General features: G+C 60.5%; 58 protein-coding genes and 7 pseudogenes (2 of these 65 only partly in view). 30 read left to right on the top strand and 35 right to left on the bottom strand.

All coding sequences use genetic code 11. From position 1 onward, the window contains the following. The 4 genes in view from SS05631_RS27335 to SS05631_RS27350 are tightly spaced (at most 44 nt apart) and all read right to left on the bottom strand, a layout consistent with a single transcriptional unit that may run on beyond the window. On the bottom strand, positions 1-557 hold the 5' end (the start) of the coding sequence (locus tag SS05631_RS27335) for an E2 ligase fold family C protein (protein WP_037427469.1). Its footprint begins 1,003 nt before the window's first position; 557 of the gene's 1,560 nt are visible here — the first part of the coding sequence; it begins with the start codon at positions 555-557; the stop codon falls past the left edge of the window. 2 nt (positions 558-559) lie between these two features. After that, the gene (locus tag SS05631_RS27340) at positions 560-1,000 is read right to left on the bottom strand and encodes a Mov34/MPN/PAD-1 family protein (RefSeq protein ID WP_240533550.1); all 441 of its coding nucleotides are present in this window, start codon (positions 998-1,000) and stop codon (positions 560-562) included. 44 nt (positions 1,001-1,044) lie between these two features. Then, a complete protein-coding gene (locus SS05631_RS27345; protein ID WP_037427479.1) occupies positions 1,045-1,650 on the bottom strand; it encodes a putative metal-binding protein in 606 nt (201 codons plus the stop codon). Continuing rightward, positions 1,643-1,939 carry a DUF2604 domain-containing protein gene (locus SS05631_RS27350; RefSeq protein ID WP_037427472.1) on the bottom strand — a complete coding sequence of 99 codons (297 nt, stop codon included), beginning with the start codon at positions 1,937-1,939 and terminating at the stop codon, positions 1,643-1,645. The genes SS05631_RS27345 and SS05631_RS27350 overlap by 8 nt, the downstream gene beginning before the upstream one ends. Positions 1,940-2,256: 317 nt before the next feature. Here SS05631_RS27350 and SS05631_RS27355 point away from each other — a divergent pair, with 317 nt between their 5' ends. The 3 genes from SS05631_RS27355 to SS05631_RS27365 all read left to right on the top strand — a co-directional run bounded on the left by SS05631_RS27355 (position 2,257) and on the right by SS05631_RS27365 (position 3,974). Next, positions 2,257-2,514 carry a plasmid stability protein stbC gene (locus tag SS05631_RS27355; RefSeq protein ID WP_010875326.1) on the top strand — a complete coding sequence of 86 codons (258 nt, stop codon included), beginning with the start codon at positions 2,257-2,259 and terminating at the stop codon, positions 2,512-2,514. After that, positions 2,511-2,933: a type II toxin-antitoxin system VapC family toxin gene (locus SS05631_RS27360; protein ID WP_037427474.1), complete on the top strand. Its 423-nt coding sequence runs from the start codon at positions 2,511-2,513 to the stop codon at positions 2,931-2,933. Before SS05631_RS27355 ends, SS05631_RS27360 begins: the two co-directional genes overlap by 4 nt. Before the next feature lie 303 nt (positions 2,934-3,236). Beyond that, entirely contained in the window at positions 3,237-3,974 is a 738-nt protein-coding gene (locus tag SS05631_RS27365; protein ID WP_095678168.1) for a hypothetical protein, read from the top strand. A 508-nt stretch (positions 3,975-4,482) separates the two neighbouring features. On the opposite strand, the gene SS05631_RS27380 is transcribed toward SS05631_RS27365, so the two are convergent. Further along, complete coding sequence (locus SS05631_RS27380) at positions 4,483-5,835, bottom strand: IS5 family transposase (RefSeq protein ID WP_037427476.1); 1,353 nt, start codon at positions 5,833-5,835, stop codon at positions 4,483-4,485. Positions 5,836-6,202: 367 nt separating this feature from the next. Further along, positions 6,203-6,880 (bottom strand): annotated as a pseudogene (locus tag SS05631_RS27385) (ISNCY family transposase); the annotation flags it as partial. Positions 6,881-6,924: 44 nt separating this feature from the next. Between SS05631_RS27385 and SS05631_RS27390 the strand changes: the two are divergent. The 3 genes and pseudogenes from SS05631_RS27390 to SS05631_RS27405 form a co-directional block, all read left to right on the top strand. Beyond that, positions 6,925-7,188, top strand: a complete 264-nt coding sequence (locus tag SS05631_RS27390; protein WP_086021547.1) for a DUF5372 family protein — start codon at positions 6,925-6,927, stop codon at positions 7,186-7,188. A 190-nt stretch (positions 7,189-7,378) separates the two neighbouring features. Next, entirely contained in the window at positions 7,379-7,828 is a 450-nt protein-coding gene (locus tag SS05631_RS32210) for a helix-turn-helix domain-containing protein (protein ID WP_037436918.1), read from the top strand. A 281-nt stretch (positions 7,829-8,109) separates the two neighbouring features. Beyond that, positions 8,110-8,496: pseudogene (locus SS05631_RS27405) on the top strand (recombinase family protein); the annotation flags it as partial. Between the two features lie 17 nt (positions 8,497-8,513). On the opposite strand, the gene SS05631_RS32215 reads toward SS05631_RS27405, so the two are convergent. The 3 genes from SS05631_RS32215 to SS05631_RS32225 form a co-directional block, all read right to left on the bottom strand. Then, positions 8,514-9,050, bottom strand: coding sequence for a hypothetical protein (locus tag SS05631_RS32215; RefSeq protein ID WP_202947957.1), 537 nt, complete (start codon positions 9,048-9,050; stop codon positions 8,514-8,516). An 85-nt stretch (positions 9,051-9,135) separates the two neighbouring features. Further along, entirely contained in the window at positions 9,136-9,804 is a 669-nt protein-coding gene (locus tag SS05631_RS32220) for a recombinase family protein (RefSeq protein WP_202947958.1), read from the bottom strand. Beyond that, positions 9,798-10,523, bottom strand: a complete 726-nt coding sequence (locus SS05631_RS32225; RefSeq protein WP_050994807.1) for a recombinase family protein — start codon at positions 10,521-10,523, stop codon at positions 9,798-9,800. Before SS05631_RS32225 ends, SS05631_RS32220 begins: the two co-directional genes overlap by 7 nt. 373 nt (positions 10,524-10,896) lie before the next feature. Between SS05631_RS32225 and SS05631_RS27415 the strand changes: the two genes are divergently transcribed. Continuing rightward, complete coding sequence (locus SS05631_RS27415; protein ID WP_172900205.1) at positions 10,897-12,609, top strand: recombinase family protein; 1,713 nt, start codon at positions 10,897-10,899, stop codon at positions 12,607-12,609. Positions 12,610-12,618: 9 nt separating this feature from the next. Here the strand turns inward: SS05631_RS27415 and SS05631_RS27420 are convergent. Next, positions 12,619-13,371, bottom strand: a pseudogene (locus SS05631_RS27420) (ISNCY family transposase); the annotation flags it as partial. A 411-nt stretch (positions 13,372-13,782) separates the two neighbouring features. Here SS05631_RS27420 and SS05631_RS27425 point away from each other — a divergent pair. Continuing rightward, entirely contained in the window at positions 13,783-14,520 is a 738-nt protein-coding gene (locus SS05631_RS27425) for a hypothetical protein (RefSeq protein WP_014331725.1), read from the top strand. Here the strand turns inward: SS05631_RS27425 and SS05631_RS27430 are convergent. Together SS05631_RS27430 and SS05631_RS27440 are read right to left on the bottom strand one after the other, a co-directional pair. Further along, entirely contained in the window at positions 14,507-15,916 is a 1,410-nt protein-coding gene (locus SS05631_RS27430; RefSeq protein WP_014331726.1) for an ISNCY family transposase, read from the bottom strand. The two genes, SS05631_RS27425 and SS05631_RS27430, sit on opposite strands and share 14 nt — an antisense overlap. A 159-nt stretch (positions 15,917-16,075) precedes the next feature. Beyond that, on the bottom strand, positions 16,076-16,561 hold the full coding sequence (locus SS05631_RS27440; protein ID WP_037427172.1) for an adenosine-specific kinase: 486 nt from the start codon (positions 16,559-16,561) through the stop codon (positions 16,076-16,078). A 533-nt stretch (positions 16,562-17,094) separates the two neighbouring features. On the opposite strand from SS05631_RS27440, the gene SS05631_RS27445 reads away from it, so the two are divergent. Further along, complete coding sequence (locus SS05631_RS27445) at positions 17,095-17,460, top strand: hypothetical protein (protein ID WP_037427170.1); 366 nt, start codon at positions 17,095-17,097, stop codon at positions 17,458-17,460. Between the two features lie 104 nt (positions 17,461-17,564). Further along, positions 17,565-18,123, top strand: a pseudogene (locus SS05631_RS27450) (inositol monophosphatase family protein); the annotation flags it as partial. Here the strand turns inward: SS05631_RS27450 and SS05631_RS32230 are convergent. Both SS05631_RS32230 and SS05631_RS27460 read right to left on the bottom strand, forming a co-directional pair. Continuing rightward, positions 18,069-18,263, bottom strand: coding sequence for a hypothetical protein (locus SS05631_RS32230; RefSeq protein ID WP_083854355.1), 195 nt, complete (start codon positions 18,261-18,263; stop codon positions 18,069-18,071). The pseudogene SS05631_RS27450 and the gene SS05631_RS32230 overlap by 55 nt on opposite strands. Next, positions 18,260-18,490, bottom strand: a complete 231-nt coding sequence (locus SS05631_RS27460; RefSeq protein WP_037427168.1) for a hypothetical protein — start codon at positions 18,488-18,490, stop codon at positions 18,260-18,262. Before SS05631_RS27460 ends, SS05631_RS32230 begins: the two co-directional genes overlap by 4 nt. Before the next feature lie 236 nt (positions 18,491-18,726). Between SS05631_RS27460 and SS05631_RS27465 the strand changes: the two genes are divergently transcribed. Further along, positions 18,727-18,915 carry a hypothetical protein gene (locus SS05631_RS27465; protein WP_037427166.1) on the top strand — a complete coding sequence of 63 codons (189 nt, stop codon included), beginning with the start codon at positions 18,727-18,729 and terminating at the stop codon, positions 18,913-18,915. Positions 18,916-19,395: 480 nt separating this feature from the next. Here SS05631_RS27465 and SS05631_RS31710 read toward each other — a convergent pair whose 3' ends face one another. Further along, positions 19,396-19,851 (bottom strand): hypothetical protein, encoded by a 456-nt coding sequence (locus SS05631_RS31710; RefSeq protein ID WP_245369187.1) that lies wholly within the window; start codon positions 19,849-19,851, stop codon positions 19,396-19,398. A gap of 98 nt (positions 19,852-19,949) precedes the next feature. Here SS05631_RS31710 and ligD point away from each other — a divergent pair. After that, positions 19,950-20,925, top strand: a pseudogene (gene ligD / locus SS05631_RS27475) (non-homologous end-joining DNA ligase). Between the two features lie 396 nt (positions 20,926-21,321). Here the strand turns inward: ligD and SS05631_RS31530 are convergent. Then, the gene (locus SS05631_RS31530; RefSeq protein WP_162109197.1) at positions 21,322-21,603 is read right to left on the bottom strand and encodes a hypothetical protein; all 282 of its coding nucleotides are present in this window, start codon (positions 21,601-21,603) and stop codon (positions 21,322-21,324) included. Positions 21,604-21,617: 14 nt separating this feature from the next. Continuing rightward, positions 21,618-24,074 (bottom strand): EAL domain-containing protein, encoded by a 2,457-nt coding sequence (locus tag SS05631_RS27485; RefSeq protein WP_037427154.1) that lies wholly within the window; start codon positions 24,072-24,074, stop codon positions 21,618-21,620. 394 nt (positions 24,075-24,468) lie between these two features. Between SS05631_RS27485 and SS05631_RS27495 the strand changes: the two genes are divergently transcribed. From SS05631_RS27495 to SS05631_RS27510, 4 genes are all read left to right on the top strand, one after another. Continuing rightward, positions 24,469-25,071: a hypothetical protein gene (locus tag SS05631_RS27495; RefSeq protein WP_037427152.1), complete on the top strand. Its 603-nt coding sequence runs from the start codon at positions 24,469-24,471 to the stop codon at positions 25,069-25,071. A 330-nt stretch (positions 25,072-25,401) separates the two neighbouring features. After that, positions 25,402-25,857, top strand: a complete 456-nt coding sequence (locus SS05631_RS27500) for a transposase (protein ID WP_037427150.1) — start codon at positions 25,402-25,404, stop codon at positions 25,855-25,857. Positions 25,858-26,115: 258 nt separating this feature from the next. Beyond that, on the top strand, positions 26,116-26,724 hold the full coding sequence (locus SS05631_RS27505) for a hypothetical protein (protein WP_037427149.1): 609 nt from the start codon (positions 26,116-26,118) through the stop codon (positions 26,722-26,724). A gap of 613 nt (positions 26,725-27,337) precedes the next feature. After that, positions 27,338-27,811, top strand: a complete 474-nt coding sequence (locus SS05631_RS27510) for a ProQ/FinO family protein (protein WP_037427148.1) — start codon at positions 27,338-27,340, stop codon at positions 27,809-27,811. A 304-nt stretch (positions 27,812-28,115) separates the two neighbouring features. Here SS05631_RS27510 and SS05631_RS27515 read toward each other — a convergent pair whose 3' ends face one another. From SS05631_RS27515 to SS05631_RS32240, 7 genes and pseudogenes are all read right to left on the bottom strand, one after another. Then, entirely contained in the window at positions 28,116-28,406 is a 291-nt protein-coding gene (locus SS05631_RS27515; protein ID WP_037427147.1) for a hypothetical protein, read from the bottom strand. 313 nt (positions 28,407-28,719) lie between these two features. After that, entirely contained in the window at positions 28,720-28,914 is a 195-nt protein-coding gene (locus tag SS05631_RS27520; RefSeq protein ID WP_037427144.1) for a hypothetical protein, read from the bottom strand. Between the two features lie 371 nt (positions 28,915-29,285). After that, entirely contained in the window at positions 29,286-29,537 is a 252-nt protein-coding gene (locus SS05631_RS27525) for a WGR domain-containing protein (RefSeq protein WP_037427142.1), read from the bottom strand. 307 nt (positions 29,538-29,844) lie between these two features. Next, entirely contained in the window at positions 29,845-30,330 is a 486-nt protein-coding gene (locus SS05631_RS27530) for a helix-turn-helix transcriptional regulator (RefSeq protein ID WP_037427157.1), read from the bottom strand. A gap of 239 nt (positions 30,331-30,569) precedes the next feature. Then, a complete protein-coding gene (locus SS05631_RS27535) occupies positions 30,570-30,962 on the bottom strand; it encodes a hypothetical protein (protein WP_037427140.1) in 393 nt (130 codons plus the stop codon). Positions 30,963-30,965: 3 nt separating this feature from the next. After that, positions 30,966-31,403: a hypothetical protein gene (locus tag SS05631_RS32235; RefSeq protein WP_037427138.1), complete on the bottom strand. Its 438-nt coding sequence runs from the start codon at positions 31,401-31,403 to the stop codon at positions 30,966-30,968. Beyond that, a pseudogene (locus tag SS05631_RS32240) lies at positions 31,396-31,575 on the bottom strand (ParA family protein); the annotation flags it as partial. The gene SS05631_RS32235 and the pseudogene SS05631_RS32240, both read right to left, overlap by 8 nt. 101 nt (positions 31,576-31,676) lie before the next feature. Between SS05631_RS32240 and SS05631_RS27550 the strand changes: the two are divergent. Continuing rightward, positions 31,677-32,876 carry an IS256 family transposase gene (locus tag SS05631_RS27550; RefSeq protein WP_037427698.1) on the top strand — a complete coding sequence of 400 codons (1,200 nt, stop codon included), beginning with the start codon at positions 31,677-31,679 and terminating at the stop codon, positions 32,874-32,876. A 69-nt stretch (positions 32,877-32,945) separates the two neighbouring features. Here SS05631_RS27550 and SS05631_RS27555 read toward each other — a convergent pair. Further along, a pseudogene (locus SS05631_RS27555) lies at positions 32,946-33,491 on the bottom strand (ParA family protein); the annotation flags it as partial. Between the two features lie 575 nt (positions 33,492-34,066). On the opposite strand from SS05631_RS27555, the gene mobC reads away from it, so the two are divergent. Genes mobC through SS05631_RS27570 form a run of 3 tightly spaced genes read left to right on the top strand, consistent with a single transcriptional unit; the run spans position 34,067 to position 37,132 of the window. Next, positions 34,067-34,468 carry a plasmid mobilization relaxosome protein MobC gene (mobC, locus tag SS05631_RS27560; protein ID WP_037425202.1) on the top strand — a complete coding sequence of 134 codons (402 nt, stop codon included), beginning with the start codon at positions 34,067-34,069 and terminating at the stop codon, positions 34,466-34,468. A 3-nt stretch (positions 34,469-34,471) separates the two neighbouring features. After that, entirely contained in the window at positions 34,472-36,913 is a 2,442-nt protein-coding gene (locus SS05631_RS27565) for a hypothetical protein (protein ID WP_037425204.1), read from the top strand. Positions 36,914-36,919: 6 nt separating this feature from the next. Next, complete coding sequence (locus tag SS05631_RS27570) at positions 36,920-37,132, top strand: hypothetical protein (RefSeq protein ID WP_037425206.1); 213 nt, start codon at positions 36,920-36,922, stop codon at positions 37,130-37,132. 230 nt (positions 37,133-37,362) lie between these two features. On the opposite strand, the gene SS05631_RS27575 is transcribed toward SS05631_RS27570, so the two are convergent. The 3 genes from SS05631_RS27575 to SS05631_RS27585 all read right to left on the bottom strand — a co-directional run bounded on the left by SS05631_RS27575 (position 37,363) and on the right by SS05631_RS27585 (position 41,427). Beyond that, a complete protein-coding gene (locus tag SS05631_RS27575) occupies positions 37,363-37,944 on the bottom strand; it encodes an NAD(P)H-dependent oxidoreductase (RefSeq protein WP_037425261.1) in 582 nt (193 codons plus the stop codon). Between the two features lie 41 nt (positions 37,945-37,985). Next, positions 37,986-39,020 carry an alpha/beta hydrolase gene (locus SS05631_RS27580; RefSeq protein ID WP_037425207.1) on the bottom strand — a complete coding sequence of 345 codons (1,035 nt, stop codon included), beginning with the start codon at positions 39,018-39,020 and terminating at the stop codon, positions 37,986-37,988. A 118-nt stretch (positions 39,021-39,138) separates the two neighbouring features. Next, positions 39,139-41,427: a heavy metal translocating P-type ATPase gene (locus SS05631_RS27585; RefSeq protein WP_244412350.1), complete on the bottom strand. Its 2,289-nt coding sequence runs from the start codon at positions 41,425-41,427 to the stop codon at positions 39,139-39,141. A 254-nt stretch (positions 41,428-41,681) separates the two neighbouring features. Between SS05631_RS27585 and SS05631_RS27590 the strand changes: the two genes are divergently transcribed. Both SS05631_RS27590 and adhP read left to right on the top strand, forming a co-directional pair. Then, positions 41,682-42,359: a YoaK family protein gene (locus SS05631_RS27590; RefSeq protein ID WP_037425209.1), complete on the top strand. Its 678-nt coding sequence runs from the start codon at positions 41,682-41,684 to the stop codon at positions 42,357-42,359. 268 nt (positions 42,360-42,627) lie between these two features. After that, positions 42,628-43,656: an alcohol dehydrogenase AdhP gene (gene adhP, locus SS05631_RS27595; RefSeq protein WP_037425211.1), complete on the top strand. Its 1,029-nt coding sequence runs from the start codon at positions 42,628-42,630 to the stop codon at positions 43,654-43,656. Between the two features lie 452 nt (positions 43,657-44,108). Here the strand turns inward: adhP and SS05631_RS27605 are convergent, their stop codons facing one another. From SS05631_RS27605 to SS05631_RS27620, 4 genes are read right to left on the bottom strand one after another with little or no spacing between them, the layout of a single operon-like run. Then, entirely contained in the window at positions 44,109-44,528 is a 420-nt protein-coding gene (locus tag SS05631_RS27605) for a hypothetical protein (RefSeq protein WP_037425213.1), read from the bottom strand. Beyond that, positions 44,525-45,460 carry a U32 family peptidase gene (locus tag SS05631_RS27610; RefSeq protein ID WP_037425215.1) on the bottom strand — a complete coding sequence of 312 codons (936 nt, stop codon included), beginning with the start codon at positions 45,458-45,460 and terminating at the stop codon, positions 44,525-44,527. Before SS05631_RS27610 ends, SS05631_RS27605 begins: the two co-directional genes overlap by 4 nt. A gap of 6 nt (positions 45,461-45,466) precedes the next feature. Further along, positions 45,467-46,444, bottom strand: coding sequence for a peptidase U32 family protein (locus tag SS05631_RS27615; protein ID WP_037425218.1), 978 nt, complete (start codon positions 46,442-46,444; stop codon positions 45,467-45,469). Further along, positions 46,435-46,941, bottom strand: a complete 507-nt coding sequence (locus SS05631_RS27620; RefSeq protein WP_037425221.1) for an SCP2 sterol-binding domain-containing protein — start codon at positions 46,939-46,941, stop codon at positions 46,435-46,437. The genes SS05631_RS27615 and SS05631_RS27620 overlap by 10 nt, the downstream gene beginning before the upstream one ends. Positions 46,942-47,062: 121 nt before the next feature. On the opposite strand from SS05631_RS27620, the gene SS05631_RS27625 reads away from it, so the two are divergent. Continuing rightward, entirely contained in the window at positions 47,063-48,571 is a 1,509-nt protein-coding gene (locus tag SS05631_RS27625) for a UbiD family decarboxylase (protein WP_037425224.1), read from the top strand. Next, positions 48,568-49,257, top strand: coding sequence for a UbiX family flavin prenyltransferase (locus tag SS05631_RS27630; protein ID WP_037425227.1), 690 nt, complete (start codon positions 48,568-48,570; stop codon positions 49,255-49,257). The genes SS05631_RS27625 and SS05631_RS27630 overlap by 4 nt, the downstream gene beginning before the upstream one ends. Here the strand turns inward: SS05631_RS27630 and SS05631_RS27635 are convergent. From SS05631_RS27635 to SS05631_RS27650, 3 genes are all read right to left on the bottom strand, one after another. Further along, complete coding sequence (locus tag SS05631_RS27635; RefSeq protein ID WP_037425230.1) at positions 49,226-49,600, bottom strand: DUF454 family protein; 375 nt, start codon at positions 49,598-49,600, stop codon at positions 49,226-49,228. The genes SS05631_RS27630 and SS05631_RS27635 overlap by 32 nt on opposite strands. A 172-nt stretch (positions 49,601-49,772) precedes the next feature. After that, positions 49,773-50,456, bottom strand: coding sequence for an NnrU family protein (locus SS05631_RS27640; RefSeq protein WP_037425232.1), 684 nt, complete (start codon positions 50,454-50,456; stop codon positions 49,773-49,775). Positions 50,457-50,852: 396 nt separating this feature from the next. Then, on the bottom strand, positions 50,853-51,008 hold the full coding sequence (locus tag SS05631_RS27650; protein ID WP_080605633.1) for a hypothetical protein: 156 nt from the start codon (positions 51,006-51,008) through the stop codon (positions 50,853-50,855). Positions 51,009-51,126: 118 nt separating this feature from the next. Between SS05631_RS27650 and SS05631_RS27655 the strand changes: the two genes are divergently transcribed. The 6 genes from SS05631_RS27655 to SS05631_RS27680 form a co-directional block, all read left to right on the top strand. Next, on the top strand, positions 51,127-51,678 hold the full coding sequence (locus SS05631_RS27655) for a cytochrome c oxidase subunit 3 (protein WP_037425235.1): 552 nt from the start codon (positions 51,127-51,129) through the stop codon (positions 51,676-51,678). Between the two features lie 5 nt (positions 51,679-51,683). Beyond that, positions 51,684-51,974, top strand: coding sequence for a cytochrome C oxidase subunit IV family protein (locus tag SS05631_RS27660; RefSeq protein ID WP_037425238.1), 291 nt, complete (start codon positions 51,684-51,686; stop codon positions 51,972-51,974). A gap of 162 nt (positions 51,975-52,136) precedes the next feature. Further along, positions 52,137-52,589 (top strand): cytochrome c, encoded by a 453-nt coding sequence (locus SS05631_RS27665; RefSeq protein WP_037425241.1) that lies wholly within the window; start codon positions 52,137-52,139, stop codon positions 52,587-52,589. 24 nt (positions 52,590-52,613) lie between these two features. Next, on the top strand, positions 52,614-53,960 hold the full coding sequence (locus SS05631_RS27670) for a nitric-oxide reductase large subunit (RefSeq protein WP_037425244.1): 1,347 nt from the start codon (positions 52,614-52,616) through the stop codon (positions 53,958-53,960). 62 nt (positions 53,961-54,022) lie between these two features. Beyond that, complete coding sequence (locus tag SS05631_RS27675) at positions 54,023-54,835, top strand: CbbQ/NirQ/NorQ/GpvN family protein (RefSeq protein ID WP_037425247.1); 813 nt, start codon at positions 54,023-54,025, stop codon at positions 54,833-54,835. An 11-nt stretch (positions 54,836-54,846) separates the two neighbouring features. Further along, positions 54,847-55,274 carry the beginning of a nitric oxide reductase activation protein NorD gene (locus tag SS05631_RS27680; protein ID WP_037425250.1) on the top strand. It continues 1,465 nt past the right edge of the window, so the window shows 428 of its 1,893 coding nt (coding positions 1-428); it begins with the start codon at positions 54,847-54,849; the stop codon falls past the right edge of the window.

Here is a 55,274-nt window from a genome sequence, read left to right on the forward strand (position 1 = left end):
TTGTAGCTGTATAACGAGAGGTCAATGTCCTGGTCCAACTCGGCGCCGGTTAACTGGGCGGCGAAGATGGTTCGAAAGACGTTGGCGGCGCCGAAGCAACTGGCGGCGCCAGCTCCATAGGGCAGCAAACTCGAGCCAGAGCCCACCGGGTCCGTACGCGACAGCTTTGCCGCCCAACCGTCCGATCCGATGAAAAAGGTTGGGCACCGGAGTGATGGGCGCGTCGCACCTGCAACTAGGCAGACCATGGCGGACTTGCCGGAACGCCGAATGCCGATTTTTGGATTGATCGACTTTGCCAATCGCTCCAGCGCCTGGGCTTGAAAGCTCGCCGCACTGTCCAAGGGGAGTATTGCCAGAACCGGATACAGTCTGGCAAGCAACCTCACCGCAAGATCTAGCGTCGCCTGGCCTTCGGCGCAGGAAGCGGCCTGATCGTCGAAGGCGACGGCCACGACCTGCTTTTCAAGAGCCGCTTTGAAGTCGCCCAGATGAAAATCGGCCAGGACCTGAGATGCCGCCGTCGCGGCTCGGTCGATGAAATTAGCAAGGGCCATCGTCAACTCGTTATCGTGATCATTCGCGTCAGTGCCGCGGACGGGACCTCATTCCAGTTCGCCCTCGCGTCAAGTCGATAGGCGGCGACACGAGTAAGGTCGAAAGGCTCGCGGGCGAAATTCGGCACTACCAGCGAGAGACACCCCACCGTGGTAGCGATCGCGTAGGCGTCATCGGTCGTCGAGTGATAGGCGCGGCCCGGATGACTGTGGATCTGCGCCAGAAGCATCAGGCCACGTTTGTAGAGCCAGACGTTTAGGCGGTGCAGTTCTTCGGCAGGAACTATCACGCAGACGCCGTCGCTCGTTCGGATGTGTCTCTGCGCCGGGATAACCGTTTCTGTTACCGCAAAGTGCTGGTCTTGCTGAACGCCGACCCAGAGCGCCATTCCTTCATAGCCCTGCTGTCCAACCGAGCGCAGATGCGCCTGTGCAGTGGACACACAATCTCGGGGGAGGGCGACTGTCCTGACATCCTCTAACGCGGTCATTCTGGAATGGCCTGAGGTGGTACCAGCAGCCCTCCCACCGCGAATTGAAGCTGAATCTGCAGCTGCTCCACGGGGCCGGTCCCGTACTTGATGATCTTGTCCAGGATGAAGGCCAAACAGCCTTCGCCAGAACCCCGATGAAGTAGCCATGGGTCACCTGAGTGCGCTGGATTATCGTGGTATTCCCGGATTCCCGCCATGCACAGGAATGGTTGGTCCTCGAGACTGTTGGCCTGGATGAAATCCGTCACGGCGTTCTGCTGGATGAGAGCTCCAATCATTTCCGGCGGCGTTCCGGGCAGACGTCTCAGCATATTCAGGGGGAGATCCTTCCGGGCAATCGGCTGGCGCGTAAATGGATCGACAAAGACCACAGACGGTGGTCTTAAGTCGTAGTTGGTGAAGTCGATCTCAATGGCTGCGCCGATAACGCGCGGCTTTACTTTAGGGCTTACAAATATGAAGAATGCGCTCGGGAAGCTCGCATCGATCAGGAAGCAGCCTTGAGCCCGATAGGCATCTGCATATGGCCGGAACCGGCTGATCTCCCGATCAAACTTTGCTCGCGAGACCTCCGGGTCCACAGTTTGGAGTTCAGGCACCTGCGACACCCGCCTTCAGGCTGAGGAACAGGGTTGCCGTGTTCGCGAAGCCGAAATCGCCGATTTTCTTGTCGACGTCGAGCAAGTTGCCGACCTCGTCCTTGAGCTCCCAGTTGTCGGCAGGTTGGGCCACGTTTTGCGTGCTCTCAAGGGCTTTGGTGCGAACGACGTGAAGCGGCTGGTTGGGATTGGCTTCGACCTGCGTAGGCTGGCCGTTCACCACGACGATGATTTCGATCTTCCCGAGGCCGCCTCCGTGATTGTCGCCCTTACCCGAATCCTTCGACATTGTCATACTCCAGTGGCTTGCCAACCGGCCCCAAGGCACTACTGCCGACCCACTGGTGAGCGGGCTGGCGGTCTTTGATCGTCCACTCGGCGCCACGAACCGCGAGTACGTGAAAGACAGGAGATAAGCTACCGAATCGGTGCTAGGCTTTTTTACGCGGTACTTGAGAGGCAAGTAAACCCCCGGAAAACTGCTCATCACAACTATAATCGATTAGAGCAGCTAAAGTATTGGCCAAATCTTCCATAAGATATTGCCGTATGATAGCGCTAGATGTATAATGCTATCTTTGATATCGTCATTGAAGGGAAGCCATCATGGCAAATGTGACCGTTAGGAACCTGCCCGACGAGGTGCACCGAGCGCTACGCGTACGAGCAGCAATGCATGGCCGCAGCACCGAAGCCGAGATCCGCGACATCCTAGAAACGACTGTCCGGCCCCCGGAGCGGGTCAAACTCGGCTCTTTATTGGCGTCTATTGCCCATGAAGCTGGAGGGCTGACGGATGCCGAAGCGGAGCATTTCAACCAGCTCCGTGACAAGACTCCTGCTGAACCGATGAGCTTCGAATGATCGTGCTCGACACCAACGTCATATCCGAATTGTGGAAGGCCGAGCCGGACCGCGCTGTGTTGGCCTGGATCGATGCGCAGATGATTGAAACACTGTATTTGTCCGCGATTACGGTGGCCGAACTGCGTTTCGGCTTGGCGGCCATGCCGGCAGGCAAGCGACGCACGATCTTTCAGAATCGCTTGGAAGGAGAGGTCTTGCCAGCCCTCGCAGGGCGCGTTCTTCCCTTCGACTTGGACGCGTCGCGAAGTTATGCGGACCTGATGGCGCAAGCGAAAACGTCAGGCAACGTCATCGGCAAGGCGGATGGCTATATCGCCGCAACGGCGGTTGCGCATGGCTTTATGGTTGCTACGCGCGATACCAGTCCGTTCGAGGCAGCTGGACTAGACATCATCAACCCCTGGGAGCCGGCATGATCCCGCCGATCTCATTTCTCTATGCGGTATGTTAAACCATAATGTGGCGGCCAGGTTGAACTGTCCGCCGTTGGGCAAAGTTAAAATGTCACTTTGGATACGTCTTCAGCCATTTAGAAATACGACACTCGGCATGTCCACTTGCGCTGAGGCAAGCCCCCGACCGGGCCGGCTGGGCCGGGTTGCAAGGGAAGGGAGGGGGCGGGTGAAGAGCACCCCTTCGGCTTTAGCTTTCTCGGTTTCAATTATTGCGTTCCTGGTAGATGTTGCAGGCAGCTGAATGTGCAGGGCCAGGATCTCGCGATGCTTCCGGAAATCAAGCTGATGGGTGACGTCGATGTAGCCGCGCTGTCGCCACTGTTTCGTGGCATGGTCATGACTGTTTCCTACGCCGAGACCCAAGGAGGTATCGGTCTGACCGCCTCGGGGGCGATGAACCGCAAGTTCGTCCACTGGGCCGCTGTTCACTTCGATTGGCCCGGCCACACGTCGGACGACTTATACAGCATCAGCAAGGTTCTGAACGAAGCCGATATGCCGCCGCTTTTGGTCGTCCGTGACATGCTCAAGCACTTGCGGCTTCTTCGGCGGCGAAAGGACGTACTGGTACCAACCCAACGCGGCCGAGACTTTCTGGCGAGACCGCAGGCCTTCTTCGATCTGATCGCGACGGATTATCTTTATGCTTATATCCATTACGGGCAGACGCAGGAGGCTGTCCGTAATCGGATGCGTTGGTGGCACGTCTTTCTCAATCTTATAAATATGAAAGCAGAAACGGGCTGTTCGTTGGACGACCTGGCGAACGAGCTATACCCGGGCGAATCGTACCCGGAGCCAGCAGAAATGACTGTCGAAACCTGGGCGGAAAGGTCGGCGCTCCGCTACGATATCATTCGCCCGCTGTGCTGGCTGGGATTGCTGCACGAAGAGCGCGAGGGACTGACCATTGGGCAGGGCGGAACCTACCACAAGACACCGTTGTGGGCTGCCTGTTTAAAGCTGGAATCAGACAGGCAATCCGAGTTTATCCTCCATTGAACTGTGCCGGGTAGGGTTGCCCTTGCTCCACCGCACTTTGCTGGGAAAGCGCCTGTCGACGCCGAGCAATGACGGCCGGATCGTTCATAAAATCCGTCCGCTTGCCCGGCTTGCGGCCCCGCGGTTTGTAGCCAATCTTCTCGCTGTTGGTCTTCAGGGTGTCAATCGGCGTCCAAAGACGAATTCGGCAGTGCGACAAGTGCCCGTGGAAAGTATCAACCGACCCTCACGATATTCCGCATGGCTACACTGAAACGCTGCATCACGCACTTGCGAGGACGATTGCCGAGCCGGGATCCCTGCACGACGCAGGACATGTGATGGCTTGTCATGAGCACCCACCGGGAGACGAGGCCCACTGCGTAGGCTGGCTCATGAACCAACTTGGTCCAGGCAACAACATCCCACTGCGCCTCAAGGTTCGGTCCTGCGAGAACATAGATGCGGTCACATTGGACGGTCCGCAGCATGAACGGTTTGTGGATACGTTGTCCGCCCTGAACAACGGCTAAGCGATTGAAGTTTGGCGGTTGTTGAATGGCAGCGAAGTATCGGTTTTTGCGGTGAGTGATGTGATGACGACCAGGATACATGCGCGCCAAACGGCGAGAAGCCTGAGGATGAGGCGCAGATTGTGCGCGGCAGCCACGAGCAGGGCATTGGCGGCATCGCCAGTATGGCCGAGGAGGTAGTTCCGGTCCAGCCTGCCATCGGTCTTCATATGACCGATGGTGGCCTCGATGGCCGATCGTCGTTTGAGTTCGCGTCGCATGGTAGCGGTCAGGCCGCGCTTCTGCCCGGCGATGACGACGGTGGCGTCGCCCCGGTAATCATGACCGCGAAAGCCCTTGTCAACGTAAATGCGCTCAGGATCTACACCGCCGATCTTGGTCGCCTGGCTGACGGTCCGATCCAGCGTATGACCATCATAGGGATTGCCCTCGAAGGCCATGGCCGCCACCACCAGGCCCTCGCGGTTGGTCGTCGCAATGCCCACCTTGGCACCGAACTCGTAAGGCGTGCGCGCCTTGCCCTTGGCGATGCACACCACCTCGGGCGCATGCAGCGAATAGAGCTTCATCTTGTCCTTCGGCTTTTGGGCAAGCAACCGCTCGACGAGACCGAGAAGGCTGGCAAACCGGTTCTCCAGCTCTGTGTTTCCAGCAATCTTGCGGCAAATATCGCGAAAGACGCGGCCCAGATAGGTGCGCAGTTTCTTCAACTCCCGGCGCATGCGGCGAAACTGCCGGGCATGGGCATAGCGTCCCACCCGGACTGCCGCGGCCTTGGCAAGGCGGGTATGGCTCTGGCGAAGCGGAATGGCGAAGCGTTTGGCCTGGCGCACCAGAGACAGGATCGCCTTCAGATAAAGCCGGCCGTCCGTCGGATAGGCAATCGCCTTGGGCTGCACCGTCGTATCGACCGTGATGCGCTCCAGAGAGCCTGGTTTTGCCGTTCCCGTGTCAAGTGCGGCATCGACGCTTGCCTTGAGCATCTCGGCCAAACCCTCCGGGCCGATCCGTTTGCGCCAGCGTGTCATCGTACTGGCATCGATCGGCATCTCATGTTGGAAAAATTCGAAGCCGCAGAAGTACTGCCAATAGGGATTTTCGACCCAGCGCTCGACCGTCTCTTCGTCCGACAGGTCGTGGACGTGCTTCAGGTAATGCAGGCCCACCATCAGACGGGTCGGCTTGGCCGGTCGACCGATCGGCCGATAAAAGCCGCCAAAGGCTTGGTCGAAGCGCTCCCAGGCAATCGCCTTGCCCAGACGGACCAGCGGATGCTTCAGATTGATCATCGCGTCCAGACGTTCGCGAAACAGATCATGTTTGCCGGAAGAAGGCTGCGTCGGTCGCATCGAAAAAACACCAGAAAACAGGGGGCCGCAAAGCAGTTTCCTGCAGTTTCAAATACTTCAGACTCCTTGGGAATCCCTGAAATCAAAAGATTTTCAGGTTTTTCAGCGCGGACTTCTTACTTTGCAGGAACAGGACACTTTAACTTTGCGGCTACATATCATGTCACAGCTATTTAAAGATGAGACAAAGTACTCAACTTAGAAATGCGACATCATCCTATTCCTTAGTACTCCATTTGCAAGAGAACATATTTGTGTAATACGCAGACGATAGCCGCCGGCCGGGTGGAGCTGGTCAGGGTTGCGTAGGCCGGTCGGCGGCGGATGGGTTAGGGTGAAAGAATAAACTTTAGCTTTGACAGCCCGATCACTCCGCCGCCTTTAGCCGCGCAAGGGCTTGCTGGCGCTTGGCGATAACCACGGGATCCTTGGTGAAATCCGTCTTCCTGCCAGGCTTCGTGCCGCGCTTTTGATAGCCATTGCTCTGGCTGCCGTCGCGAATGCCGAACATATGGTCCGTCTGGCCGCTGCGGCGCGGCCCGCCCTTGCTGCGCTGTTGCTGTCGTCCGGCCTGCATCTCGGCCACCACCGCCAGCATGTCGTCGAGGCGCTTGTTCTCAACCACCTCGGAGCGGTGCACCGAGCGCAGCGTGTCGATGGTTCTATAGGGCAGGGACGTCCCCTCATGGGTGACCTCGAGGCGACCGTCGGGATAGTCGCAGACAATGACCTTCTTGCCGGCGAGCGCCGTGGCGAGGTCGGTCGGATCGAGGATGAACATCACCTTGTCATAGCGCAGCGTCAGCGACTGCGACAGCTTGCGGATCTCCTTGCGGCACATCGCGCCATCGAGGTTCTCATGCGCGGCAAACGGCCGATGCATGTCCTTCGGATTGCGCGGCGCTTTGCCGAAGCGACGATTGAAGTCGGCCATGAACTCCGGCGCATAGGCATTGGCCGCCGCGATCGTGTCGATGCCGCGCAGCCGCAGTTCCTTGACGAGGCGATCCTGCAGCGTCTGGTTGGCGCGCTCGACGCGCCCCTTCTTTCAAGTCCAGGACTGCAGTTCGTGCTGACACTCAAGCGCGTATAGAGTTCGAGGTCACGCACCCGTTCCATCCTTGGCGCGGCCAGCGCTTCGTGCTGTCGACACGCAAGCAGAACTGGGGCGAGGACCGCGTCATGTTCTACGACGCGGATGGACGGCTTCGCTCGCTGCTTGCGTCTTGGACGGATGTCGCCGCACCCGATGTTTTCATTCAGGTCGCGGCCGGTAGGTCGTTCGTGCGTCCAGATGATCTGGCAACCCTGGCGGCATTGATCGAGCAAATCGAGCGCGGCCATGGCGGCTGAATGCGTGTCAGGCAATTTATGCCGCGTATGTCAACCTAATTATGCCGCGGCATGCAAGCGTTGTCATCGGCATTGGCCTCGATTCTGCCGAGTATTTCCAGCACTAATAGGCATAACAGCTGCCTTCATTAGATTGACACGTTCTCCACTGAGGCGTAATTTGATTTACAAACAAGGAAGAGGTTATGCCATGCCCAACGAGACTAAACGCGATCGACTGCGCCAGCTCGGAGCACTCAACGCGCAGCCCGAAGCCGTCCGCGCGCCCTGGTTTCGTGAGTCCACCTTCTTCGATCCTCTCGATCTCGTGCAGGTGAAGTACGAGATGCTGCGTCACGTCCAGGAGGATGGCGTCAACAAGGCCGATGCCGCTGCGCTTTTCGGTCTGTCGCGGCCAACCTACTATCAGGCCGAGGCCGCGTTCGAACGCGAGGGCATTGCCGGCCTGCTGCCGCGCACCCGAGGGCCAAAGTCGGCCCACAAACTCACCGACGAGGTCATGCAGCTCATCGAGCAGAACCAGCACGCGGGCGCCCCGCTGCAGGCGCGCTCCCTGGCAGAACTGCTGCATTCGACGCTCGGCATCAGTGTCCATCCCCGCAGCATCGAACGCGCGATCGCCCGTAAAAAAAAACGGTGAGCCCCATGCACGCACCCCGGTGCTACCGCGCAGCTGCAAGGATTTCTACGAGACGCTACGCGCCGCCGTCCTTTGCGGTCAGGCCTGTGCCAAGGACATCGGCGCCATTGTTTTCCACGGCCTTTGGCAAGGGCTGGCGGTGCTGACCGCGAGCCCCCAGCCTTCCCCGCCGACGCGTCGGCGGCCGGAACCACGGCCCACGGCTTCGGCTGCAGTGCACGATCGCCAGCTCGTGCACATGCTCGCCAACATGGTGCTGGCAGCAGAGACCCGAGGGAACCATGTCTACTGACATCGCCATGAAGGTTGACGCCGACCATCTGCGGCGTGATGCATTCCTCTACGTGCGTCAGTCCTCGCTTCGTCAGGTGTTCGAGAACACCGAGAGCACCAAGCGGCAATACGCCTTGCGCGATCGCGCCGTGGCGCTGGGCTGGCCGATCGAACGTGTCCACGTCATCGATAGCGACCTCGGCCTCTCCGGCGCGCAGTCGCAGGACCGCGACGGCTTCCAGCACCTGGTGAGCGAAGTGGCGATGGGGCATGCGGGGATCGTGCTGGGGCTGGAAGTGTCGCGCCTGGCACGCAACAATGCCGACTGGCACCGTCTCCTTGAGCTGGCCGCCCTGTCGCGCACGCTCATCATGGACGAGGATGGCGTCTACGATCTATCATGTTGATACCCTCATTCGGTAGCAGATTGGGTAAAGTCGAGGTGTTGCCGCACGCCGGATTTGAGCTCTTGTATTGCGGCAATTGTTGCAGCGGCATCTGGAAACAGCACGCGTTTGTGAGAGGCGTTTTGGTGGATACTGATCACGCCATTGCGGATTCGATGCCGGATCCAGGAGCGAGAAACTTGCGCCACCTTCGCTAATTCAGACACCGTTAGCCACCCGGGAATATGGTGAGAGCGGGCTGGTGTAGACTGCCTCAATACGCGATGGCGTTGTCGGACGACCTGGACGGTGCGCACAGGAACGTAGCTGCGGCGCGGTGAGCGGAAGCCTTCCTTGGTTAGCCTCGCCGCTATTGCCGTATCGTCGAGCCCTTGATGGGCCAGTTCAAGCAGCCGGACCTCCATCTCGGCGCCGCGAGACAGCGCACTCAAGGCATGCACCCTCGGCTCGACCTCGCGTTCGGTAACGTCACCTCCTCGCCAAACGATGCGGATCGTAATCCGATCTCGGACCACCCGTCGCAGGATCACTTTGTCGATCAAGCTGCGTAGTAAGGTTTTCTTGCGTCCCCACTCTATGTCAGATCTCTGCCAAAATTCAGGAAGCTGCGAACCGGCAGCGATAAAATCATTCTGCTCTGCTGGGGTCAGATCGTCCGATTGACTTTGCGCCGCGAGACAGCGCACTCAAGGCATGCACCCTCGGCTCGACCTCGCGTTCGGTAACGTCACCTCGATCGTATTGCCGTTCTGCAAGTAGCGCTTGATAGCGCAGGCGTTTGATCTGCTGCTCTTCAGCTCGGTCAAAAGCCTCCTCTGCCTGCCGACGAGCATCTTTGGCGCACATCAACTCGGCCAACTCGGTCGGACTGGCCGCCGCAAAGAAGGCTTCAACGACGCACGCGTCGATGGGATCGGCCGGCAAATGCTGGCATAATCCTCCGCCCTGGCTGCGCGCCAGGAAATTGCAGACGTAGCGGTTGCCGTTCTTGTATTCAACGCCCATTTTGTGGCCGCATCGCCCGCACCAGACAATGCCTTGCAACACCGCCGCACCATCACGCGACACGCCGCGTGTCTGGTTTCTTCGGTATTCAGCGTGATTGTCGCTCAGCATGGTCTGGATCCGCTCGTAACGCTGCCAATCGAGATAAGCAGGATAACGGTCTTTCACTACGATTTTCCACTCCGTCATTTTGCGGCGTCGCGAGATGATTTTACCACTTGCATACCTGGCGTGACAGGACTGGGTGCGGCCATAGACGAAGGCGCCGGCATAGGCCGGGTTCTTCAACATCCCGGCAAGCATGCTGGCTGTTGGGACGCGCCGCCAAATCGATTTCGTCGCGGTACGGTGAGAGCACGATCCCGCAAGGAGCGGATCACTTTTCCGACGGTGCCTAACTCCCAAAATGCCGAGAATATCAGGGCAATCCGGTCCTGCACTTCCTGGTTTGAATCCTTCATCACGATACCATCGGCGTCCCGCTCCAGCCCGGCTGGTAACAACAATGCCAACTCGCCCCGCTCAGCCTTGCTGAGCAAACCAGCTGTCAGGCGGCCACGCAGCGTGTGCAATTCCACTTCCGAGATCGTACCCTTCAGGCCAAGCAACAGGCGCCCGTTGGCCGAACCCGGGTCGTAAACACCATCGCGGTCGCCGATGAGACATTGCCGATAACCGCATAGATCAAGGAGCGGATACCAATCGGAACAATTGCGGGCAAGCCGCGTCACTTCATACGAGAGAACGATGCCAACTTCGCCCAGGGTGACGCGTGCAAGGAGATCTTTGAAGCCGGCACGGTGAACCGCCGCCGCTCCGCTCTGACCAAGATCTGCATCGATCACTTCGATATTGTTGTCTTCCCAGCCGAGATCCCCCGCACGCCGATGCAACGCATATTGCAACCGCAGGCTCTCCTGATTATTGACTATCTGATGTGGCGTCGATTGCCGGATATAAATCACGGCCTTTCGGCACAAATGTTGGGTCGTTATCAGATCCGACATCATGCCTCGCCCTCCAGAGAACCATGCGGTTTCGATAGGGGTGATTCGGTTTCTGACGTCAGGCTATCATGCTCAGCCATATCGACGGAACTTTGCGGCGCCTGCGCCCTCGCACAGTTTGCCAGGCGAATAAAATCGCGAACGCTCGTAGTTGAAAGCTTGGCTGACGGCATACCAGGTGCCGATGGATAAAGATTGGTGGCTGAGACTGGAATCTTCAGGAAAACATCATCGCTGTAAACGACAAGAAGCTGACGATAGGGGCCGGCGCCGCTCGGTCCGCCCGCCAAAATGAAATCGCGCCCATAAAGAGGGTGCGTCGGATCAGTAACTGTTATCCGTTGATCATCCCCAAATCCAATTGGGGCATTAAGATGTGTGCTCGTACGATCCGGCCTATTTCAACGATCGCATGCTGCTCGGGCTGAAGGGCACGATGAGCGAGGCCGAACTGCACATCCTGAAGTCGCGGCTGCAAGGCGGCATTCTCAACAAGGCGCGCCGCGGCGAACTCGAGATGCCGTTGCCGATCGGGTTGGTCTACACCCCTGACGCGCGGGTCGTGCTCGATCCCGACCGACAGATCCAGGACACGGTGCGGCTCCTGTTCGATACCTTCCGCGAGACCGGCTCGGCCTGCGCTGTCGTGCGCCGCCTGCGGGGCGAGAAGATCCTCTTTCCCCGGCGTATCCGTCGCGGCATCGGCAAGGGCGACGTCCTCTGGAGCGAGATCGACCATTCCCGCGTGCTTCAGATCGTGCACAATCCGCGATATGCCGGCGCCTTCGCCTATGGACGCACGCGCACAGCCTACAATGCCAAGCTTAAGCCCGTGCAACTGCGGGTGCCGAGATCCGACTGGCAGGTGCTGATCCCCAACGCACACGAGGGCTACATTTCCTGGGCCGAGTACGAGCGGAATCAGACAACCCTGGAACAGAACGCCGCCGGCTTTTCACCCGGCCTGCGTGGACGCATGCCCCGCCAGGGCAGCGGTCTGTTGCAAGGACGGCTGCTGTGCGGCCGCTGCGGTGCACGCATGCGGGTCCATTACGAGCCGTTCGAGGGGCGGCTGCGCCCGTATTACGTCTGCAACGAAGCCGTCGTGCGACAGGCCGGCAAGCACTGCCAATGGGTGCGCGGCGCTCCGGTCGACGAGGCGGTGAGCGCGCTACTGCTGGAGGCGATGGCGCCGGCAGCGATCGATGTCGCCCTTGCCGTGCAGCAGGAGATCACCCAGCGCGTGGAGCAGGCCGCGGCGCTGCGCGGCACGCAGCTGCAACGCACCCGCTATGAGGCCGAACTGGCCCGCCGGCGCTACCTAAAGGTCGATCCGGACAACCGCCTGGTCGCCGACGCGCTGGAAGCCGACTGGAACGCACGGCTGCGCGACCTCGATGCACTCCAGCGCGAGCACGAGCGCCAGAACGAGGCCGACCGCTCCCTGCTGGACGAGCCAGCACAGGAGCGCATCAGGGCGCTGACCGCCGATTTCCCGCGCATCTGGAACGACGAACGCACTGGTGCCGTCGAACGCAAGCGCATGCTCGGCCTTCTCATCGAAGACGTGACGCTGCTCGTCGACGAACAGGTCAACATCCATATCCGTTGGCGCGGCGGGCGCACGCAGAGCCTGTCGGTGACCAGACCACGGCCTATGTCAGTGATACGCAAGACGCCGGCACAGGTCGTGGCGTTGATCAACGAGCTACTGGAGACCGCCAACGACCGGCAGATCGCCGCCCGTCTCAATGAGCTCGGGCATCGCAACTGGCGCGGCGAACCCTTCACGCTGAAGAAGGTCATGCTCGTGCGCCGCACCTATGGTTTGAAGAGCCGGTACGAACGGCTGCGGGAGAGCGGCATGCTCACCGGCGAGGAAGTGGCCCAGCAGCTCGGCGTGTGCGTCTCGACCGTTCACCAACTCGGGCGGAAGGGCATTCTCAAGCGCCATCGATACGCCACCAACCATCGGTACTTGTACGAACCGCCGGGCAACGTCAGACTCGAAAAAGGCGCCGGCAGTCGATATGGTGGTCGTCCACCCAGATTAATTGTCGCTCAACCACTCCAACAAGGTGCATCGTGATGCCTGCTCCTTGGCCTGCGGGGTATTGGCGCAGATGATGTCGATGTTGAGCTCATAAAGCGCCCGCCCGAACTGCGTCAGGCCACTGGTTCTGTCCTTCTTGGAAGCATGGGTGGTGCGGAAGATGCCATGCTTGTCGCTGTAGAAGGCAATCGGCTTGCCCCATTGCTGCAGGTAGGCCTTCGTCGCGTGCAGATAGTCGAAGGTGTTCTCCGATCCGGCGAAGCGCAGATGCAACAGCTTGCCGGTGGCGTCGTCGATATAGACGAGCAGGGCGCATTTGGGTCCGCGGTTCTCGAACCACCAATGAAGCGAGCCGTCGATCTGAACCAGTTCGCCGAAACAATCGCGCCGGCCGCGCGGCTGGAAGACCCGCTTCTTGCGCTCGCGTCGCGACACCCAGAGGCCGGCTTCCATCATCCACTGACGCAGCGTCTCCTTGCTGACCGCAATCCGGTGGCATTCGAGCAGCTTCTCGGCCGCCAAGGTTGGTCCAAAATCCGAGTAATGCTCACGCACCAGGTCGAGCACCAGGTTGCGGAAATCCTCGCTGTAACGCCGGTTGCTCGGACGGCCGCGCTTCTTCGAGACGAGACCGTCGGCGCCGGCCAGGTCATAGGCTTGCAACAGCCGGTGGACCTGACTGCGGCTGAGACGAAGCAACGCAGCCGCCTCGACGACGCTCAGGCTGCCACCGCGAATCCGCTGGATGAGTTCAAGACGATGCAATTCCTTCTGCGACATGGTGATCAAACAAGACATGACGACTCCGAACGCTCATGGTCTCAGCCACGCTTCACGTCGCCAGTCTTCCTTCCAAACCTTGACGTTTGACCAGCATCCCAAGAGGCGACGACTGTCGCATCTCTAACTGGCTCATATGTCGCATCTCTAAAATGCCGTTATATATCATGTGGCGGCCAGGTTGAAATGTCCGCCGTTGCGCAAAGTAAAAATGTCACTTTGGATACGTCTTCAGCCATTTAGAAATGCGACAGCCGACATCTCCACTTGCGCTGAGGCAAGCCCCCGACCGGACCGGCTGGGCCGGGTTGCAAGGGAAGGGAGGGGGCGGGCGTAGGGCACCCCTTCGGCTTTAGCTTTCTCAGTTTCAATTAATGCGTTCCTGGTAGATGTTGCTGGCAGCTGAATGTGCAGGGCCAGGATCTCGCGATGCTTCCGGAAATCAGGCTGATGGGTGACGTCGATGTCGCCGCTTTGTCGCCACTGCTTCGCGGCATGGCCATGACGGTTTCCTACGCAGAGACCCAGGGAGGGATCGGTCTGACCGCGTCGGGGGCGATGAACCGCAAGTTCGTCCACTGGGCCGCTGTTCACTTCGATTGGCCCGGCTACACGTCGGACGACTTATACAGCATCAACAAGGTTCTCAACGAAGCCGATATGCCGCCGCTTTTGGTCGTCCGTGACATGCTCAAGTACTTGCGGCTTCTTCGGCGGCGCAAGGACGTACTGGTACCAACCCAACGCGGCCGAGACTTTCTGGCGAGACCGCAGGCCTTCTTCGATCTGATCGCGACGGATTATCTTTATGCTTATATCCACTACGGGCAGACGCAGGAGGCTGTCCGTAATCGGATGCGTTGGTGGCACGTCTTTCTCAATCTTATCAATATCAAAGCAGAAACGGGCTGTTCGTTGGACGACCTGGCGAACGAGCTATACCCGAGCGAATCGTACCCCGAGCCAGCAGAAATGACTGTCGAAGCCTGGGCGGAACGGTCGGCGTTCCGCTACGACATCATTCGCCCGCTGTGCTGGCTGGGATTGCTGCACGAGGAGCGCGAGGGACTGACCATTTGGCAGGGCGGAACTTACCACAAGACACCCTTATGGGCTGCCTGTTTAAAGCTGGAATCAGACAGGCAATCCGAGTTTATCCTCCATTGAACTGTGCCGGGTAGGGTTGCCCTTGCTCCACCGCACCTCGCTGGGAAAGCGCCTGTCGACGCCGAGCAATGACCGCTGGATCGTTCATGAAATCCGTCCTCTTGCCCGGCTTGCGGCCCCGCGGTTTGTAGCCAATCTTCTCGCTGTTCGTCTTTAAGGCCGGCTTCGTCTGCTGCTCCTGACGCTCCTTGATGTAGGCCAGGACATCACCGAGCCGCTTGTTCTCGGTGATCGCCGCATGCGTCACCCGCTGGTCCTTGTCGAACACCCGGTAGGGTAGGGAATGCCCCTTCCAGCGCACATCCAGCCTGCCGTCGGCAAGCGCGTAGGTCTCGACATAGCGACCGACCAGCCCGCGCGTCACCGCGGTCTCCTCCAGCATGATCCGCTGGCGCTCGAACGAAAACGTCAGCTGCGATCCGACATAGCGCTGCTCACGTTTGCACAGGACGTCGCGCAGCCGATCCGGGGCAAGGTTCAGCGGCCGATGCAGATCATCAGATCGGGCAGGGGTAATGGCAAACTGGCGGTTATAGCGCTCCATGAACCGAGGCAGGAAAGCGTTGCCGTCGTCCATGCCGCAGATGCCCTCCAGGCGCAGATCCTTGATCAACCGGTCCTGTAGCGTCCGGTTCATCCGCTCGACCCGGCCCTTGGCTTGGCTCGAGTTTGCGCAAAGAATCTCGATGTTTAGCTCGCAAAGTGCACGCCCGAACTGCGTCATGCCCTGACCGCCCTTGGCATCCTTCTTCGCAACCCGAAACACCGAATGCTTGTCGGAATAGAAGGCGACGGGAGCCCCATGCGCCTTCAGATAGAGCTCGAGCGCCTCGAAATAGCTGAACGCACTTTCCGAGCGTACAAACCGCAACTGCATCAGCTTGCCGGTCGCATCATCGATGAACACCAGCAATGAACATGGGTCACCGCGATCCTCGAACCAGCGATGCTCGGATCCATCGATTTGCACCAGTTCACCGTAGGCCTCGCGCCGCAACCGTGGCTGATGAAACGTCCGCCGCTGCTTGCGCGACAGCCACAGGCCGGCCTCAGACATCCATTGGCGCAGGGTCTCGCGCGACACCGTCAGACCATCACGCTCGGCAAGCTTCTCGGCCGCCAGCGTCGGACCAAAGTCCACATAGCGCTCGCGCACGATCGCCATGGCATAATCGCGCACGCCGTCACAAATCCGATTGTTCGATGGCCGGCCGATTGCCTTGTGCCGGATCGACGCTGCACCGCCAGTGCTGATCCGATCCAGCAGACGACGCACCTGGCGCGTGCTTAAGCCCAGGACATGCGCCGCCGCCGCCAACGTCATGCGCCCGGCGGTCACTTTCGACAAAATCTCGATCCGCTGCAGGTCACGCTCGCTCATCGCAATCAATCCCATCCGCAATCTCCCAGGTCATCAAAACGCGGGGAGAGTGACATTCTTACTTTGCAGGATCAGGACACTTTAACTTTGCGGCTACATATCAAGATCGCATAATCTATCAACGGGAACTCGGCGGCATCGAGCCGTCATGAGGCATCGGGGTTCATCCAGCCATTACAGCTTGTAGCCGATGTTTCGCAGCAGGTCTTTCCGCCACGCAATGTCAACGTCGGTTTCGACACCCAGCGGTGAGGCGCCATCCACCACGCCGAGCACGCCGCGGCCCAGCTCCGTTTGCGCGACGATCACCTGTGTCGGGTTAGCCGTCGCGCGGTAAATGCGGCAGACCTCTGGCACCGCACGCACCGCGGCAAGCACATTGACGGGAAAGAATCCGTCCCCAAGGAAGACCAGGAAAGTGTGGCCGGCGCCAATGGCCAATGCGTTGTCGCGTGCAAGGGAGATGACGGCTTCGTCATTACCCGACCAGCGCACGAGCCGCTTACCGGAGGCCTCGCAGAAGGCCAGCCCGAAGCGAATGCCAGGAACCGCGCCCACCAGCGCTTCGTGGAGGTCTTCCACCGTCTTGATGAAATGCGACTGGCCAAAAATGAAGTTGGATGCGTCCGGCTTGACGATGGGCACGACGGTGAGTTCCATGGCTGCGCTCCTTCAAGGTAGGCAACGCAATGGTATGCCGACGGAAGGCGATTTCAAGCCGCCACAGGCGGCCGATTCGCCCGCCGCGCTGCCACCCTCGGCTTCCTCGCGCATCGCCCGACACGGCATCACTTCGGGCGGCCTTGTCTAGGCTCTGGTACAGTCTCGAGTGAAACCTTGGGAGTTGCGAAGGCAGCTAACCACACGCATTAACCGCTCGTTCGCTTTTCAGCCACCAGATGGCTGGAGAATTCTTGATGTGGGCCACTTGCGCCGCCCCTCCTTCGCGTCCCGTGAGCGGGGACTGATCCGCCGGTGCAACACGAGGTCGGTCCCAGACTACTTCGCGTTGTCGTCCCTCTGGTTTCTCGCGTTTCTGCCGGACGTCGCCTTGTCGTCAATGCCCTGCCCGCGCCAGCCTTCGGGGGCGGACGCCCCGGCGAAAGCCCGAGTTTGGCCATGACCGCGGCGGCCGATGCCGCCCGGCCTTTCACGCCGCGTCCTTCGGGACCGACCAACGAAAGGAGAAAATCATGGGACTCGACATGTACGCTTGCACTCTTCGCGAACCGCCCGCCGCGCCGGTCGACTTTGAGGTTGAAGAGGCCACGGAGCTCCACTACTGGCGGAAGCATCCGAACCTTCACGGCTGGATGGAACAACTCTACCGCCAAAAGGGCGGCAACGACGCAAAATTCAATTGCGCCAATCTTCAGCTAACCGCCGACGATCTCGATCGCCTGGAAACGGCGATTCGCAATCGCACTCTGCCGCCGACCGACGGCTTCTTCTTCGGCTTGTCCGACGGCAGCGAAGTCACCGATGATCTCGCCTTCGTCGCCAAAGCCCGCGCCGCGCTCGCGGCAGGTCTCGCGGTCTTCTACACACCATGGTGGTAGGCACCGGCGCCGGGACGGTCAGTCCGTCCCGGTTTCCCACCATCGGGCGGCGTTGTTGACGTCGTCTCGTGCCTGATTGCGCCTTGCTCGTCGCTTATCTCGGCGTCGCCGCGGAGCTCCCGGAGGACGGGTTCCTCGGCGAGGAATTCAGCCTCGTCGAGGGGGCTCCGGCTATACTTGGGTTGTGGACCCGATTGACGGTACCGCGCCATTCGTCAATGGTATGTCGACGTGGTGTGTGTCGATCGCGGTGCTGCATGGCGGCGTGCCGGTGATCGGGGTGATCCATGCGCCCTGCGATGGCGAAGTCTATGCTTCGGCCGCTGGCAAGGGCGCGAGCCTCAACGGAAGGAAGTTGAGCCTCGATCCGTCTCGTACCATCCGGAACGCCATCACCGGCATTGGCTGCAATACCTATGTCGAGCCGGAGCGGGTTGGCCAGATCATCGCCATGCTGCTCGGCATGGGCGGCAACTTTATCCGCAATGGCTCCGGCGCATTGATGCTCGCCTATGTCGCGGCCGGTCGTCTGGTCGGTTATTACGAGCCGCATATGTATGCTTGGGACTGCATGGCTGGTTACTGCCTCGTCAAGAAGCCGGCGGCGACTACCTGTCCTTCCCGACCGAGGGCGAAGCCTTGTTGAAGGGCCAGCCAGTGCTTCGGTGCTCGATGCAGAACCAGTTCGGCTGTGCTTTGCCAACTGCGAACCCGAACGCGCCCCATTTTTTGCAGTCGGGATGCTCGCAATAGTGCACGTAGAGCGTCGTATCGTGCTTGGCCGCGCCTTGCTCGTCGCTCACTTCGTCACCTCGTCGTGACGCTCTGAACGGGGCGACCAGCCGCGGGTAAAGCCTATGCCCATCGCAATCTGGGCCAATGCCAGTTGCTCGCGCAGATGCTTGCAGTCGGCGAGCAGTGTGCGGATTGTCGCTTCCGCGTCGCCGCCGTGCCAGGCAAGTGCTGACGCGACCTCATCCATCCACGTATCGAATTCCTCGATGTCGGAAGTTTGCTTCTCAGCAGACATGACGGCTCCTTCTCCGCGCACGCGCAGAGTCCTTTGCCCCACAGGTTTTCAGATTGGCGGCCGCAACGCCGACGAATGTTCTTAGTATGTTCTCACTGCACCGGGAGTCAACGGTCGCCGTGATACTGGGGCGGAATTTTTCGCTAGGTGGTCAGGATCGGCCGGTTGCCGTCCCCAGCCTGGTTCTTTTGGTGTTATCTTGAATCTAACTTACGAACTTTAGAGAGGACCAATCCATGTGGCTCGAATTGCACGGCAGCAACGGACCGATTTTCATCAACATGGACACTGTTACGCACTTCCAGCGGATAGAGGGGCAGCAACGCACCACTCTCGTGACCTTCTCGCCCAATAACGGGAGCTGCCTGACGTTCCAAGTTCATGAGTCCCCTGAAGAGATCATGTCGATGATCAGCGAATATTGACGCATTGGCCAAGCTCCTTGATCACTCTGGCTAGACAGAACAGCTTACTGGACAACACGAACTACTCTGTCACGATCAACGACAGTCAAAAAGATATGGTCCCGTAACTCGAGCCCGCCTTGGTTATCCCTCCTTGCGGGCTCTTTTTCTTGTCCCCGTTTCCCTCGAAATTGTCGCGGTGAAAAGAGCCTGACACTATGCACTGGTGCTTGCATGCGCAAACTTGCTGCTGCAAATTCTATGTCGCCTGTGAAGTCGAACGCTCGGGCGCGAAGCCTCTCTTGCCTAACCGCGAGAGGGGCTTTTTTCTTGCTCTCCTCGCGGCGGAACAAGCGCACCGTCGGAAAGCGCGAGTGCCCGCACCGGGGGACAGGGCGGGCACTCTTAACAGGTTGGGGGACCTGTGCCGCTTGAGGGAAGCGGCACAAAGATAATTCAGCGGGGGCGTCATTGTTCCGATTGTCTGCTGCCGGTTTGAAATTATCTCCTCGGCCCTAGCGGTCCGGTTCCGCTGTCGCCGTGATGGAATGCCGGGTCGTGAACAATCTCGAATTCGGCCTTGAGCTGCTCGGCCAGTCGCTTCGCAATATCCCGCTTCGCCGCGTCCCTCGACGTGGCGTCGATGCCGACGAGCACCGCGCAATCCTCGATCGATATTTCCCAAATGGCGGCGCGCAGGAATTCCTGCACGGTCGCATCGTCAACAGCTTCGCCATGGCGCCGAAAGCCGATCTGCGCCCTCAAAGCTGTTACGATGTCGCGGGCAAAGAGCGTGGAGCACTGCGGATCACGCCGCCGCCGCTGGCCTTTGGCTGCGAGGCCATTCAGGACCGCGCGACCGACCATGGCGAAGCGAATGAAAATTGCACCTTCAATATCGTATTTTGGTCCTGGCATGCGGAATCCTCCTTTGTTTGAGGTGTCGATATCCCGCATGTCGTGAAAGGCGCCCGCCAGCGCTGATGCTCCTGATATGAGCGGATACGCCTGATAGTCAATGCGTCCTTTCCGCTGATCTGTGCGTTAATGGCCGCATGGCCAGATCGTCCTCGAAGAAACCGCCTGAGGCGCCCTGCGGACCCGATGCCGGCGCGGATTGAGCCTTGCGTGGCGATGCTCGTCGATAAGCCGCCGAAGGGACGGGACTGGGCGTTCGAGGTGAAGTGGGACGGTTATCGGCTGGCCGTCCATATCGAGCCCAGCCGGGTGCGCATCATCACGCGCGGCGGCTATGACTGGACCGATCGCTTCCCCGCGATCGCAGCCGAGGCGCGGCTTCTTGGGCTGAAGACCGCCATCCTCGACGGCGAGGCGGTCGTGCTCGACGGGCACGGCCGCTCCGACTTCGGCCTCTTGCAGCGGGCGCTTGGCAGGAGGCCGAGCCTGCACGATCCACGCGAAATCCTCTTCTTCGCCTTCGACCTCCTCTATCTCGACGGCCGCGACCTGCGCCGCCTGCCGCTCGGCGAACGGCGGCGGCTGCTGGAGCCGATCGTCGGCGCCGGCCGCACCGGTGTTACCCGGCTGTCGGAGGAAGTTGTCGCGGACGGCGACGAATTCTATCGGATCGCCTGCGAGCACGGCCTCGAAGGCATCGTCGCCAAGCGGCGCGACAAGCCCTATCAGTCCGGGCGACGTCTAGACTGGCAGAAGATCAAATGCGTATGCAGCGACAGCTTCGTGATCGTCGGATACGAGCCGTCGACTTTGCCTGGCGCGATCGGGCGGCTGCTGCTTGCGGCGAGGAAAGGCGAGCGGCTCGTCTATGTCGGCGGCTGCGGTACGGGTTGGACCTATCAGGAATCGGTGAAGCTACGTGAACTGCTCGACGCGATCCGGGCCGATCAGCCGGCGGTGGCGCTCAAACGCAAGGCTGCGGTCTTCACCAGGCCGATACTTGTCGCCGAGGCCGAGTATCGCGCATGGACGCAGGATGGGAAGCTGCGCCACCCGTCATTCAAGGGCATCCGCCAACGGCAGGATGATGCGACGATTTTTGCGATGCCATGACGGGCGCGACAAGGCCGCTTATCTCTCGCGTCACGGCATCAGCCGAACTTCAGATCCATCCTCTTGCGAACAAGAATGGAGGCTTCAGCAGGATTGCCTGAACAGGGAGGATCCCGCCGACCGTGACGTTCATGGCCTTTATAGCCGATCTCTGGCGCGGCCGGGGAGAGTAGGGGGGCCGGCCCGAACGGAGCAGCTTGCCGGCGGCAGTCGGTCCCGATTTCCGCCTGCCGGCGGCGCGATGCTAAATCTCCTGCGGCTACCGTGTTAACCGGTCAAGCTGCGCGCGAACTGACTTCGACGCTAAAGCGCCTGCGCCTGGTATGCTCAAACTTGTTGATGCCGCACTAACGTGCGGAGCCCGCCTTGGGCATTTCGCCGGGACGTCGAGTGTGCTCAGCGCGGAAGAGAAAAAGAAAAAAGGGCCGTCGGAAAACCGCGGCCCATGAGTTTTGAAGGTATGAACCTCCAGAGGGGAACAGTTGTTGCAGCGGAACTGGGAGGAAAACCGCCATGTGCATCAACTGAATGCATGATGATCGTTTTTTGATCATTCGGGAAACGTTTTTTGTGCAATGCAGCTATGCAAATGCCGTGCTGCTGTGCACGTGGCCACAGTCCACCGCGATCGGTCGTCTCATCGCCAACGGGCGTCTTCGTCGAGACGGTGCGCGACAACAGAGCGTTCCGCGTCATCCCGGCTCGGTCGTGGAAATCCCGCTATGGGCGGAATGAGCGAGCTCCATTGCCTGCTGAGCGGGCAGGGGACGTGCGATCAGGTACCCCTGCGCCTCATCGAAGCCTTCTGCCTTGATCAGCTCGAGTTGGTTCCGGCGCTCCACACCTTCCACCGTGGTGATGATCCTGAGTGAGCGGCCGATCGCGGCGACCGCCCTGACAATCGCCAAGGATACCTTGCTCATCGGAAGATCGGTGATGAAGCTGCGGTCGACCTTGATTTTGTCAAAGGGAAAAGTTCTGAGATAACCAAGCGAGGAGAAGCCGGTTCCGAAATCGTCGATTGCGACTTTCACGCCGCGCTGTCGGATCTCCTTTAAAGTCTGAAGATTGCCGTCGCATTCGTCGAGCAACACAGACTCGGTGATCTCGAGCTGCAGGCGCGAGGCCTCCAGTCCCGTCTCTTCCAAAATGCTGCCCACAGTCGCAGCGAGCCTCCGGTTCCTGAATTGCAAAGGGGAAAGGTTGACAGCCACACTGACCTCCGGGGGCCATTTGACCGCCTCGGTGCAAGCCTGACGAAGAACCCACTCGCCAAGCGGTCCAATAAGGCCGGTTTCCTCGGCAACAGGAATGAACTCGGCAGGCGACACGTGGCCCCTATCCGGATGCGGCCACCGGGCCAGTGCCTCAAATGTCGTTATTCGGCCGGTATGAAGGTCGACGAGCGGCTGGTAATGGACATCCAGCTCGCCGTTTGCGAGCGCGTGCCGCAGTGAAGCCCTCATCTGCTGCAGTGCCTGCAGATCTGCATCCATACCAGGCTCATACAGAACGTAGGTGCCGCGGCCGCCGGCTCTGGCCCGTTCGAGTGCTATGTCTGCAGCCTTGATAAGCTCGTCTACCGACTGATCATTTTTTGGCGCAGCCGCAAGCCCGACAATGACACCAAGATCGACATGGGCTCCTGCGAGCTCATACGGTGCTTCAACGACATCTATAAGCTGCTGGGCCAGCAAGAGGGCTTCATCATTGCTGTTGATGCCGGTGCGCAAGACGGCAAATTCATCGCCACCGAGGCGACAGAGGATGTCGGATTGCTTGACACAGTTTCGCAGCCGCTCAGCCACACGGCGCAGCAACAGGTCACCGGTGGCCCGACCATAGGCGTCGTTGATCGCCTTGAAGCCATCGAGGTCGAGGCAGAGAATTGCGATTCTGGTGGCCGGCGCGATCGCGTCCGATAGGCGTTCGAACTCCTCGCGGAGGAGCTGGCGATTCGGCAATCCCGTCAGCGCATCATGTCGCGCCATGTGGTGAATTTGCTTCTGCGCCAGCAATCGCTCCTGTTCCGCGTTACGGCGCTCGGTGATGTCGAGGGCAATACCAACGAAGCCGAGAAATGTGCCGTCCGTCGCGAAGCGCGGCTGTCCGATGTCGATGACCCAGATTGAGCCTCCGGCGGCGCGTTTTAAACGGTATTCCATCCGGATTGGCTTGCGACGGTTAAAAGCCTCGAAAAACGCTCTTTCGACCGCGGTCCGGTCGTCGGGATGGACGGCATTCAACCAACCTTTCCCTGCCGCCTGCTCGGCGGTCTGCCCGGTTGTCTCGACCCAAAGTCGGCTGTGATAATCGTCTGCGCCATCTGCGTTGGTCACCCAGATCATTACCGGTGCGTCGTCGGCGATTGCCCGGAAACGTGCCTCACTCTCCTTAAGAGCTTCCAAGGCTTTGCGACGGTCATCGACGTTCTCGACCGTGCCGTACCAGCGAAGAATTGTTCCGTCTTCGGCCCTGCGTGCGGCGGCACGACCCCGATACCAACTGTAGCCGCCCGCTGCGGCCGCCAGGCGAAACTCGATGTCGAGCGGCGCTCCGGTCTCAAGCGATTTCGCCCACGCTTGCTGCACGGGGTCCAGGTCATCGGGGTGCGTTGCTTGTTCCCATCCGGTCCCGAGAGCTTCCTGTGGGGCATAGCCGGTCTCTTTCCAGCGCGGACCAATCTCCAGAACCTGTCCCGATGGATCTGCCGTCCATGGCACCTGGGGATCTACCAGCGATCGACAATGCTCTTCGCTGGCGTGCAGCTCTGACTCGGCCTTTCGCCGTTCGGTGACGTCCAGGATCGTCGCCACGATAACCTTTTCGCTGGTGTTCCCTCTCGTCAGGCTGGCACGACACGTCCTTGTCAGCAGCGTCTTCAGCACTCCGCCCGATACGGCGATCTCTTCCTCGACCGAAATCTCCTCGCCGGCAAATAGAACACGCCTGTCGATTTCACGAATGCGATCCGCCTCTGCCGTCGGTCGAATGTCGTAATCGGTGCAGCCGATCAGGTCACTGGGTCCTCTGCCAACCAGCGCGCAAGCCGCTTCGTTGAGGAAGCGGAAGCGAAAACGCTCGTCCTTGACGATAATGGGTGCGGTGATTGAATCGAGGATGGCCTCGAGATCGGCGCCGAAAGTCAAATGCTACTCCGATGATCTCAGTGCGTTTTCTCCGCCTCGCGTGACGGTGGCTGAATGCGTGTTGCCGATACCGGCTCCACAGCTGCCAAGCCGGTGTTTTTAGAGGCGAAACGTCGCTCATTGGCACCTTTTCAACACCCTAGAGTGGCGCCAGTTAACAAGAAATTGACGACAATGGTGCTGAGAACGAAGTTGTGCAAACTCTTGCAAATTACAGGAGGGGCCCATGGATTTCGCTCTCCCCATGATAGGGTGTTGAAAGGCGGCTTTGTTAACTCCGTCTTTCGCTCGATCGAAAACAGGCTTCGAACCTGTCCCAGCTGCATCGTAAAAGATGACAGGGTGAGGAAACACTCAACAGGATCGCAGTTCGGTTTGCTCAAGGTGGGACACTATGAAAACACCGTGGAACTTCCTTGCCCAACTGACGTCGCGGCGACCATCGGCGAAAGCGCAAGAGAGTTCGATCGGGAATGACACCGATTCCCAGGCGCTCGAGAGCGACGTGGAGCATAGGTCCGCGCTTCGGCTCAGTTTGAGGGTAGCTGGCGGCCCACCTGCTTACGATGAGGACGTCTCGGCTGATCAGGGGTCGGTCGCATCGAATGAGGTGAAAGGCGATGGCGATGTCGCACAGGCGTTAAGACCGCCGATCGATGCTGAAGAGGTTCAAACAACTGCGCGTCATGAAGCCGACCATTCGGGTGCCGAGGCGAATTCATTGGTTACGAAAAGTGCGGCAGCCAAGTCGCCAAGCAAACCGCGGATCAAGCGTCGAGAACGTGGAGAGAGAGCCAACGCCCAGGTGGCTGCGCAGAGCGCTGTCCCCCCAAAGCCTCATCAAAGCGTGCAACCCTCGTCTTCACGTGACCTGTTCTTCCATGAAGTGGCAACACTCGACGAAGAAATCGAAATGCTGAGGACCCAACTCGCTCAAAAGCTTCATCTGCAGAACGTGCAGCTCAAGAAGATGCTCGAGCGGTTCGAAGTTTCGTGAGCTTGGTGGCGCCCCCTGTAAGCGCGTAGTTGCGACATTGCGCGAAGATGCCCGCGCTGCGGCTCAGGACAGCCCAGCGACAATACTCAAGCCCAGATCATCGCGAATCCCTGCTTGATAAGCGTTGATCAGCTTCGCGGCAGAGTGCAGCTTCGCTGGAGATCTATCGAAGCTGGACCGTCCTTACGGCCGGACCATCCGTATCGGTTAACTGCAGCGTCTCGGCACAAGCCAAATATCACCTGTTCGTAAAGCAGGACTATGATGGTTGTGTTGACTCTGTGGAGCACTCAGCCGAAAACAGGCGCTGACTAAAGGAAGGAATTGCTGATGGCTGACGAGAGTAATGCGGGACCAGTTGCTGCGGCCGTAGCGACGGACGCAGAAGTGAAAGCACCAACGGCTAAGAAGCAGAGGTCGCCACGGCCTCAGAAGGCGGCTTCCGAACCGGCTCAAGCAAAGACGCCGGCCGCTAAACGCAGGGGATATACCGAGCAAGAGAAGAGCGAGAAGCTCAAGCTGATCGCGACGCAAGTCAGCGAAGGCGACACCCTCAAGGACGCTATCAAGAGCGCCGGCATATCAGAGCAAACCTACTATCATTGGAAAGGTGCTGCGAAGCCTGCCGAGCAAAAGGGCACCAAGAGCACCAAGCCCCTGCCGGCCGGCGATGAGTTGGCAGATCTTGTCCAGCTCGAAGAAGAAAACCAGAGGCTCCGCAAGCTGCTGGCGGAGAAGCTGCGAGCGGAAAATGCCGAACTGCGCAAGAGGCTCGGCCTGGACTGACCAGGACCGGGAATGCGCGGCGACGTTTCTTCGGCGTTCTCCGCGTCACACCAGACGCTTGTATTTGCTCCCCATTTGGCATTGCCGTGGCAAACGAAGCCCAGCTGTTCCCCGCTTTTGCCGGGTGAAAGGCGCGCCAGCTGCGGGGTTGGCGACCAGTTGAAGCGCGCGAGGAAGGGCTGTATTGCTGCGCCAGCAGCAATGCAGCGGCGCCAATCGGCGTTGGATTTTTCACGATTGCTTTGGGATCGAAAGTAGATGAAGACGCCACAACGGAGATTCGTTGTTGAATTCAAGTCGGGACGACGACAGCCAAAAGCCCAGACGAACTCGATCTGGGGAGACACAGATCTCCAGGCTTTGGCCCGCGAAGTGGAAGATACGGCGCCGCATCTGTTCAATTCCAATCAAGCGCCTGGGACGCCTGACTCAGGTGAGGCTAGGCCGGCTGATCCGATCAATGCAGCGTCCGCCAACGAACGCGCCGACGCTGTCGACCTTGCACTAGCGATACCAGTTGCCAACGGCGCAGAGGTCGAAATCTCGAAGCACCATGCGGCCGATCATCCGGCCGAAGCGGTTGTGCAAGGACAGGAGAGCCAACCGGCATCACAGTCTCGAACGACATCAACCGGCACGCCTCGAAAGCGTGCCAAGCGCGCCCCCGCCCAGACGATCGCGCACAACTCGAAGCTTGGGCACGAGGATCGAAAGGCGCAGACCGGGACTGTCGACAATCCGATCTTACTCGACGAGCTTGCCGCCCTGGACGCAGACAACAAGCGTCTCAAGCGGTTGCTGGCTGAACAGCTTCGTACACAGAACGTCTGGCTCAAGAAGAAGCTTGAACGATTTGATGCCGAATAGCGAGCTCGTGCCACTCGCGCCGGGCAAGGAAACTCGGTGAGGCGAGTTGCGCTGATGGCCGCGTTCGGGCTGCCTCGATGTCACCTGCCGGGTTTTCGCGGCTTTGCACTATTGAAGCGTTTCGTGTCTGAGAACCCGATATTGCGAGATCCGAAGCCGGCGCAATGACGGCGGCTGCTTTATTATCGTGATCATCCAGGTTCCCATTCCTCTGCCGGTGGGTAGTCGCGGTAACAGCAGCTAAGGAGGTTTTTACAGGATCGCTCCCTTCGAGCTCAACCCGCCCAGGACCACACTCGACGCCTGGAAGATTTTCTGCCCCACAGGAACGTTTGTTCCTCATCCTTTTGAGGTAACCAGCGAACTTCGGGCGCTTTCCGTGCTTGGAGCGTTCCCCAGCTGTTCGAGTATATTTCAAGGCATGCTGATTTTTAGCGTCGCTCATTGGGGGTAGCGCGGGACGAGGCCGAACCACCTCACTCGATGATCTGCTGGAACTCTCCCTGGGCAGCGGGATCGGAGGATAAAGGCGTTTGCCTGTTTTCCCATAGGCAAGACGAAACACTCATGCTAACAGTTCATTGTGCACTGCAGCAAGCCGACGACGTTGACCATGCCGACCGAACAAAAACGCAAATCACCGTCCGCACTGTTTCGCTACCTCTCGGAACGTTGGCCGGGTGCCTTCGACGCGAAAGAGCCGAAGCCGCTTAAGATCGGCATTCGTGAAGACATTCGCTCGCTTGACAGCGAATTGCCCGACGAGGATTTGAGTAGGGCCCTGCGCGCCTATACCCGAAGGGACAAATACCTCGCACAATTGCGTGCCGGCGCGACGCGTGTTGATCTCGATGGTGTTGCCGCCGGCGAAGTGACGGAAGCAGATGCGGCAACGGCCAGGGCGTGGTTGCAGGCTCGTTTCGGCATGGCAGACGCGGCGCAATCACCGCAGTCAGAAAAGCCGGCAGAGTTGGCGAAATCGGATCCCACGCAGGACACCAAGGCCAAACTTTCGCCCGGCCAGCCTAAGGGGTTTATCGTCGAGACGAAGCGCCGCCGCTTACCTAGCCGCCGCTTTGGTCCCTGATAAGTGCCTTGTCCCACCAAGCCACCGGAAATGTATTTGTCTCCACGGTGAACCAGGAACTCGCAGAGTTTCGCAGCGCGTTGCAGTCAGTTTCGGGCCGCTGCGCAATGGGGTCGGAGATCAACGACAAAAAAAGCCCCGCATTGGAGGCGGGGCAAATCGTGCATCCAGTTTGGCTCAGCCTGGATGCGGGGAATTGCATCCTTGATTGAAGATACGGCCGCACTCTATCTCCAGGTAGAACTTGTTTGGAAGGTCTGATGCCGGGATTCCGGTACGCCTGTGCAAATTATTGGGCGGGGCCTTACCGATTGTCGTCGAGCATGATCTTCAACGTCCTGATGAGGTCAGCCGCATCGACAAGTGCGTCTCTGATTTCGTCCGAGGTGAGATCCTCAGCCCGCGCCACCGCCGCCTGTAGGTCAATCAGCACATCTTTCGTCCGGTTGCTTCTTGACCCGCCGGTTTGCTCGCTCATGTCCCGTATTGTCGAAATGCAGCGGTTAAGAAGTCGCGTTACGACGAACGGGCTGAGTTTGTCTGGATCATTCGCAGCCCTGATCAGTTCAGCGATGAAGTCGGTGGTAAGGCTCATGAGTGACGCCCTGGGGTGCAGAACGCGATTATTGCTCGTTGAACTCTTGTTGGCATTCAGGTGAACCAGGCGCCAGAGGGGAGGTTCCCCATCGCCTCACGTGCCGTTGCGATTTCCCGATCACGATTCGCGGAGCAGTGGTCCGCTTTCCCCCTGTGCTGCTGTGACCCTGGTATTCTTCTCCGATCGGGCCGGCCCATGGATCGACGTGTTCGCTCCCACGGCTCATAGCTGAAAGCCGCCATCATCTGCCGGTGATGGGCACGCGATATGAGCATCCATCGATAGCCTACGCGCCGACTCCTTTGGCGGCCTAGCTCTCCGCGATGGCAAGCGTCTTCAGCAACTCGATGTCGCGCACGCCGGTCTGGTAGATGGTGAAGAGCTTTGCGGCGAGGGCTTCCGCTTCTTCGCCCTCCCGTGGGATGCGATATTCGTCCAGCAACTGATCGAGGGCTTGGCAGATACTGGCGACTTCTTCTGGGGTAACCGGGCGGTCCAACGGCATGGCTGCTCCGTGATCGGCGAGCAACGTCATATCCCAGGTACAGGCAGCCCGTGCATCGCCGGTGAAGAGCGATCTTACACGATGAAATGGTGCAAGGCAGATAGCCTTGTAGGCCTAGATAGAATGGCGGCGTCGAGCGCAAAAAGAACGCCAACCTTCCAAGCGTCGAGGTCACCGCGACGATCCTCAGCGGTTATAACGGCCGCTGAAGGTGGTTCCTCATGAAGGCGCCCATGAAGATGCCGGCACCACGACGGGGCCGGCAGTCGCCTTCGGTGGGCGCGGGCCGCAGAGGAGAGCTCGCAGGAATGCTAGCTGCGGTTTGATCAGCAAGGAAAGTCCGTTTCCGACATTCCGACGCTCTTCTTCCTTCAATAGCACGATTGCGGCCGATATCCGCGCACTCGCTTCTGGCGCGCCAGGACAAGGAAGCGGCTAATCGCTTGGCGGTCATTGTCAAACAGATGGATGCGCTCCTGGCCGTGCGTGCCGATGCGTCCCCAGCGCCGAATGAGTGCAGCGCCACCGAAGAGATCCGGCTCGACAGACAATTGGTAAAACCGCGCCATGTTGCTGCGGGCGTCGGTGCGCTGAACATAAAGGTGGAACCAATGTTGCGTCATGGATCCAAGATTGGCGGGACAATGCGCAGACGTCCAACGACTTTTTTGAATCGATGATCGCTGATCGATTCAAGATGTTGATATCGACCTTTGGAGTGTCAGCGACAAGGGTCCCAAAAACAAAAGTCCCGGGCCGATTCCATTTTCCACTCCGCTTTTGGCGGAGCGAAGCAGGCGGAGGCCTGAACGCGCTACTCCATTGCGCCGAAGAGAAGGCCGGAGCCTGTGGTAAACGGGAGCGGGGCGGCTGCCGCTTTCCACTGCTCGCTAGCACTGACTGCAAAAGCTGAGTGCGCCAGTTTAGCGTTTAGCGGCTTTCGCTGTTCCTAGTGACGACAGCGTCGGCCGATGGTTCGCCTGGCGTCATGCGTTTCATGAGGCGAATTAGGTCGCGAATGGTGTCGTGCGGAAGACAGTCAACGAGCGTCGTCAGCGTCCTACGGTCCTCGGCCTCTTCTGGCGTCTTGCCCCACAGGTGCGGCGCCGTCTCAAAGATCATGTCGAGAGGCAGAAAGCCCATGATCTCACAGAGATGAATGAGACGTGGGATTGACATCCGAGCTTCTGAGCCTCGCTCGTACCTGGCGTAGACGGATACCGAGAGTCCCAGCAAATGCGCTAGATCGGCGCGGGAAATGCCTTTGGCCTCACGCGTTTTCTTGAGCCAAACCGAGATCTTTTCATCGATTTCTTTTGCGGTAAGGATGCCGTCGAAACCAGACTGGCGGAAGACCGGTTTGGGAAATTCCGGATCGATCGTTTCAACCAAACCTCGTGCGCTCATCAAGCTGATTGCATCAGTCACCGACTCTTACCCCTTTTTGTAAATATCGCCCTCGACGGCCACTATGCAGCAAATTGAAGCAATTTGGAGCACGCTTCTCTGAAGACTCACAGCGATTTTCGTAAACGATTTGAGGGTGAGATTCCGATGGCGAGCTCTTTGAAAGTGAATTAAAATGCTTCAGAACGCGTCCAGAGTTCGGGCAACGCTTTCGGCTCTTAAAATGGCGAATCAGCCAAGACAAGCATTTAGCGATTCTTTGCCGCTATCATCTTCCAGTCGCTGCCTTTCCCTTGAAAAACCGTCTCAATTCGCGTGTCGCCGTCGATCCAGCTGAGCTGCGCAGATAGCTCGCAAGCGATCTCCGTATCTGCAATTCGAATGCAACGGTTGACGATCACTTTGGATCCGCCACCATGCTTGCTTAGATCCCATTTGGATAGCGCGAATAGTTGGGCCTTGGCCATATCATCTGTCGGCCACGTAGCCTTCTCGGGTACGGCTCTCGCCATTTCCAATTGAGGCAAATTGCTTTCTGAAAGGTGTCCCATCCCGACCGTCGGGCGGCCGAGTTGGGGAGCAACATACACGCCCAGCACGCAGCCGACGGCCACGCCAAGAAGAAAGCCGCGGCCTAACATCGATCAATAGCCGTTATCTTTGAGGAACTGATCGATCGCCGCCTTCATGATGACGGTCATCTTCACGTCGTTTTCAAGGGCGGCTTTTTGCAGTCGGATCTTCGTGTCGTAATCCAATGGGCAGTTGACGTAGTGTTTGGATTCCCGATCGCGCGCCCTCTTCAGGTCTCGCAAGCGAATTCTCGAATCTTCCCGCTGGAGTGCTTTCGTCATGGCCCGATCGCGCCGAGCTTCTTCTGTCGGTGCGATCAGTCGATTGACGGGCTGATGAGCCTCGGGTCCGGGAGGTGCAGCTTCTTCAGCCTGATGTGCATCGCTCGGCTCCGTCGGCAGCTTAGCCGGCTTGGTCCTCGAGTCTGGCTGGGTCGCGGATTGCTCCATTGAACGGCTGCGACGGGGCGCGACAGCAAAGTCGGAAACTGTCGTTTGGCCCTTAGCCATTTGCTGCCACCTCATTCTTGCCTGGCAAAAGCGTTTCGATGTCCCGAACCAGGCTCATGACTTCCGCCCTCGCTTTTTTCACCGACTCTGTGAGATCGAGCATTTGCACGGTGCCATATCCGTTTCGAATTTCCCGATAGCAGTTGCGCTCCATCAGCTCCGTTTGAAGGATCGTGTCCCATCAAGTGGTGTAGGTCCTGAGGTTTAGGCGGCCATCAGTGTTTTCCATTTAGGGTCGGGTTGTTCAAGACCAACCTGATGGAAAGATCACCGATGACCAATGACATGATGAACGTGCGTTCGCTCGTTGAGAAGAGCGCCGATGCCGATTTATTGCGCGAGATGATCGGCTTTGCAGCCGAGCGACTGATGGAACTGGAGGTAGGTTCAGCCACCGGTGCTGACTTCGGCGAGAAGAACCCGATGCGTCTCGCTCAACGCAATGGCTATCGTGATAGGGATTGGGAGACTCGGGCCGGAACGGTCGAGCTCCGCATTCCAAAGCTACGCAAGGGCAGCTACTTTCCGAGCTTCCTCGAACCCCGTCGGATGGCCGAGAAGGCTCTGACCGCCGTTATCCAGGAGGCTTATATCCAGGGCATCTCGACGCGCTCGGTCGATGATCTCGTCAAAGCGATGGGCATGAGCGGCATCTCCAAGAGCCAGGTGAGCCGCCTGTGCGAAGAGATCGATGTCAAGGTGAAGGCGTTCCTCGACAGGCCGATTGAAGGTGACTGGCCATACGTCTGGGTCGACGCGACTTACCTCAAAGTCCGGCGTGGTGGTCGCATCGTCTCTGTTGCCGTCATCATCGCGGTCGGCGTCAACAGCGACGGGCGGCGTGAGGTTCTGGGTATGGAAGTCGGCACGTCCGAAGCCGAGCCGATCTGGACGGAATTCCTGCGCAGGCTGACACGCCGAGGATTGCGTGGCGTCAAGCTTGTCGTGTCCGATGCGCATGAAGGTCTCAAGGTCGCCGTCACCAAGGTTCTCAATGCCACCTGGCAAAGGTGCCGGGTTCACTTCATGAGGAACGTGCTGGCACATGCTGGAAAGAGCGGCAGGCGGGTCGTATCCGCCTTCATCGCAACGGCCTTTGCCCAGGAGACCCCGGAGGCAGCAAGCGCTCAATGGCGCAGTGTCGCCGATCAGATCAGACCGAAAGTGCCGAAGCTCGCCACCATCATGGACGACGCTGAAGAGGACGTGCTGGCCTACATGACCTTCCCGAAGGAGCATCGGGCAAAGCTGCACTCAACGAATCCGATTGAACGTCTCAACGGCGAAATCAAGCGCCGCACCGAGGTGGTCGGCATCTTTCCGAACGACGAAGCGATCGTCCGTCTCGTTGGCGCACTGCTGCTCGAACAGAATGATGAATGGGCCGTCCAACGCGCCAGATACCTGACACTTGAGACCATGGTGCAAATGAGCGATGATCCCCAGATCAGTCTGCCCGCTGTGGCACGCTGATATTCCTCCGGCCCTACGTTGGAAAGCACGGCCATCAGCCGCGACCTACACCACTTCCAGGGACACGATCGTTTGAAGCAGATAGGAGCCGTAACCCCCTTCCTGCAGGTTCTGCACGAACGGCCTGATCAGGCGGTAAGCCTCCAGCAGTTTCGCCGGCATGGTGATCCTGGTGACGAAGTTGGCATGAGGAATTTCCCGGCCTACCTTGTCGGAAATATCCGCCGTGTCGGCCGCCGCCTGTCCGGCCGCCTTGATCTCGTCCTGGTTCGGCTGGATTGGCGTCAGCACAATGTCGGATCCGGCGATGATCGTATCCCTTAGAACCGTGTCCTGGCCGGGGGAGTCCATCAAAACCACATCGAACCTGCTCGCCTCGTTCTCCAGGAGCTGCTGAACGGTTGTCTGACGGGCAGCGGTTATAAGCTCGATGTTGGCAGGGAGGTTGTCCTTTGCCTCAGAGCGCTTCCACCATTCCTGTAGATTTTGGCGGCCGTCTGCGTCGATGAGAAGCACACGCTTTCCCTGAAGCGCATATTCCCCGGCGATCAGGATCACCGCTGTCGTTTTCCCAGCCCCACCTTTGCCGCTCACGGCAGAAATAAACTGTGGCAAGCGTCACAACTCCCTGTGCTTTCCAAAGTCATTCAGCAGTTCGCCCTGCACTCGCGCGGAGTTTCCGCGCCGCACGTGCACACGATGCGAAGGATTGCTCATACGATGAGGAATCATTGCACTACCACACCGTGCAGTCAAACAAACCGACTAAACTAAAATGTATGATGTGAACAATTGTCCCCACGATGTGAAACCATTTCCCAAGCGACACCTAAACACATGATGTGCAAAGCTCGTGGGGCTAACTCGTGTGAAATATCAACACGACATGGGAATGTGCCTAACCACAATGCGGCCAAACGCCTTGTCTGCCCTCGTTGTTAGGGCGATCCGGTGCGGCGTCAACCAAGCCGGGCCCTGGTGAGCGTTCCCACGTTAAACGACCCGGGCGAGCCCGGTCCGCATTGCCAAACGGCCGAGCGCAGCGAGTGCAGCTCGAAGTTGTTTAGTTGAATTTCCCCTTACAATTTGGAGAGGCAGGATACGGAAAAATGTGCTACGCCCTTTTCCTGCAATCGAGGGACGAACCCTCGATCACCTGACGCAAGCGCCAGTAGGGGGCCAACGGCCAAATGGATGAGGGGAAATTCAACGCTCTTCTCGAGCCGACGAAGAAGGATCGCACTTTGCATGTGCGCGTCACGGCCGACGAACATGCCGCGATCGAGAAGGCCGCAGCAGACGCCGGCATGACGGTCTCCAGCTTTTTCCGTTCCTTGAATCTGGAGGGAGCGGGCGTTCAGCCGATCTTGACCCGCGATGACCGCCTAGTGATGGCGGCGCTGCTCGAAGACATGCGGATGATCGGCATCAACCTCAATCAGGTTGCGAGAGCACTCAACAGTGGTCGAGGCGTTCACCCGAGCGAATTGGACATCAACCTGGAGAACGTGCAGCGGGTTCAGGCGGCGGTGATGAGCGAGCTGCGTGCCCTGACGCGGCGAGCTGGTTATCTGCGTCGAGGGGAGGAATAGCCTTTGGAAATCTTCTTCGGCGCATTCACGAGCGAATGGGAGCAGCGGCGCGCAGCGCTGCTGCATGAAATGTCGTCTGGCGGGCGCGGCGCTTCGGCCGAAGAAGAGATGCGGAGGCGCCTGAAGCAGTTGGCTCAACTCGGCGCTGCTGGTGGCGGCGGAGGCTCAGGCGGGGCTTCCGGTGGTCGTGGATCTGCTTCGAAGGGCAGGGGGGCTCCTCGAGCGCAAGTGACGCAGGCGGCGACGGTCGCCCGACCGATGGAGGCGCGGCTGGCGGCCGTCGCAAAAGGAAGCCAACCGGCAGTCGTCAAAATGGCGTCATATGGCGGCGGTGCTCGGGTCGGTGCGATGCTGAACTATGTGTCCCGTGGCGGCGAGCTGAAGGTGGAGAATGAGAGCGGCAGGATCCTCGAGGGGCGGGAGGAACTGGCGCGCATCCGTGGCGATTGGGACCACCTTTTTCAGAACCGCGCAGAAAGCCGCGACATTGGCAGTTTTTCCGTCGAAATCGCGGCGTCCGGCCTTGCATCGGACGAGGCATTGCACGAGCAGGTGAGGGGCACCCTGACAAGCGGCTTTGGCGATCGCCGCTATGCCTATGCGATCGCGAAAAATGAGGGCGGCTCCGTGACCGTTCAGGGGCTTGTCGTATTGCGAAGTGGGCAGGGGGAGCGGCTGACGGGCGACGCGAAGGCGGCCGGCATCATCCAGGGCCGATACGACGCCAGCGCGGCCGCCGGCGAGGCTGCGGCGAAGTTCTCGTTTCATGGCTACGGAAATGGCGTCGAGTTCGGCGCCAGCCGCTTGCGCGGGCTGGTCGATCGGCATGACGACGTTCGCGACGATCGCGGCCAGCCGATAGCGAATGAGAAGCACGCGGGCGACCTGGTGCAGAAGGAATGGCGCGGCGAGCTCCACAGCCGCAAGAGCCGCGACGTGATGCACGTCATCATGTCGGCTCGGGCCGGAACCGATGTTGCCGCATTCGAAGGCGCGGTGCGCGACTTCCTGGCTCATCAATTTGCCGGACATCGATATGTCTTCGCAATACACGATCCCGCCAGCGATCCGAAAGAGGCAGGGGAGGGGGGTAAGCGTCCGCATGTGCATGCCCATGCCATCGTCGCGATGAAATCGGATTCCGGCGATCGCATCGAGACGACGCCTGCCGTGTTTAGGGAATGGCGATCCGTCATGGCAGAGAAGGCACGGGAGAACGGCATTGAGATGGAAATGACGGATCGGCGCGAGTTTGCCGCCCCGCCAGCATTCACGCGCACCCAGGTCCGTCCGGTGAGCCGCGAAGGTCGCACGGAGCATGTCGGAACGAGCGAGGCGGCGCAGGCGAGATACGACGCCAAGCGCGGCGGCCGGCGCATGGTCGCCAAAAGCGATCGGAGCCGGGAGTACATCATAAAGGCGCAGGAATCGTGGCAGAAGATCACCTTGGTGGGTGGTGATCGTCAGGTCGTAGCCTATGCCGCACAGCATCGAGAATACTTGGAATCCTGGCTTTCGACTGCACAAACGGAGACGAGTAGCACTGTCATTCGCGCGGATTTTGGATCGAACTTCCGCATCAATTTGGCTACATTGCAAGAAATGGTTTTGGAGGGTCAGGAATTGCGCGAAATGTCACGAGCAGAGTTTGAGACTTACGAGAAGAAGGTCGAGACGGCCTTGTTCAAGTTGGAGCGATCGGTCTCGGCAGACGATCGGGCGGACTTTGACGAGATAGCCGGCCTGGCCCGAGATTTCGTCAATCAGAAGCGTGAACTGGTGGACCTCTACGAGCAGCGTAAAGAGGCATTGGCGGAGCAAGTTGGCGACGCGCCTCGCAGCGAGCCGCGTGATTCAGCGAACGACGAGCGGGACGCTGCGGTCGCCAAGCACGGCGAGGCTGTTGTCGAGGCCGGCAACGAGGCCATGATAGAAATCGAACACTACCGAGAGGGACTTGATCGGATCGAGGCCGGCTCGGCCGACCGCAAGGAAGGAATGCAGGCCGGGCTCAATCGAGCTCTGGAGCGGGCTGCGCAGTTGGCTATCGAGGGAAACAGTTACGTTCGGGACGTTGCCGATCAGGATCCTGGTTTAAAACGGGCAATTGAGCAGGAGGAAAGCAAATCCGATCGTCCGGAGGAAGTGAAGGACAAGGCTGCCTCAAATGCTGAGACAGTCGACGAACAGCAGCGTGATTTGCGTGCCGACGAAGAAGACCGGCAGCCAATTGACGACGACGCGCGAGCCGCTCACGAGCTGGCCTCCACCGTCGATGCTACTAATCGCCTGCAAGATCGTCTAAATAAGGATAGGGAAGCCGTTCAACGCGGCGGAGAAACGACACGGACTGACCCTGCACAACAGCATATTCCTCGACTTGAGGAGCTTGAGCGGGAGCAGATTGAACAGAGGGAACGCGACCGCGACGACCGGGATCGTTAAAGGGATATGCTGAACGATAACCGCCAACAATACGTCATCCAGAGCAACGATCCCAAAGGCGACGAAGGGTTCGGGAAGTTCTTGGGTGTAATTATTGTGTTTGTGATGTTCTTGGGCGTCGTCCAGGTCGCCTATGACTCGGCTACGGCCTGGTATCGCGGCATGATCATCTGGCTAAATGATACCACAACCTATCTTGCCGGCTTCTGGCCCTTCTGAAGCTCACTTCTTTTTTTGAGATCGGCGTCAATCCCGCCGATCTTATCGCCCGGACCTGACTGCATTGGGTGGAAAGCCGAAGTTCCGCACCCGTTCCGCTTACGCCTGATTCGCGCAAGAAAAAAGGACATTGACGGTGGTGTCGAGAAGCAGGGGCGGCTCTTTCGATTAGCCAACCAAATTCCTGTATCGCTCCAGCAGAAGGCTGATGCGTTCTAACGCTGGGGTAGTCACCGTGCCCGTCTGCCGTAATCGCGCATCTGATCGAGCCAGCGAGAGCGCTTCTGCTCATCGGCAAAGGAGAGGCCGTAGAAACTCTCGCGAATAGGCTTGATTCCGGCGAAGCCCAACATGCTGCGTTCGAAACTGCGCACGCCGTACGCGCCGAAATACCACCGGTAGAGAAGCACCGGCATTCCCATGGTGACGATTATACGAGCGGAGCGCCCGGCAAGCAGCCGCTTCGGAAAGCCGCCCTTCTTGTATTCCATCGCAAATCCTGGCCTGAAGATGTGCTCGAGAAAGCCCTTGAGCAGGGCCGGCATCGTTCCATGCCAAAGAGGAAACAGAAAGACCCAGTGCTCTGCCCAGCGCATGTCCTCCCGAGCCTGCTCCAGGCTTGGTGGTAATGCCCTGGTCTCGAAATCTTCTTGCGTCCGCAGCAGCGGGAACTCGAGCTGGGCCACTTCTATGCGGCGCACTTCGTGTCCCGCTGCCGTGGCCGCCCCGGCGTAAGCGTCAGCCATGGCGTGCAGGAGGTGGTGTCCGACTGGGTCCGGGTGACCCTGGACAATCGTAATGTGGCTGGTCATCTGCTGCGCTCCGTGCGACAGCTCGTGCGCGAGTTTCCTCATCAAGACCGCGTCGCGGAGACAGTCCGGTCAGGCGACTTTGGCCCGTCGGATGCCCGGATGGCGGCTTCAGATGCCGGTGCCACGCCAATCCCGGCAAGGAAAGCGCCGACGAGCTCCCGTACCTCCTCTTGGTGCCCCACGAGCAAATGCCCACCGCTGTCGTAGACGACCAGTTTCGCATTCGGGATACCGTTGGCGGCGAACTTGGCTGCCGGTAGCGTATTGAACAGGTCATCTCGGGCCGAGACGATCAGAGTGGGAGTGCTGATATTATCGAGTGGCAGGCGGTGGAGATTGGGTGCACTGTCAATGTTGATGCCAGGGAAGCGCCGCGAAAGCGGTTCGACGCCGCGAATGATGGCCGTCACCCGACCCCGCTCCTGCTCCGAGGCCGCATCAACGACTGCGGGCGGCACCCCGAGGAATCGGATGAGAACCGACGGAGCAATCTTTTCCATAGCCCACCAGGTAAAGTCGGCCCCGGAATTGACCAGCCAGAAGGCAAACGCACTGCCGCGGCTATCCTCGACCGTCACAGGGCTCTCGGGCGCGTAAGTTCCAGGGACGATCAGAATTAGCGCCGACACCTTATCCGGATGGCGAAGCGCCATTTCGATCGCCGAGCGCGCGCCAGCCGAAACACCGACGACGACGGCCTTGTCGACGTTGAGTGCGGAAAGCAGCGCCATGTGTGCGTCGGCTTGAGCGGCCGGTGAAGCATCAGACGGAATCGGCGTCTCCAAATAGCCGAAGCGCGACGGAGCGATGACGCGAAAGCCTTTTCCGACGAGATCGGCAATGTTGGTAAGTCCCTGGTCCCACCCGCCACCCGCGCCATGGATGGACAAGAGCGGAATGCCGTCACCCCTCTCGGCATATTCGATTGGCCCTACGGCCGTGTCCGCAATCTGCGAACCCGTCTCGACGGCGGAACGCGCACTGCTGATCTCCTCGCTGTAGGACGCCAAAACAAACCCGCCTGCGATCACGGCACCAGTACAGATAACCGACAAGATCCATCCAAACCGACGCATGGCGCGCTATACCCTGAACATCGCCTTGGCGCAGATTCTATCGCAATGAACTCAGCGGGCTTTGATCTCCCTCAAACGGATCGTTGATGGGGCTCAAGAGCAGATCGAGCCTGTTCCGTCAGTCAGACTCCAGCAGACGATAGATTTCCTGCTCCTGGGAGAAGTGCAGTCGCGTAATGGCTTCGAGCCCGTGGAGCAGGCGCTGGATCTCGTAAAGCTGCGTCGGGTTCGGGCCGTTGCTTCCAAGTGCCTTGCGCAGAGATGTGAAGTTATGAACCTGGCGTTGAATCTCCATATGGGTCCTGCTCATCCCAGCCAACGCATCCGGTGCACCGGCGCGCCCGCGCAATCTGGGATAAAGCTCGTCGTCATCACTCTTCTCGTGGGGAAGAAGATGCTGGCGCAGTTGGTCATCGAGGGCGGCAAGCTGCTTGGGGACATCCGCTGGCGGCATATGCTGAATGCGATCGGTCGTGTGACGTATCTCGTCGACCACGTCCATCAGGGCACGGTGTTCCGCCTCCAGCTTCAGGAACTCCGCAGGCAGCAATCGCGCCGTCTTTCGCCGTAGGGAAACGGGATCACCGAGGGCGCGTAGCGCATTTAGGATGGCCACGACGTCGATCGCTTCCTGCATCAGCGCGCCCTGAACCGGAGTCAGGTAGCCCATCGCGGCGGCGGCCATGCCGGCAATCGACAGACCGATGCCGACGTACACGCTCTGGAGGGCGATTTTTCGCGAGCGTTGCGCGATGCGGACTGCGCTGACGAGGCGATCCAGCCTGTCCACCAGAATCACGACGTCGGCCGCTTCGGAGGACGCCGCCGCTCCACGGGCGCCCATGGCCACCCCGACGTCGGCGGCTGCGAGCGCCGGAGCATCGTTCACCCCGTCGCCCACCATCATGACGGGCCCTGATGTCCGTTCCGCCTCGACGAGCCGGGTCTTGTCGTCCGGGCTCAGTTCGGCGACGGTTCTGTCCAGACCGAGGAAGGAGGCGAGGCTTTCCGCGAGGTCGCCGCGATCCCCGGTGGCAAGCACGATCCGCTCCACCCCGGCTGCACGCAATTGCCTCATGACGGAGCCAGCCTCGGGTCTGACTTCGTCCGCCAGCAGGAACGCGCCGACGAGGTCTGCGTCCTTGGCAACGAGAACCGCAACCGTGCCGTCCCGTCTGATCCATTCTTCGGCTTCCCGCGAGAAAACGCTCTCGTCAACCCGCGCACTGACGAAATCCCAGCCGCCCACCGCGATCTCGTGGTCATCTACGAGGCCGGCGATTCCGGAACCTGCGACCTCGCGAGAGCGGGAGGGGGTTGCGAGGCTGAGCCCGCGCTCGCGGGCGGCCGCGACCAAGGCGCGGGCGATCACATGGTGCGAACCCTGATCCAGGGACGCTGCGAGACGCAGCACGTCCAAGGGCTCGAGATCGCTGCGCGACTTGACCTCGAGAAGGCGGGCCCGACCGTCGGTAACCGTTCCCGTCTTGTCGAGAAGCACCGTCCTGACGGCGGCGAGCGCCTCGAGCGCGCCGCCGCCCTTCACGAGGATGCCCTTTCTGGCGCACCGCGAGACGCCCGAAATGATCGCGACCGGAACTGCGAGAATGAGCGGGCATGGCGTCGCCACGACCAAGACGGCAAGCGCCCGGACCGCCTCTCCGGAGAAAGCCCAAGCGGAAGCGGAAAGGAGCAGCGTGACTGCGAGAAACAGAAGTGCGTAGCGGTCGGCGAGCCGCGCCATCGGCGCCTTTGCGGCCCTTGCTGCTTCCACCAGCCTGGCGATTCCCGCGTAGGTGCTGTCGTCCGCCGTATTGGAAGCGACCATTTCAAAAGGGTCGCCCGCATTCGTCGTGCCGCTCATCACGGCCTCGCCAGCCCGCCGACGGACCGGCAAGGCCTCACCCGTCAACGCGGATTCGTCCAATACGGCGGTACCGTCCTTAATGCTGCCGTCGACGGGCAGAACTTCCCCGCCACGCACCAGAAGCCGGTCGCCGAGCGTTATCTGATCTATCGGTACCTCTTCCAACTGCCCATCGGCATAGCGGGCAGCGGTACGAGGGACGCGGCTGATCAGAGCTGTCAATTCAGAGCGTGCGCGCCTCTGTGCGAACGCCTCCAGGGCCTGCCCCCCGGAAAACATCAGTGCGACGATGCTGCCGGTGAGATTCTCTCCAAGAATGAGCGCGCCGGACATGGCAAGCGCGGCGATCAGGTCCAAGCCGAGTTCTCGTCTGCCCAGGCTAACGACGATCTCGATAACGAGAGCGGCAAGGACGACGATGGTTCCTGTCGCCCATAGCCACCGGCCAAGATCGGGCCGGCCAGCGAATGTGAGGATGGCGCCTGCCACGAGCGAGATGACAGTAAGTGCGAGGAGAAGGCGAGCACCCAGCTCTCCCACCTGCCAATCGCGCGCCAAGACCCGTCTTACGCTCAAGGTGTCTCTCCCCACGTCTCCTGGCGGCCGAGAGCCCTGCCTGCAACGGCCGCGGATTTCGCGAAGGATATCGGAGACGATCTCCGTTGCTTTGATCCGGCGCAAAGCTATCGGCCCCAGTGCCTATATGCTTGCAGGGAACGGTCCGGCGAAAGCAAGCTTGCCATAAGGGGGAACGTTTGCTTTCTTCAGTGGCACTTCAATTCGGATAGTCATCAATGACGGTACAGCGGCGGCGGCGCATCATAAAGCGCCAGCGGAGTTCTGTTGGTCTGGCGCTGGTAGCCTGTATATCGTTCCTTGCGGGTATGACCGACGCCATAGGACTCATGTCCATGGGAGATTTCGTGTCCTTCATGAGCGGCAACACGACGCGCGCCTCGGTGGCCCTCATCGAAGGGGACGTGGCGCGCGGCCTGCTTCTGCTCGGCGGTTTAATGGCATTCGTGATCGGCAACGCCGCGGGCGTGATCGTATCAATCCGGTTCAGGCCGCATGCCGTCTTGTTGCTTGTATCGGTTCTGCTCGCATGCGCTGCCTTGTCCGCCAATCGAGAAGCGCTCGCCTTTCTTCTCCTCATCTTCGCCATGGGAGCCACCAACGCCTCCGTCGAGCAGATCGAAGGTCTGCCGGTTGGTTTGACATACGTCACCGGGGCGCTCTCACGCTTCGGACGAGGATTGGGACGTTGGGCGATGGGCATCCGCAGCACGCATTGGATCATTCAGATCGTCCCGTGGCTCGGCATGTTCGCAGGAGCCACCGCGGGAGCATTCCTGGCGCGGGAAGCGGGAGACCTCGCCTTGTGGGTGCCGTCGCTTGGCACCCTTGCCCTGGCAGCCGTAGCAATCCAAATACCGCGGCGCTGGCAAAGCAGGTATATTCAACACCGTTAGAATGCCGTAGCCTTCGTACACCTGACCAGCAACCGGCTGAGGCATCGCGGCTGCTCTTCCTGGCCGGTTTGTCGCGCTGCCGCAATCGCCCGCTATCTGCCTGCGTCAATGTCTCAGTTCTGAGACGATCTCCTCATCGAAACGCCCCGCCTTGATGCGCGTCAAGGCACCGCAACGTCCTCTGTCGCTAAGCTCCCGTCCGTCAGCGTTCGCCCGGAGGAGGTTCGCGATGCCAGTCGGGTCGGCGCAAGATCGAACATTGGAGGAGATGGATATGACCATGAAAGCCGCCGTCGTACGCGAGTTCGGTAAGCCGCTTGTGATCGAGGAACTGCCGATACCGAGGCCGGGACCAGGTCAGGTCCTCATCAAATATGAGGCCACGGGCGTGTGCCACACCGACCTGCATGCCGCCAAGGGCGATTGGCCGGTAAGACCGAATCCGCCTTTCATTCCCGGCCACGAAGGGGTCGGCTACGTAGCCAAGCTCGGCGCCGGCGTTACGCGGTTGAGGGAGGGAGATCGGGTCGGGGTGCCATGGCTGCACACCGCCTGCGGTTGCTGCACGCCGTGCCGCACTGGCTGGGAAACGCTTTGCGGCAGCCAGCAGAATACCGGTTATTCGGTCGACGGCACCTTTGCCCAATATGGCTTGGCGGATCCGGCTTTCGTCGGGCGGCTGCCCGCCAAACTGGAGTTTGGACCGGCAGCTCCAGTGCTCTGCGCCGGCGTCACGGTCTACAAAGGCCTGAAGGAGACGGAGGTCAGGCCCGGCGAATGGGTTCTCATCTCCGGCATTGGCGGCCTCGGCCATATGGCCGTGCAATATGCGAAGGCCATGGGCATGCATGTCGCCGCGGCGGACATCTTCCCGGACAAGGTCGCGCTTGCGGAGAAGCTCGGCGCCGACCTCGTCATCGACGCGCGGACGCCTGATGCCGTCGAGGAAGTGCAGAAGCGGACGGGCGGCGTCCACGGGGCTCTCGTTACGGCGGTCTCCCCGAAGGCGATGGAGCAAGCTTACAGCATGCTGCGGCCCAAGGGCACGATGGCGCTCGTCGGCCTGCCGCCGAGCCAGATCTGCCTTCCGGTCTTCGATACGGTCCTGAAGCGTATCACGGTGCGTGGATCGATCGTTGGCACGCGCCAGGATCTGGAAGAGGCGCTGGAGTTCGCCGGCGAGGGCAAGGTCGCGGCACACTTCTCCTGGGACAAGATCGAGAATATCAACGCCATCTTCGAGCGCATGGAAGAAGGCAGGATCGACGGCCGTATCGTTCTCGATCTGAACGGTTGAGCCTTCGGTACAGCGGTAACTTCTGCAGCCCTCCGACTGATCCTGTCGGAGGGCGGCCCGCCGACGGGGCGGCCTCGCGGAGCCTCGAGAATCGCTCCTCCTCGTTCCTATCTGGACTGGACTCCCCCCGAATGTGCAACAGTCTCTGAGAACCCCCGAGCTGGCTGCGTTCACCGGCGCTTCGTGGTCTGCCGCAGCGAGATTGCGTTTCCAACTTGGCCGTCAGGGTCGAATCCGGAGAGGGGGGCTTGTGTCACGAAAGACCCGGCGACCTGTCCCGCCAGCGCGTTCTCGATCCACTTGGAGCGCTTCGAGAAGAGAGCTCATTTCACCGAGAGCGGTGGCTTGAGACAAGACGATGTCCAGCGCCGCATCCCGCCACGGGGTTCGCTTCAACACGTCCATACAATTCATCCCTTTCAAAATATCTGCTTGAGCCCACACTCATCGATCTAGCGCGCGGCGCAACTGGCGCTTTCCGTCTCGTTGTGCACCATCTCGGATGCAAGAAACTGACGCGATTGTCTCAGCAGACTTGAGCCCAGTTCAGCGGCTGCGGCGATATCGCCGAAGAGAAGGCCGGCTTCAGCGATCAGGCCGTCGTCCATCGCCTCGGGCTCGTTAGGTTCGAAGTCGCCAAGCAGCGCGAGCAGGGCCTCTATCCTTCGCCGCTGATCATCGGCAGCGATCAGCATTTGCCGCACGATGCGGGCCCGTTCAAGCCTCTCCAGGTCGCGCAGCGCCTCTCCGACTCGGTCGCGGCATTCGCAATCGTTCGCGCTGCTCAGGATTGCGCCACGCATGCGCCGGACCGCGTGGCTGATTTCCTCGTTGGTTCGTGCAAAATTCGAGGCGGCGTCGTCTGCTCTCATGTGGTCGCTCCATGTCCAATGTTGCGGGCGCGGGCGACCCAGGCGGCGCCTTCCTGCCCGTGGTGAAATCCGTTGGAGAGCGGGGCTGCCGGATAGACTTGTCTGAGCCGGGCGATGCCCTCTTCGGGATCCATGCGGCCGTGTAGGACCTCGTCGTAGAGGCGCGCGATCGCCACCATGTCGCAGTCTTGGGGCGACAGGCGGAAGCGTTGCACGCCAAAGGTATTGAGATCATGCAACTCCGAAAGAAGCGCCTGGCAGGTGAACGAAACCGTCTGCACTCCATTGAGGGCAAGGAAGGACTGGCGGTCGAGCGTCTTCACAGGCAGGCCATCCGGATCGTCTTTGCAGACAAATTGGCAGTTGTCTTTGATGTGTCCTTTGGCGCGGGCATGCGCACAGCGCGCGGAAATGGCGAGCGGCATCCGCCCGAATGCGAGGACCTCGAACGTGACGCCGGGCGTTCCAGAAATGATCTCTGCGATCGAGCTTGCCGGCAGTTCGGGCGGCAAACATATGCTTGACGCACCCCGTCTCCCGAGCAGCCGGGCCGTTGCCGCGTTGTAGACGTTGACGAGTGGGCCGGACCAGTGCGGCTCGCCTTCAAGCAGCGCCAGAGCGGAAAGATCGTTCGCCTCGACTGGGTAGGGGCTGTCGGCAACCAGGCCTCGGACATACTGGCTCTCGCGCTCGAGTGTCACGAGGGCGAGGGTGGAAAGGACGATGCGTTTTCCCGCCGCCACCAGGCGCTCGATCACCGGCGGGAAATAAGGGTCGGTGAAGTGCAGCCGCTTCGAGCAGACGGTTTCCCCGATGACGACGTGGGTCACCGGCGCCTCGTCGGCGATCCGAAAATAGAAGTCCCGCCATTTCTCCCCCTCCCAGAGATACAAAACGGGACCGAGTGTCAGTGTAGGTTTGCAGTCATTCACTGCTGTTTATCTCCAGCGTTTCTCATAGGCGCCGGACGTCGTGCGCTGGCCCTCGCTCAACAGACGGAGGCGGGCAAGCAGGGCCTGGCGCTCTTCCGGTCTCGCGGCGAGCGCTTTGCGCAGGGTCGAGACGACTTCGGCGACATAGGCCTTGCCGCGCTGCCGCCCTTCGATCTTGAGCGCGCTGACCCCTGCCTCTCGCAAGACGTCGATATGGTCCATCACGTCGAGAGAGACCGGGTCCTCGAAGGCATAGCCGCTTGCGTCAGCGATATCGAAGCGGCCCTTGCATAGCGTCGGATAGCCGGCCGCCTCCTCGCGGGGAAAGCGGTTGATCGTATAGGATCCGAGCTCGGAAACCAGGGCGTCACCGTCCTTCCGATAGCGCACATGGCTCGCCGGCGAGCACACGCCGTTCATGTTGGGCGACTTGCCGGTGGCATAGGAAGAGAGCGAGCAGCGACCCTCGGCCATCACGCAGAGACCGCCGAAGACGAAGACCTCGATCTCGCAGCGGATCTGGCGAGCGAGGCGGGCGATGTCGGAAATTGTCAGGGTGCGCGGCAGCACGACGCGTCTGGCACCGAAGGCTTCGACCAGGAAATTCACTGCGTCCGGATTGGACGCCGAAGCCTGCACGGAGACGTGGAGCCGTTGGCCGGGATAGGTCTCGGCGACATGGGCCATCAGTCCGAAATCGGCAAGGATAAGCGCATCGGCGCCCAGGCCGACGGCGTCCGCCGCAGCCTCGTACCACAGGCTCTCGTGACCGGCACGCATGAAGGTATTGAGCGCCACGAATGTCTGGGTCCCCTTGCGCCGGGCATAGGAAATCGCGTCGCGAAGCTCCTCGCGCGAAAAGTTGAGGCCGGGGAAATTGCGCGCGTTCGTCTCGTCGCGAAAGCCGCAATAGACGGCATCGGCGCCGGCATCGACCGCCTCGCGGAATGCCGCCGGCGTACCGGCTGGGCAGATCAGCTCCATGCGACGGTCTCCCCGGAAAGCGCGCGCCGACGGATCGCTGCCGCCGTTCGGCTGACGAGCGGCGCAACCGGCCCGGCGGCTGCGCCGAGATCGCGTGGCAGGTCGATCTCCGAGCCGTCGAGAGCATTGCGCAGTGCCAGCATCGCCTCCATGTCTCCGACGACGGTGAGCGCCCGCGAAAAGAACAGTGCGTCGGCGTCGCAGCGGCCTTCGAGAAGCGCCAGCAGAAGGAACAGCGGACCCTCCACAGCGGCATCCGCCGGCGGATCTGCCGGCCTGCGTATCACGGAAATCACGGGCCGCGCCGGCTCGACCAGGAAGACAAGTGGCAGGTCGCTCGGCCGGAAGGCAAAGCGTTTCGCCTTGTGTTCTCCGAGGCGCTCGAAGAGGGCGGGATGACGCTTGAGCAGGCTCGAGAACATGAGCCTCACCGCCCCCTCGATCAGGGGAACCGGCACGACGGCAAGGGGTGCGGCCAGCGGGCGCGGGATTTCCATATTCTCTCGCCTTTCGCGGAATGACGATTCGTCCGTTCGATACCGAGCCTAGCGGCGATGTCCGCCGCACAATTTGAGCCAGCGCAAAGACAGAACCGAATTCGCGGGCGAGACACCGCGCATGCATCGCACAGACTCGACCATTCGCCGCTTCTCGGGGCTCCAGGAATTTGCCGAAATGCTTGAGCAGCGCGGACGGCTGCGCCGCATAGCGCGACCGGTTTCACTCGTGCATGAGGTGACGGAGATCCACCGGCGCGTGCTCAAGTCAGACGGACCGGCATTGCTCTTCGAGAAACCGGTCGATGCCGCCGGTCGCCTTTGCGACATGCCGCTTCTCGCCAATCTCTTCGGTACACGGGAGAGGATAGAGTGGGGTTTCGGGCTTCCGACAGGCGGCCTGCCGGCGCTGGCGGAAATGCTGGCGGAACTGCGCGAGCCGAGGTCGCCGCAATCGCTGAAGGATGCATGGAGCAAGCTGCCGCTATTGAACGCCGCTCTCGCGATGCGACCCCGAAGAGTGGCACGTCCTCCGGTGCAGGAGACGGTGTGGCGCGGCGCGGAAGCGGACCTCGCGCGCTTGCCGGTCCAATGGTGCTGGCCGGGTGAGCCGGCGCCGCTTGTCACCTGGCCGCTGGTGATCACCCGCGCGCCGGACGATCCGACCGATGTCAATGTCGGCATCTACCGCATGCAGGTGCTCGGCCCGAACCGGCTCATCCTTAGATGGCTGGCGCATCGCGGCGGCGCCCGCCATCATCGCCTGTGGCGGGAGCGCGGCGAAAACATGCCGGTGGCGGTGGCGATCGGTGCCGATCCGGCGACGATTCTTGCGGCGGTGATGCCCTTGCCCGAGAGCATGAGCGAGCTCAACTTTGCCGGACTGTTGAAGGCGGAACGGCCGCAGGTCGCTCCGGCAATCACCGTGCCGCTGTGGGTGCCGGCCACGGCCGAGATCGTCCTTGAGGGCGTCGTTTCGTCTGACGAGACCGCGGAAGAGGGGCCCTATGGCGACCACACCGGCTACTACAATTCCGTCGAGCGCTTTCCGGTGATGGCGCTCTCGGCAATCACCATGCGCCGCAAACCCTATTATCTCTCGACCTACACCGGCAGACCACCGGATGAGCCGTCGAAGCTTGGCGAGGCCATGATGGAGCTTTTCCTGCCGCTGGTGAAACGGCAATTTCGTGAAATCGTCGATCTCCATATGCCGCCGGAGGCGTGCTCCTACCGGGCCATGGTCGTTTCGCTCGACAAGCGATATCCGGGCCAGGCGAAGCGGATCATGATGGGCCTGTGGTCGATGCTGCCGCAGTTCACCTACACCAAGCTGATCATCGCCGTCGATCCGGACATCGACGTCAGGAATTGGGCCGACGTCATCTGGGCGCTTTCGACACGATTGGACGCCAGCCGCGACGTCACCATCCTCAACGACACGCCGATCGACTATCTCGACTTCGCGTCTCCGAAGCCCGGCCTTGGCGGCAAGCTCGGGCTCGACGCCACACGCAAGCTTCCGCCGGAGACTGAGCGCGAATGGGGACGCGTGCTCGAAATGCCGGCGCAGGTTGTCGGGAGGGTCGATCAAATTTGGGCGGAACTGGGCTTCGGAGCAATGCCATGAGCAAGGAACGGGTCGTGGTTGGCGTTTCGGGGGCATCGGGCGCGGCGCTGGCGCTCCGGGTTGTCGAGCGTCTCGCGGAAATCCCCTCGATCGAGACGCATCTCATTGTCTCGACTGCAGGAAAGCGCACGCTGTTGCACGAGAGCGGGCCGCATGCGCTGCATCATTTGCTGAGGATCGTCGACCGCAGCTATCCGATTGGAGACATCGGCGCGGCAACGGCAAGCGGTTCGTTCAGAACTGCTGGCATGATCGTCGTTCCCTGCTCGATGCGAACTCTGGCGGCGATCGCTACCGGTCTTGCCGACAATCTCATTGTGCGGGCGGCGGATGTGCACCTCAAGGAGCGGCGAAGACTCGTGCTGATGACACGCGAGACGCCGCTGCATCTCGGCCATCTGCGCAACATGGCGACCGTCACGGAAATGGGTGCGGTCGTCATGCCGCCGGTGCCGGCCTTCTATCACCGGCCGCAAAGCGTCGAAGAGATCATCGACCATCTTGCCGCGCGCGCGATCGATCTTGTCGCCCTGCCGATCGCGCCACTCGCAACCGAATGGGACCCACTGTCGCACCGTCAGCCCGCTGGGGCGAAAAAAAAGCGGGTCCGTGTAGAAGAGGCGGCGCGGCCGATGGCGGCAAGAGGCACGTCGCCTACATCCGCAGTTCGGGTCGAGAGACAATGAAGACGCCGACGGCGAGGACGATCGCCGCTACGACAGCCGCAACCATCGGCGACGGTCCGGACCGAAACAAGAAGTATGCGAAGCCCGTAGCCATGAGCGATATCGCACATATCTTCGCGCCCCGCGATATTGCACCAGCCTCTCGCCAGTCACGCAGCGGCTGCCCGAACACCGGATGATCGAACAGCCATTTTTCGAGATTTGGAGAAGAGCGCCCAAACAGCCATGCTGCAAGAAGCAGGAACGGTGTCGTCGGCAGAAGTGGAAGAAATATGCCGACCAAGCCGAGTCCAACCATCGCCCAGCCGAGCCCAAGAAGAACAGCGCGCATGGAAGGGTTCAATTCAATTGTCTTCTCCTTGCCAGAGCATGAAACCTGCGGGAGATTTCTGGTCAATCCTGTGCTCGTCGCTGCCATTGTCGAGACGGCCAATCAGCACTTCGGGCCCGGTGCATTGGCAGTTCTGTTATTGAGCCGTCAGCCAATTCCATGGGCTCTGAGGCATGCCCAACTGCTATGCCGTCGCCAGAAGGAGGGGGTCGGCAAAAAACAGGGCGGCATGGCCTCCCGCAAGAAGCCAGAGGGTCAAGGCCGCCGTCGCTACGACGGCGATGGCGATCGGCGTGTCACCCGACAAAGGAGTGCGTCCGGTGAAGAGGGCGGCAAACGGCAGAATGGAGGTCTTCGCAGACTGGCGCTGCCATTGATCTCCAAGCCGGCGACGGGCGCGCATCTCCATCATGGGTATGGCACCGAGCGCAAAAAGCGCAAAGCCGCCGAAGAGGATCAGTGAGCGCAGGTCGCCGTTGGCGACGAGATGGCCGAGCGCCCACATGGCGAAGCCCCAGAGAACGGGATGGCGGGTGACCGAGACGATCGCGCCCGGCCTCTGCCCCTGACGGATGGAGACCGACAGCGGATTCACACTGAAGAGACCCGCGAGCACAAGAAACACGCCGACCGGCGCGGCAAGCAACGTCACCCAGGCCTGCCAGGCGGCGGGTTCCCAGAGGGGAATGTAGTCGGCGTTCAGTGCCGCGTAGAACACCCAGCCGAGCACGAGGATCGAGACGAGCGAATACAGTGAGAAATAGGCCGCCCGGCCGAGGAGGGAAATCAGTCGCTCTCGGACGGCGGGGATCGCCGGAATCGAGTGCAGGACGAGGAAGGCGAGCAGCGCCAGCAGAAATTCAGCCATCGGGACTTGCCTCTGTTCGGCCGCTTCGACCGTTTCATTGCTTCTATCATAGCCTGCTCTGCCGCAACATGCCGTCGTAGGCCCTCGAGGAAGGTCCGCAGCATGGACTCGATCGCCTGCCAGGAAAACGCACTCCTTCCCGTGGCCGCCGACCGCAGCGCATCCGCGATATCCGGTGCGGACGTTGGCGTGGCCGCCCAAGGGGTATGCGGCACGTCGGTCGTTTGACCGAGATTCAGCGAGGACATCCTTTCCGCCGTGCCGATGCAGAGCTCCCGGTCCACGCGCCCCGCAATCGAGTCGGCAATCGACTCGATCGCATCGCACGGCGCGAGCAGTTCGCCATATCGATCTTGAAGGCGATGGGGTGGAGAAGGCACGGTCAATCGGACTCCCCTAGCGCTCGATGAAGAGTACCGCAGCGCAGGCGACCGACGCCAGGACGGCGGCGACCGTGCCGGTCCGCTGCAGGACGCCCATGCGGTAGAGCACGAGTGCGAAGATGATGATGATCGGTGTGGCGACCGAGAGGCCGATCTGCGCGTCAGACATGGTGATCTCCGTTTTCGACGGAACATAGCGCGACGGCTGGACCGGTCTTTGATCGGGCGCAAAGAAACGGCGGCCCCTTTCTCCTATCCGCTTTCCACGACTTGTGCGGAGATGCGGCATGGAAAACGCGATGACGGCCGGCGCGGCCGGCGAGGAGGAAGCCGATAAGTTCATCCTCTGGGTGCTGATCTGGAGCGAACTTGCCGCCTTCGGGATCCTCATCGGCGCCTTCCTGGTCGCCTCGATGATCGCGCCGGCGGACTTCGGCGTCGCGCGGCTGCACCTGAAACCGGGAATTGCCGCTCTCAACACGCTCGTCCTGCTGACGAGCGGCTGGCAGGCAGCGATTGCGGCAGGAAAGGCTGCGTCCGTCGCCAGGCGGCGCCGGGCATTGGTGCTCGCGGCGCTTCTCGGCTTCGCCTTCGTTGCCATCAAGTTTTACGAGTACAGCACGGAAATCCGCTTTGCCGGGGAAGCAGCGTTTCATTCCTTCTTTGAACTCTATTTCCTCCTGACCGGCTTTCACCTCGTCCACGTCGGCTTCGTCGCCATCGTGCTGCTCCTCGTCGCCTGGAGGCCGCGTCCGGCCAATGTCTGCCTCGTCACCACCCTCTGGCACGTAATCGATCTCGTCTGGATCGTCATGTTTCCCATCCTCTATCTGGTTTGAGCTCCATGAGCGACCGCAGCCCGAAACAGTTGAAGAAAACCTGGATGATCCTCGTCTTGATGATTGTCTCCGGCCTGCCGCTCTCGCTCAAGGTCCAGGACCCCGCGGCTCCGCTGGTCTTCACGCTCGCCTTGCTGACGCTCGCGGTATTGAAAGCTCGTCTCGTCGTGCTGGATTTTCTGGGCTTGCGTTCGGGACCACGGGTCTTGCGGGTCGGTCTTATCGCCTGGCCGCTCTTCTTTGCGCTTGCGGCTGCGGCAAAAGCGCTCATCGCAGTCGTTTCGCCCGTCGGTTGAAGGGCTCTTCGCCACTTGTTTGCCGAAACGCAAAGAACGCCAGCGGGCAAACCTTAGAAGAGATCGCGTTTACCGGTGGGCGGGGGACTCCGCGGCCGACCGGCGGGAATTGCTCAGGCCGGCCCGCGCATTGCGGCTCCCGGAAATCGAAAGGACCATGGGATGGCAGAACGCCTTACCAAGACAGGGGCACGCAACGTCTTCTACGGCGGCTCCATCTTCTTCTTCGCGATCTTTGTCGGCCTCACGGCCCACAGCCACTATTACATGAAGACCGAATCCACCGACGAGACGACGCTGACGGATTCCGTCGCGCGCGGCAAGCACGTCTGGGAGAAGAACTCCTGCATCAACTGCCACACCCTGCTCGGCGAGGGCGCCTATTTCGCGCCGGAGCTTGGCAACGTGTGGAAGCGGTGGGGCGGCGAGTCCGACCCTGAAGGCGCGCGCGAGACGCTCAAGTCCTGGATGGCCGCGCAGCCCTCCGGCGCCGAGGGGAGGCGGCAGATGCCGCAATTCAATCTCACCGAGCAGGAACTGAACGACCTTGCCGACTTCCTCGAATGGACGAGCCGCATCAAGACCCAGAGCTGGCCACCGAACGAGGCGGGCTGAGGCAGCGGGACAAGGAGAAAAGACATGAAATATGAAACCCAAAAGGTCGCGATGCTGTATTTCTACGGCGCGCTCGGCCTGTTCCTCGCCCAGATCCTCTTCGGCGTGCTCGCCGGCACGATCTATGTGCTGCCCAACACGCTTTCCGAATTGCTGCCGTTCAACATCGTCCGCATGGTGCACACCAATGCGCTGATCGTCTGGCTGCTGATGGGCTTCATGGGCGCCACCTACTACCTCTTGCCGGAAGAGGCCGAGACGGAGCTCTATAGCCCGAAGATCGCCATCGCCCAGTTCTGGATCTTCCTTGTCGCGGCGGCAATTGCCGTCGTCGGCTACCTCCTCCATATCCACGAGGGCCGCGAATTTCTCGAACAGCCCTTCGCGATCAAGGTCGGCATCGTCGTCGTCGCGCTGATGTTCCTGTTCAACATCACGCTGACCGTCTTGAAGGGTCGCAAGACCACGGTGACGAACATCCTGATTTTCGGGCTCTGGGGCGTGGCGATCTTCTTCCTCTTCGCCTTCTATAATCCGATCAATCTCGCGCTCGACAAGATGTACTGGTGGTACGTCGTCCACCTCTGGGTCGAAGGCGTCTGGGAGCTGATCATGGCGTCGGTGCTCGCCTTCCTGATGATCAAGCTCAACGGCATCGACCGCGAGGTCGTGGAGAAGTGGCTCTATGTCATCGTCGGCCTGGCGCTCTTCTCAGGCATCCTCGGCACCGGCCACCACTACTACTGGATCGGCGCGCCAGGCTACTGGCAGTGGATCGGCTCGCTGTTCTCCACGCTCGAGGTCGCACCCTTCTTCACCATGGTGGTCTTCACCTTCGTGATGACCTGGAAGGCCGGTCGCAAGCATCCGAACAAGGCCGCGCTCCTCTGGTCGATCGGCTGCTCGGTGATGGCCTTCTTCGGCGCCGGCGTCTGGGGCTTCCTGCACACGCTGTCGTCGGTCAACTACTACACCCACGGCACGCAGGTCACAGCCGCGCACGGGCATCTCGCCTTCTTTGGCGCCTACGTCATGCTCAACCTCGCCGTCATGGCCTATGCGATACCGGAGATCCGCGGCCGGGCACCCTATAACCAGTGGTTGTCGATCGCCAGCTTCTGGGCGATGTGCAGCGCCATGTCCGTCATGACCTTCGCGCTCACCTTCGCCGGCGTCGTCCAGGTTCACTTGCAGCGCGTCCTCGGCGAGAGCTTCATGGCCGTGCAGGAGCAACTCGCTCTCTTCTACTGGATCCGCCTCGGATCGGGTGTCGTCGTACTCGTCTCTGCGCTGATGTTCTTCTGGGCAGTGCTTGTTCCCGGCAGGAGCCGTAGCCCAGCCCTCAAGCAGGCCATCCAACCGGCAGAATGATGCGAAGCGGCCGGTCCTCGTGGCCGGCCGCCTTGTCGGAAATTCGAACTTGGAGATATCTGATGAACATCGCCCTCAAAGTCCCGCCAATTCCGGATTGCACCATTCCGGCCTATTCCCCTTCAGGCCAGGAATGCGCGCTCTTCGAAAGCGCCTGGACCCGTCAGCTCCCCCTTCTGCTGAAGGGCCCGACCGGCTGTGGCAAGACGCGCTTCGTCGCCCATATGGCCGCGAAACTCGGCCTGCCGCTTGCGACCGTTTCGTGCCACGACGATCTTGCCGCCGCCGACCTGACCGGCCGCTATCTCCTCAAAGGCGGCGACACCGTATGGGTCGACGGACCCTTGACCAAGGCGGTGCGCGAAGGCGGCATCTGCTACCTCGACGAGATCGTGGAGGCGCGCAAGGACGTCGCCGTCGTACTTCATCCGCTCACCGACGACCGGCGCATCCTGCCGCTGGAGCGAACCGGCGAGCTCCTGGAGGCGCCGCCCGGCTTCATGCTGGTCGTCTCCTACAATCCTGGCTACCAGAACCTCCTCAAAACCCTGAAGCCGAGCACGCGCCAGCGCTTCGTCGCCATCGAGTTCGACTTCCTGCCGCGGGATCGTGAGATCGCCGTCGTCTCCGAGGAGAGCGGCCTCGAAGAGAACCGGGTCGCGCCGCTTGTCGATCTTGCGCATCGTCTGCGGAGCCTCAAGGGGCATGATCTCGAGGAGGGCGTCTCAACACGCCTGCTCGTCTATTGCGCCAGCCTTGTCGACAGCGGAGTTTCGGTGCGCGACGCCGTTCTCGCGACGATGATCGAACCGCTTACAGACGAGCCGGACGTAAAGACGGCGCTGATCGAGATTGCAGATGCGGTGATCCGCTGAGGATAAAGATAATGCTGGACTTCCTCGAACTCGAAGAAACGGTCGGCCGCGCGTGGCATCGCTTCATCGGCAACACACGCACCTGGCCGCGCTTTCCGGACGAGGCCGTCCGGCTCGAGGACGTCCAGGCCGTGCTCGCCGTTTACTTCCGCGGTCTCGGTGGCGAGCAGGCGGTTCAGATCGCGCCCGCACGCGGCCGCACCTCCGCGCACCGGCTTCGCCTGCGTCAGCGCATGGGCCTAGGTGAGGAAAAGCTCGTGCAGCCGGCGCGCGACCATGCGACGCTGATGCTGCCGGCGGAAATCGATCTCTTTCCCCTGCGGCGCCTCAACCGCGATCTCTATTTCTGGCTGGCGGCGGTCATGGCCGTCATGCCGGTGTCGCCCGTCAGCGCCACCGACCCGCTGTTACGCGATCTGGCACTCCTTGCACGTGCCGA

The organism is Sinorhizobium sp. CCBAU 05631 (assembly GCF_002288505.1).
GTDB classification, from domain to species: Bacteria; Pseudomonadota; Alphaproteobacteria; order Rhizobiales; family Rhizobiaceae; genus Sinorhizobium; species Sinorhizobium fredii_C.

Excerpts from the sequence above, each read along its gene's own strand:
- SS05631_RS27350 (WP_037427472.1), bottom strand. The coding sequence starts at position 1,939 with ATGTCGAAGGATTCGGGTAAGGGCGACAATCACGGAGGCGGCCTCGGG.
- SS05631_RS27355 (WP_010875326.1), top strand. The coding sequence starts at position 2,257 with ATGGCAAATGTGACCGTTAGGAACCTGCCCGACGAGGTGCACCGAGCG.
- SS05631_RS27360 (WP_037427474.1), top strand. The coding sequence starts at position 2,511 with ATGATCGTGCTCGACACCAACGTCATATCCGAATTGTGGAAGGCCGAG.
- SS05631_RS27365 (WP_095678168.1), top strand. The coding sequence starts at position 3,237 with ATGCTTCCGGAAATCAAGCTGATGGGTGACGTCGATGTAGCCGCGCTG.
- SS05631_RS27380 (WP_037427476.1), bottom strand. The coding sequence starts at position 5,835 with ATGCGACCGACGCAGCCTTCTTCCGGCAAACATGATCTGTTTCGCGAA.
- SS05631_RS32210 (WP_037436918.1), top strand. The coding sequence starts at position 7,379 with ATGCCCAACGAGACTAAACGCGATCGACTGCGCCAGCTCGGAGCACTC.
- SS05631_RS32220 (WP_202947958.1), bottom strand. The coding sequence starts at position 9,804 with ATGTTGAAGAACCCGGCCTATGCCGGCGCCTTCGTCTATGGCCGCACC.
- SS05631_RS32225 (WP_050994807.1), bottom strand. The coding sequence starts at position 10,523 with ATGATGTCGGATCTGATAACGACCCAACATTTGTGCCGAAAGGCCGTG.
- SS05631_RS27425 (WP_014331725.1), top strand. The coding sequence starts at position 13,783 with ATGCTTCCGGAAATCAGGCTGATGGGTGACGTCGATGTCGCCGCTTTG.
- SS05631_RS27430 (WP_014331726.1), bottom strand. The coding sequence starts at position 15,916 with ATGGGATTGATTGCGATGAGCGAGCGTGACCTGCAGCGGATCGAGATT.
- SS05631_RS27440 (WP_037427172.1), bottom strand. The coding sequence starts at position 16,561 with ATGGAACTCACCGTCGTGCCCATCGTCAAGCCGGACGCATCCAACTTC.
- SS05631_RS27445 (WP_037427170.1), top strand. The coding sequence starts at position 17,095 with ATGGGACTCGACATGTACGCTTGCACTCTTCGCGAACCGCCCGCCGCG.
- SS05631_RS27460 (WP_037427168.1), bottom strand. The coding sequence starts at position 18,490 with ATGTCTGCTGAGAAGCAAACTTCCGACATCGAGGAATTCGATACGTGG.
- SS05631_RS27465 (WP_037427166.1), top strand. The coding sequence starts at position 18,727 with ATGTGGCTCGAATTGCACGGCAGCAACGGACCGATTTTCATCAACATG.
- SS05631_RS31710 (WP_245369187.1), bottom strand. The coding sequence starts at position 19,851 with ATGCGGGATATCGACACCTCAAACAAAGGAGGATTCCGCATGCCAGGA.
- SS05631_RS27495 (WP_037427152.1), top strand. The coding sequence starts at position 24,469 with ATGAAAACACCGTGGAACTTCCTTGCCCAACTGACGTCGCGGCGACCA.
- SS05631_RS27500 (WP_037427150.1), top strand. The coding sequence starts at position 25,402 with ATGGCTGACGAGAGTAATGCGGGACCAGTTGCTGCGGCCGTAGCGACG.
- SS05631_RS27505 (WP_037427149.1), top strand. The coding sequence starts at position 26,116 with ATGAAGACGCCACAACGGAGATTCGTTGTTGAATTCAAGTCGGGACGA.
- SS05631_RS27510 (WP_037427148.1), top strand. The coding sequence starts at position 27,338 with ATGCCGACCGAACAAAAACGCAAATCACCGTCCGCACTGTTTCGCTAC.
- SS05631_RS27515 (WP_037427147.1), bottom strand. The coding sequence starts at position 28,406 with ATGAGCCTTACCACCGACTTCATCGCTGAACTGATCAGGGCTGCGAAT.
- SS05631_RS27520 (WP_037427144.1), bottom strand. The coding sequence starts at position 28,914 with ATGCCGTTGGACCGCCCGGTTACCCCAGAAGAAGTCGCCAGTATCTGC.
- SS05631_RS27525 (WP_037427142.1), bottom strand. The coding sequence starts at position 29,537 with ATGACGCAACATTGGTTCCACCTTTATGTTCAGCGCACCGACGCCCGC.
- SS05631_RS27535 (WP_037427140.1), bottom strand. The coding sequence starts at position 30,962 with ATGTTAGGCCGCGGCTTTCTTCTTGGCGTGGCCGTCGGCTGCGTGCTG.
- SS05631_RS32235 (WP_037427138.1), bottom strand. The coding sequence starts at position 31,403 with ATGGCTAAGGGCCAAACGACAGTTTCCGACTTTGCTGTCGCGCCCCGT.
- SS05631_RS27550 (WP_037427698.1), top strand. The coding sequence starts at position 31,677 with ATGACCAATGACATGATGAACGTGCGTTCGCTCGTTGAGAAGAGCGCC.
- mobC (WP_037425202.1), top strand. The coding sequence starts at position 34,067 with ATGGATGAGGGGAAATTCAACGCTCTTCTCGAGCCGACGAAGAAGGAT.
- SS05631_RS27570 (WP_037425206.1), top strand. The coding sequence starts at position 36,920 with ATGCTGAACGATAACCGCCAACAATACGTCATCCAGAGCAACGATCCC.
- SS05631_RS27575 (WP_037425261.1), bottom strand. The coding sequence starts at position 37,944 with ATGACCAGCCACATTACGATTGTCCAGGGTCACCCGGACCCAGTCGGA.
- SS05631_RS27580 (WP_037425207.1), bottom strand. The coding sequence starts at position 39,020 with ATGCGTCGGTTTGGATGGATCTTGTCGGTTATCTGTACTGGTGCCGTG.
- SS05631_RS27590 (WP_037425209.1), top strand. The coding sequence starts at position 41,682 with ATGACGGTACAGCGGCGGCGGCGCATCATAAAGCGCCAGCGGAGTTCT.
- adhP (WP_037425211.1), top strand. The coding sequence starts at position 42,628 with ATGGATATGACCATGAAAGCCGCCGTCGTACGCGAGTTCGGTAAGCCG.
- SS05631_RS27605 (WP_037425213.1), bottom strand. The coding sequence starts at position 44,528 with ATGAGAGCAGACGACGCCGCCTCGAATTTTGCACGAACCAACGAGGAA.
- SS05631_RS27615 (WP_037425218.1), bottom strand. The coding sequence starts at position 46,444 with ATGGAGCTGATCTGCCCAGCCGGTACGCCGGCGGCATTCCGCGAGGCG.
- SS05631_RS27620 (WP_037425221.1), bottom strand. The coding sequence starts at position 46,941 with ATGGAAATCCCGCGCCCGCTGGCCGCACCCCTTGCCGTCGTGCCGGTT.
- SS05631_RS27625 (WP_037425224.1), top strand. The coding sequence starts at position 47,063 with ATGCATCGCACAGACTCGACCATTCGCCGCTTCTCGGGGCTCCAGGAA.
- SS05631_RS27630 (WP_037425227.1), top strand. The coding sequence starts at position 48,568 with ATGAGCAAGGAACGGGTCGTGGTTGGCGTTTCGGGGGCATCGGGCGCG.
- SS05631_RS27640 (WP_037425232.1), bottom strand. The coding sequence starts at position 50,456 with ATGGCTGAATTTCTGCTGGCGCTGCTCGCCTTCCTCGTCCTGCACTCG.
- SS05631_RS27650 (WP_080605633.1), bottom strand. The coding sequence starts at position 51,008 with ATGTCTGACGCGCAGATCGGCCTCTCGGTCGCCACACCGATCATCATC.
- SS05631_RS27655 (WP_037425235.1), top strand. The coding sequence starts at position 51,127 with ATGGAAAACGCGATGACGGCCGGCGCGGCCGGCGAGGAGGAAGCCGAT.
- SS05631_RS27660 (WP_037425238.1), top strand. The coding sequence starts at position 51,684 with ATGAGCGACCGCAGCCCGAAACAGTTGAAGAAAACCTGGATGATCCTC.
- SS05631_RS27665 (WP_037425241.1), top strand. The coding sequence starts at position 52,137 with ATGGCAGAACGCCTTACCAAGACAGGGGCACGCAACGTCTTCTACGGC.
- SS05631_RS27670 (WP_037425244.1), top strand. The coding sequence starts at position 52,614 with ATGAAATATGAAACCCAAAAGGTCGCGATGCTGTATTTCTACGGCGCG.
- SS05631_RS27675 (WP_037425247.1), top strand. The coding sequence starts at position 54,023 with ATGAACATCGCCCTCAAAGTCCCGCCAATTCCGGATTGCACCATTCCG.